We start from the raw sequence: 55,134 nt of genomic DNA, 5'->3' as shown, positions 1-55,134 counted from the left end.
TTTTCGTTGATGGCCCGTGCGGTCTCGGCGTCGCCCTTGAGCGCGGCCTCGCACAGGTCGGCCATTTCGCGCGGGGCGACGTTGGCGGTGACGGAGATGTTGCCCTTGCCGCCCAGCAGGATCAGCTCGACGGCGGTCGGATCATCGCCGGACAGCACGATGAAGTCCTTGCTCACGCCGTCGATGATCGCCTTGGCGCGTTTCAGGTCGCCGGTCGCTTCCTTGATGCCGATGATGTTCGGCACGGTGGACAGGCGGATCACGGTCTCGGCCTGCATGTCGCAGGAGGTGCGGCCAGGAACGTTGTAGAGAATCTGTGGGATGTCGACCGCTTCGGCGATGTGCTTGAAGTGCTGGTACAGGCCTTCCTGGGTCGGCTTGTTGTAGTACGGGACTACCAGCAGGCAGGCATCGGCGCCGGCTTCTTTGGCATTGCGGGTCAGCTCGACCGCTTCGCGGGTCGAGTTGGCGCCGGTACCGGCGATCACCGGAATGCGACCGGCAACCTGTTTGACCACGGCTTTGATGACGGCGATGTGTTCTTCAACATCAAGGGTTGCCGACTCGCCGGTGGTGCCGACCGCGACAATGGCATGGGTGCCGTTCTTGAGATGGAAGTCCACGAGTTTGCTGAGGCTGTCCCAGTCAAGACGCCCTTGTGCATCCATGGGTGTGACCAGTGCCACCATACTGCCCGCAATCATGAAACCGCTCCTGCCGGAAAAAGAGAGCGGTAATGGTACTGGCGCCAAGATGCTTGCACAAGCGAAGTACTGTGCCGCCATTCCCCTTGGCGCCGCTTTTCGCTACCCTTCAGACTTTGATCGGTACTGATCAGCTTGTACGCCGGGTTCCAGTCTCCCGTTTCGGCCTCCCGGGCCCCGTTCCAGTGTCGTTGCCGTACGCTTCCTTGTTGATGGAGCCGTAGCGCCACACGAATCGGGCCTTCCGGACAGTCATTGCCCCGGCAATCAACGCCCTCTCCCTACCGACCGCTCATCGCTTTAGGAATGCTGCATGTCCACCCCCACAGTTCGCGAACAATTCCTTGTCATCAGTGCCCTCGGCGCCAATCCCATGGAGCTGACCAACGTCCTGTGCCGCGCCAGCCATGAAAACCGCTGTGCGGTCGTCACCTCGCGCCTGACCCGCCACGGCGAGTGCAGCGCGCTGGTGCTCGAAGTCTCCGGCAGCTGGGACGCCCTGGCTCGCCTTGAAGGCAGCCTGCCGGTGCTGGCCAAGCGTCATGCGTTCACCGTCAACGTGGTGCGCAGCGCCGCCCTGGAAAACCGTCCGCAAGCCCTGCCGTACGTGGCTTACGTGTCTTCGGCGTACCGCCCGGACATCATCAACGAGCTATGCCAGTTCTTCATGGATCACAATGTCGAGCTGGAAAACCTGACGTGCGATACGTATCAGGCACCGCAGACCGGCGGCACCATGCTCAACGCCACGTTCACCGTGACCCTGCCCGCCGGCACCCAGATCAGCTGGCTGCGCGACCAGTTCCTGGATTTCGCCGACGCCATGAACCTGGATGCACTGATCGAACCCTGGCGCCCACAGAACCCAATGTAAGGAAGCTTTCATGGCCGTTGTCATCGACCAACCGGTTACGGATTTCGAAGCGCCTGCCACCAGCGGGCAGACTGTCAGCCTGTCGGCCCTCAAGGGCAAGCAAGTGGTGATCTACTTCTATCCGAAGGACAGCACCCCGGGCTGCACGACCGAAGGCCAGGGCTTTCGCGATCAATACGCGGCATTCAAGGCTGCCAACACGGAAATCTTCGGGATTTCCCGCGACAGCCTGAAGTCCCACGAGAACTTCAAGTGCAAGCAGGAGTTTCCGTTCGAGCTGATCAGCGACAAGGACGAAGCCGTCTGCCAGCTGTTCGACGTGATCAAGCTGAAAAAACTCTACGGCAAGGAATACCTGGGCGTTGATCGCAGCACCTTCCTGATCGACAAGAACGGTGTACTGCGTCAGGAATGGCGCGGCGTGAAGGTGCCAGGACATGTCGATGCAGTGCTGGCTGCTGCTCAGGCGCTGAACAAGGCCTGATGTTGTCGGCGCCCTTGCGGGCGCCGATTCATTCTCAAAGCAGTGGCGCCACCACCGGCTCCTTGCGTGGCCACGCATCGAGCACAGCCTTGAACAGTGTCGCCAGCGGAATCGCGAAGAACACTCCCCAGAACCCCCACAACCCGCCGAACAACAGCACCGCGCAGATGATTGCCACCGGGTGCAGATTGACCGCTTCGGAGAACAGCAACGGCACCAGCACGTTGCCGTCCAAAGTCTGAATGATTCCGTAGACCGCCATCAGATAGATGAACTGATCGCTCCAGCCCCACTGGAACAGCGCAATCAGCAGCACCGGCACGGTCACCACCACCGCCCCGACATACGGCACCACCACCGACACGCCGACCAACAGGGCCAGCAGCGCCGCGTAGTTCAGTCCCAGTGCGACAAATGCGATGTAAGTCACGCCACCACAAATCACGATCTCGATGACCTTGCCGCGAATGTAGTTGGCGATCTGCCGGTTCATTTCTTCGGCGACCCGGGTGATCAGCGCCCGCTCACGCGGCAAATAGCCGCGCACCCACTCGCCGATCATTGCCCGATCCTTGAGAAAGAAGAACACCAGGATCGGCACCAGCACCAGGTAGATCATGATGTTCACCAGCAGCGGCAGGCTCGACAACGAGAACGTCAGCGCCCACTGGCCGAACTTGCCGATCTCGCCTCGCGCTGCTTCGATCGCTTGCAGCACCTGCTCGTCGGAGACCAGATGCGGATAGCGCTCGGGCAGCAACAACAGCAGCGATTGCCACTTGGCGAGCATCCCCGGCAATTCGTTGAACAGGGTGATCAACTGATGCCAGAGCAACGGCAGCACCACGACGATGAACACCATCAGCACGCCCATGAACAGCGCAAACACCAGACCGACCGCCGCCCCACCAGGCACGCGCAAGCGTTCGAGCGTGACCACCAGCCCCTGCATCAGGTACGCCAGCACCATCCCGGCCAACACCGGCGCGAGCATTCCGCCAAGCGTCAGCACCGCGGTGAAGGCGAGAAACAGCAAAACCGCCAGCACCACCGCTTCCTCATCGGAGAAGTAGCGCTGAATCCAGTCGCGCAACACTTTGAACATCAATTTTCCTTAGGTCATTTACGCGGTCGGTTTCAGGCTTTTTTCAGCCAGTAACGGTAGACACCCGCCTCGTCTTCTTCACGCAGCAGCGTATGACCGGCCAATTTGGCAAAGGTGCGAAAGTCGCGTTGCGAGCCGGCATCCGTGGCAATCACCTTGAGTACCGCGCCACTGGGCAGCTTGTTCAGCTCCATTTTGGCCTTGAGCAACGGCAACGGACAATTCAGGCCACTGGCGTCCAGTTCACAGTCATGGGCTACAGCGTCGGTCATGCGTCACTCCGGATCAGATGGTCAGGCTGCCTAGAATATCTGGTCGCAGGCCCGGTGTCCGGCTACAGTAAGGTCTTTGTCGACTAAGGCTTTGTGCATGACATTTCTGCGCCCTACCCTGCTGACGCTCGCTTGCCTGCTCGCCTCACCGGGCTTCGCCGACGACCTGCCGTCACTCGGTGACGCCAGCTCTGCCATCGTCTCGCCACAACAGGAATATCAATTGGGTCGCGCCTGGCTGGCGTTGCTGCGCAGCCAGGTTTCGCAGCTCAACGATCCACAGCTCAAGGATTACGTCGAGTCCAGCGTCTACAAGCTGGTGGAAACCAGCCAGGTCAATGACCGACGTCTTGAATTCATCCTGATCAACAGCCCGCAGCTCAACGCCTTCGCGGCACCGGGCGGGATTGTCGGGGTCAACGGCGGCTTGTTCCTCAATGCGCAGACCGAAGGCGAATATGCCTCGGTACTGGCTCACGAACTGGCTCACTTGTCCCAACGCCACTTCGCCCGTGGCGTCGAGGCCTCGCAGCGGATGCAGGTGCCGATGATGGCGGCGCTGCTGGCCGGCATCGTGATCGCCGCTGCCGGCGCGGGCGACGCTGGCATCGCGGCGATTGCCGGCACCCAAGCGGCGGCCATCCAGGAGCAACGGCGCTTCTCGCGTCAGAACGAGCAGGAGGCCGATCGCATCGGCATCCTCAACCTGGAGAAGGCAGGCTACGATCCGCGCTCGATGCCGACCATGTTCGAGCGTTTGATGCGCCAGTATCGTTTCGACGCCAAGCCGCCGGAATTCCTGCTGACTCACCCGGTCACCGAATCGCGTATCGCCGACACCCGTAACCGCGCTGAACAGGCTAAACCCGGTGGCATTGAAGACAGCAAGCGCTATCAACTGATCCGCGCGCGGGTGCAGTTGACCTATGAAGAAACGCCGGGCCTTGGCGCCAAGCGTTTCCGCGCGCAACTGGATGAGAACCCGAAAAACGACGTGGCCCGTTACGGTCTGGCGATCGCTCAGATCAAGGGCGGTCAGTTGAATGAAGCACGGGAGAATCTCACGCAACTGCTGGCCAAATCGCCGAACGAGATCATTTACAACCTGGCGCAGGTCGATCTGGACATCACCAACAATAAGCTGGCTGATGCCCAGTCCCGGGTTGACCGGATGCTCGGTCAGTATCCTGGCAATTACCCGCTGAATCAGGTGCGCGTGGATCTGTTGCTGAAACAAAACCGCACCGCCGATGCAGAGAAGGCGCTGGAAGGCTTGTTGAAATCGCGTCCGGACGATCCGGATGTCTGGTATCAGGTCGCAGAAACTCGCGGACTGTCCGGCAACATCATCGGCCTGCATCAAGCCCGTGCCGAATATTTCGCGCTGGTCGGCGATTATCGCCAGGCGATCCAGCAACTGGACTTCGCCAAACGCAAGGCTGGCAGCAACTTCCCGTTATCCTCTCGTATCGACGCTCGCCAACGCGAGCTGATGGAGCAAGAGCGCATGGTCAAGGACATGATGGGTTAGCCCGCGCCGAGACAAATTCCGGACACAAAAAAACCGCCTCTTTCGAGGCGGTTTCTTTTTACTTCTTAGACAACTGGATCATTCAGCCAGTTTGAAGGTGATGAAGCTGGCACGGCCCTGACGCAGAACGCGCATCGACACCGAACGGTTCTTCGGCAGCGCCTTGGCGATCTCGGCAAACTCCTTCGAAGAACCAATGGCCTGATTGTTCAGGTGGGTGATGATGTCGCCCGGCTGCAGACCGATCAGGGCTGCAGGACCATCCTGCACTTCCTTGATCACCACACCGCCCTTCAGGTCGTAGGTTTTCTTCTGCTCGGCGCTCAGCTCGGCAACCGAAACACCCAGACGATTGCTGTTGGTCTCGGCACCGGATTTCGGCAGGGCATCCAGTTCCTTGTCTTCGTCCGGAATGGCGCCGACAGTCAGCTCGACATTCTTGCGCTTGCCGTCGCGAATCACTTCGAGATTGGCTTTGGCGCCAGCCTTCAAAGCACCCACCAGATGTGGCAGGTCAGCGGACATGACGATCGGTTGACCGTTCATGCTCAGGATCACGTCACCCACTTGCAGGCCGCCCTTGGCAGCCGGGCCGTCATCCTGAATCTGCGCAACCAGCGCACCGGCCGGTTTGTCCAGACCAAACGACTCGGCCAGATCCTTGTTCACTTCCTGGATGACGACGCCCAACCAGCCACGGCTGACTTTACCGCCGCTTTTCAGCTGGTTGGAAACGTCCATCGCCACGTCGATCGGAATGGCGAACGACACACCCATGAAGCCACCGGAACGGGTGTAGATCTGCGAGTTGATCCCGACCACTTCACCGTTCAGGTTGAACAGCGGGCCACCGGAGTTACCCGGATTGATCGGCACGTCAGTCTGGATGAATGGAACGTAGTTTTCGTTCGGCAGGCTGCGGCCGACGGCACTGACGATGCCTTGGGTCACGGTGTGGTCAAAGCCGAATGGCGAACCGATTGCCACGACCCACTGACCGGCTTTTAGGTCCTGGGATTTGCCGAGCTTGAGAACTGGCAGATCCTTGCCTTCGATTTTCAGCAGCGCCACGTCGGAGCGTGGGTCGGTGCCGATCAGCTTGGCCTTCATTTCACTGCGATCAGCCAGACGAACGAGAATTTCATCGGCATCGGCGATCACGTGGTTGTTGGTCAGGATGTAGCCATCTGGCGAAATGATGAAGCCCGAACCCAACGACTGCGCTTCACGCTGGCGATCACCACGCGGAGAACGCTGTTGCGGCGGCATGCCGCGTTCGAAGAACTCGCGCAACATCGGCGGCAAGCCTTCCAGGTCAGGCATCTGCTGGTTCACTTTGCGATCCGGCAGCTTTTGCGTGGTACTGATGTTCACCACCGCAGGCGAGGCCTGTTCGACCAACTGGGTGAAATCCGGCAAGTTGGCCGGACTGGCTGCATCAGCCGCCTGGACTGCAGGGACAGCCTGACCGAGCACCAGCACAGTGGCGAAAATGGAGAGATAAGACTTCAAGCTTGGTATCGACATACAGCTCCCGTTACGACGAGCAGGGTTAAGCGATATGGAGCAAGGAACACCGGAAACCACAGGCCGGCATTTTTGTTCCGGGAACAACAAACAAGGCCAGAGCCGAGAGGCTCTGACCTATAAAAAATTTTCGGGTGTTTTGCAAATGAAAATGCTCAGCAAACATTTCACGTCTCGACGACGAAGTGGAGATAGCTGGAATCAGCTCACTGCTTGCTGGTTGCAGCGCCATCATTGCGCATCGACAGGGCAATCCGTTCGGCGGTCCCGATTGGAATCTCGCCAACCACCGTCACCATCATTTCGCCTTGAGGCGTTGTCAGACGGCGGGATACGGCAACGGTCGGGCCCAGTTGAGTCCGGGTATCGGTGACGGTTGCGCCGTTCAGCGGTTCCAGGAAGACAGAGAAACGGGCAAGACCATCGTCATACATCAGGCTGTTGACCTGGGTCTTGGTTTCCGGATCCTTGTGCGAGGAGCTGCTGGTGAGCTCGAAGCCAGGAGGCAGCCAGTCGGAACGCCAGACCTGTGCGGTCTTGACCGCAGACGCCTTGTCGCTGTCGAGGGTGACTGTCTTGCAATCTGAGTTGGCTTGCAGGTCTTTATCGGATGGAACTTCAGAGGTATCCAGCCGCGTGAACTGGAATCTCTCAAGCAACTGCCCCTTGTCGTTCAGCAGCAGCGACTTGAGCGGCAGGCCCGTTTCCTTGTCCAGATGCAGTTCGAAACCGTAGCGGTGCTGATCCCGCGGCGTCAGCGATACGATCACCGCTTCACGCCCGGCCACGCGCGACTTGCCAATGACGGCAAGCTCATACCAGTTCTTCAGCTTTTGAGGATCGAGAGGGCGAGCGGCGGAATTGGGAGAGTCTCCCAGCCCCGCAATCAAGGTGCCGCTGACGCATTGAGTATGCCCATCAATGCGCACGACTTCCTGAGCCGAACCGTCGAGCTGAAGCAAACGCTCTCGGACCTGGCCATTCTGGACGCGATGCCAGATGTTGTGGGTAGAAAAGCTACCGTTACGCTCGTAAACGAATGTGCCGTGAAAGCTTTGCTGCTGCTCGGCCTGGCCCAGGCGGGTCAACCAGTCCTGAGCCTCGTCGGCGTGGGCTGGAACAATGAACCAGCCGCTGAGCAGAAGCGAAAGTAGAGGTATGGCGCGCATGATCCCCCTTAACGGTTTTCCAGGCTTGCTGCACGTGCATATGGCAGCGCACTCTCGGTGCCTTTCAAGGCAGCCTGTTGAGCGTGTTGACGCAGGTAACCTGGCAGACGCTGATCGTGCCAGCCTGGCTGACCTTGCAGTACGCCATTGGCCATTGGGCCAGTAGCTTCCGAACTCTCATTATAGCCTGCCAATACCGCCGGGCCTTTGACCTGAGGGGTGGCCAGCACTGGCTGGTTGGATTGCTGAGCGAGTTCGACGCCAGCGATTTCGTCCTGGTTGTACAGGCGAACACCCGCCAGTACGGCAACGGTCACCGAGGCAGCTACGGCCAGACGACCGAGACTGCGCCATGGGCCGCGGGACACTTTGGCAGGGGTCGCTTCGTCTTCCAGCGCAGCAGAAACGGCCGCAGCAAGATCCAGACGTGGAAGCAACAGATCCTTGTGCATGGCTGCCCGAGCGATCTGATAACGAGCCCAGGTTTCACGGGTTTCAACATCGTCCAGTGCGTTGAGCACTCGACGCAATTCCAGTTCGTCCGCTTCGTTATCCATCACTGCGGACAGCGATTCCTGCAGGGCTTCACGACTCATGGCGTTCCTCTCTTGGCTGTCGCCGCTGTCTTTAGTTTTCCTGCAACAACGGCTGCAGGGCTTTATCGATGGCCTCCCGGGCGCGGAAAATCCGGGAGCGCACGGTACCAACCGGACATTGCATGACGCTCGCGATGTCCTCGTAACTCAGACCATCGAATTCGCGCAAAGTTAACGCCGTGCGCAAATCCTCTGGCAGTTGCTGAATGGTTCGATGGACGGTGCCTTCGATCTCATCCCGCAGCAATGCACGTTCAGGTGACTCGAGATCTTTCAGGCCGTGATCGCCGTCATAGAACTCTGCATCCTCGGAACTTACATCGCTATCCGGCGGCCGACGGCCGCGTGAAACCAGATAGTTCTTCGCCGTGTTAATGGCGATGCGGTACAGCCACGTATAAAACGCACTGTCGCCGCGGAAATTTCCAAGCGCTCGATACGCCTTGATAAAGGCTTCTTGTGCGACGTCCTGGGCTTCATGGGTGTCGTGCACAAAACGCACGATCAACCCGAGAATTTTGTGCTGATACTTCAGCACCAGCAGATCGAAAGCTCGCTTGTCGCCACGCTGAACGCGTTCGACCAGCTGCTGATCCTCTTCCTGGGTTAGCATGAACACTCCTCGATAAACTCGGAGGAGGCTTGCATGACCAAACGACCGGACTTGCAAACATAGACTCGGGCTTTTCGCAAAAGTTCTCCCCCTCCAAGCAAGTTTCCTGCGGGCTCTGATTTGGCACGCACGAAAAACGCAGCGCGGGATGAACCGGCTGCGCGAATAATCTTGTCATCGGCTCGCCGGCAAGAACCCAACCGCAGGTTCCGCATTGAAGCCGACACTGTCCCTTGTTTCGGGCAACTGTCTATTGATCTTGGGCCTCTGGCAAAAGTTCCAAATATTTATAGACGTGCCGCGCCGACATTGTGCAACCGTGAGCGGAAAAAGCGTGTTTCATCTGCGATACAGTCGCTTTTTCCCAAAACCGCTGAAAAAAACATCCGACAAAGCGTCGGTATTTTTTCGTCACGGTAGTTTCACAATGCCATATCGGCCCGGCTATTGTGCCGCCCCACCCCTCTATATACTAGTGGGCTGTGTGGCTGTCTCGACTCGCCCATCCGCCTGTCCTGCGCCAACCCCGACCCGGGTCGCTTTGAGCGGAATCCTGAAATGAGCCAACAGTTTCAACACGATGTTCTGGTGATTGGCAGCGGCGCTGCCGGTTTGAGTCTCGCGCTGACCCTGCCCGGTCACTTGCGCATCGCCGTACTGAGCAAAGGCGACCTCGCCAACGGCTCGACCTATTGGGCACAAGGTGGCGTCGCGGCCGTGCTGGATGATACCGACACCGTCGAGTCCCATGTCGATGACACCCTCAATGCCGGCGGCGGCCTGTGCCATGAAGACGCCGTGCGTTTCACCGTCGAGCACAGCAAGGAAGCGATCCAGTGGCTGATCGACCAGGGCGTGCCGTTCACTCGTGACGAACAGTCCGGCACGGAAGACGGCGGTTTCGAATTCCACCTGACCCGCGAAGGCGGCCACAGCCATCGACGGATCATCCACGCAGCCGATGCCACTGGCGCTGCCATTTTCACCACCCTGCTGGCCCAGGCCAAAGAACGCCCGAACATCGAATTGCTCGAACAGCGGGTAGCGGTCGATCTGATCACCGAGCGCCGGCTGGGTCTGGAAGGCGAACGTTGCCTCGGCGCCTACGTGCTCAACCGCAAAACCGGGGAAGTCGATACCTTCGGCGCACGCTTCGTGATCCTGGCGTCCGGCGGCGCTGCCAAAGTCTATCTATATACAAGCAACCCTGACGGTGCCTGCGGTGATGGCATCGCCATGGCCTGGCGTTCGGGTTGCCGGGTGGCGAACCTGGAGTTCAACCAGTTCCACCCCACCTGCCTCTATCACCCGCAAGCCAAGAGCTTTCTGGTAACCGAAGCCCTGCGCGGCGAAGGCGCCCATTTGAAGCTGCCGAACGGCGAACGCTTCATGCAGCGCTTCGACTCACGTGCAGAACTGGCGCCACGGGACATCGTCGCCCGAGCCATCGACCACGAAATGAAGCGTCTGGGTGTCGACTGCGTTTACCTCGACATCAGCCACAAACCCGAAGCCTTCATCAAATCGCACTTCCCGACCGTCTACGAGCGCTGCCTCGGATTCGGCATCGACATCACCAAACAGCCAATCCCGGTCGTACCGGCCGCGCACTACACCTGCGGCGGCGTGATGGTCGATCAACAGGGCCGCACCGACGTGCCCGGCCTGTACGCCATTGGCGAAACCAGCTTCACCGGCCTGCACGGCGCCAACCGCATGGCAAGCAACTCGCTGCTCGAATGCTTCGTCTACGCCCGATCGGCAGCGGCGGACATTCTCGAGCAACTGCCCGACGTCGCGATCCCGCGCGCCCTGCCCGCCTGGGACGCCAGCCAGGTGACCGACTCCGATGAAGACGTGATCATCGCCCACAACTGGGACGAATTGCGGCGGTTCATGTGGGACTACGTGGGCATCGTGCGCACCAACAAGCGCCTGCAACGGGCACAGCATCGCGTGCGCCTGCTGCTGGACGAAATCGACGAGTTCTACAGCAACTATAAAGTCAGCCGTGATCTGATCGAGTTGCGCAACCTGGCGCAGGTAGCGGAACTGATGATCCGCTCGGCCATGGAGCGCAAGGAGAGCCGAGGCCTGCATTACACCCTCGACTACCCGGACCTGCTGCCCGAAGCGCTCGACACTATTCTGGTGCCGCCCACCTACGTCGGCTGAACTTGAGGCGTACCCGCAGGCGTCGGTGCAGATCCGCCGCCTGCGAGTCTCGGGGCATACAGAACGACCTGACCCGCCGTTCACCGCACAATCGAAAGCGCAGCACCACGATCAGTGGCAGCGCCAGGCTGTCCGGGCGCAATTGCACCGCTTGCCAGCCATCGGCCTTGTTCCACAGCTGCCAGCCATCGGCGTCCCGACGCAATCCGCAAAATGCCTCGGGATGACTCAGCAGGATCTGCCGCGGCAACACCCAGGCAGCATGGGCGAGACACGCGAATGCCCCGAGCAACCCGGCCCAGAATGGAATCGATAACAGAAACAAAGAACCCAGCGCGAATGCCTGGGCCAGAAGATACGCCGCCAGCAACTGCCGTGAGGCATGCCAGCGGCATTCGAACGTGTTACTTGGGCTGGACACGATCCAGAATCATGCGAACCATGCGTTGCAGCTCGGGATCTTCCGATTCGCTGCGCTCCATGAACCAGCCGAACATGTCCTGATCCTCGCACTCGAGCAGGCGGACATACAGCGCGCGATCCACCTCGTTCAGATTGGCGTAGACCTCTTTCACGAACGGCACCAGCAACACGTCGAGTTCCAGCATGCCGCGACGGCTGTGCCAAAAGAGGCGATTCAGTTCAACTTGTTCGACCATGGAGCCCTCCTCAAATAGGCCGCAAGTATACAGGCCCGAAGCGGGCCGAACAGTCGGCTTTGGTCGGGCACCACCGATCCTTTATCAACTACCCATTTCAACACCACCCCCTTATGATGTGCCCCAGTCTATTTACCCTGCGATGACCCATGGCCGATTCTGCTTTTTTCTGCACCCTCTCTCATGAAGGCGTTCTCGCGGTTCGCGGCGCGGATGCCGGCAAATTCCTGCAAGGCCAGCTGACCTGCAACATCAATTACCTGAGTGAAACCCAGGCCAGCCTTGGTGCCCGTTGCACGCAGAAAGGCCGGATGCAGTCGAGTTTCCGCATCGTGCTTGATGGCGACGGCGTGCTGCTGGCGATGGCCGGCGAGCTGCTGGAACCGCAACTGGCGGATCTGAAAAAGTACGCGGTGTTCTCCAAATCGAAACTGACCGACGAAAGCGCCTCCTGGGTGCGCTTCGGTCTGGATCATGGCGATGCTGCCCTGAGCAGCCTGGGTCTGGAACTGCCGGCAGACACCGACAGCGTGGCTCGCCACGAAGGGCTGATCGCGATTCGCGTCTCCCCTAACCGTGCCGAACTTTGGGTGCCCGCCGATCAGGCCGACACAGTCAAAGGCAAGCTGTCCGCGCAATTGACCGAAGGCGAACTCAATCAATGGCTGCTGGGACAGATCCGCGCCGGTATCGGCCAGGTCATGCCGAGCACCCGCGAGCTGTTCATCCCGCAGATGCTCAACCTGCAAGCTGTCGGCGGTGTGAGCTTCAAGAAAGGCTGCTACACCGGCCAGGAAATCGTCGCGCGCATGCAGTACCTGGGCAAACTCAAGCGTCGCCTGTACCGCGTGCAACTGGACGCCAGTGAATTGCCGGAGCCGGGAACCCCGCTGTTCGCCCCGAGCCACGGCAGCTCCATCGGCGAAGTGGTGCTGGCCGCCCGTACCGAAAAGAATATTGAACTGCTGGCGGTGTTGCAGGCCGAAGCTGCCGACGCAGGCGATTTGCATCTGGGCACGGCCGAAGGTCCGGCGCTGCACTTGCTCGACCTGCCTTACGAACTGGATCGCGACCGCGAAATCCAGCGTTGATCGCAGCATTTGTTGCAACACCCTAGAGAAACGACATGAGTGAGCTGGCGGATAAGGTCCAACAGGATTTGGTTGAGGCCATCGATAACGATGACCTGGTTCTGCCAACGTTACCGGAAGTGGCCCTGCAGATTCGCAAGGCCGCTGAAGACCCGGATATCAGCGTCAGCGACCTGAGCAAAGTGATCGGCCGCGACACGGCGCTGTCGGCGCGCCTGATCAAAGTGGTCAACAGCCCGCTGCTGCGCGCCACTCAGGAAGTCACCGACCTGCACACCGCCATCACCCGGCTCGGCGTCAATTACAGCAGCAACCTGGCGATCGGTCTGGTGATGGAGCAGATCTTCCACGCCCGCTCCGACGTGGTCGAACAGAAGATGCGCGAAGTCTGGCGCAAGAGCCTGGAGATCGCCGGCGTCAGCTACGCGCTGTGCCGCCGCTACACCCAGCTCAAACCCGATCAGGCTGCGCTCGGTGGGCTGGTTCATCAGATCGGCGTGCTGCCGATCCTGACCTACGCCGAAGACCACTACGAATTGCTGTCCGACCCGGTCAGCCTCAACCATGTGATCGACCACATTCACCCGCTGCTCGGCGACAAGCTGCTACGGGTCTGGGAGTTTCCGGAGCGATTGGTGGAGTTGCCGGGGCTGTATCAGGACCTCAAGCGCGAATCGCAGCAGATCGATTACGTCGACATCGTGCAAGTGGCCAGCCTGTATTGCCACAAGGACACCGATCACCCGATGGCCCGCATCGATCCGTTCAGCGTGCCGGCATTCCGCAAGCTCGGCATCGATCCGGAAAACAAGGCGCTGTGCGCCGATCTGGAAGAATCGCGGTCGATGTTCTACTGATCAACCGGCGACAAAACTCACCCGCACCTTCAAACCCGCCTGCTCGCCATCGTGCAGACTGATCTGCGCAAGATGCGCGCGGCAGATTTCCCCGACAATCGCCAACCCCAGCCCGGAACCGGCCACTTGCTGGTTGCGCCGGTAAAAACGTTCGAACACCCGATCCCGCTCTTCCAGCGGAATGCCCGGCCCATCGTCTTCAACCTCCAGCACCGCCGGCGCCGTGACCCGCAGAATCACGTTGCCGCCCGGCGGCGTGTGCGCCAGCGCGTTGTCCACCAGATTGCTCAGCAACTCGTTGAGCAACGTCGGCTCGCCGCGCAGCCACACCGGTTCGTCCGCTTCCAGCGCCAGCGCGACTCCACGCGCGTGGGCCAGCGGCGCCATGGCCATCCCCAGCTCCCGGGCCAACTGACTCAGATCGAGCAACTGCGCACCGCCCTCGGCGATCGCCCGGGCGCCGTTTTCCACCCGGGCAAGCGACAGCAACTGGTTGGCCAGATGGGTCAGGCGATCCGTGCTTTGCGCCGAGGATTCCAAGGTGTCGCGCCAGGTCTGCGGCTCGTTTGAGCGCAAGCCCAGTTCAAGTCGCGCCTTGAGCGCCGCCAGTGGCGTGCGCAGTTCATGGGCCGCATCGGCGATGAATTGCGCCTGCCGCTCGAACTGCCCGCGCAGGCGTTCGGTAAAGTGATTGAGCGCCCGCACCAGCGGCCACAATTCGTGTTGCACTTCCACCAGCGGCAACGGCCGCAGGTCATCGGGCTGACGCTCTTCCACTGCCGTGCGCAAACGCTCGATCGGCCGCAGCGCAGCACTCACCGCAAACCACACCAGCAACAACGCGCCAATCGCCAGCATGCCCAATCGCAGCAAAGTGTCGGCCGCCAGACTGCGGGCCATGCTGACGCGCGCCTCGTCGGTTTCGGCGACGCGGATTTCCGCCATGCCGTTCATGTTCGGCTCGCTGACCGCTTTTAGCAGACTCACCACACGCACGTTCTGCCCCTGATATTTCGCGTCGTAAAAGCGCGCGAGGGCGGGATAGCTGTCGGTTCTCGGGGTGCCCGGCGGCGGGCCGGGCAGGTTTTCGTAGCCGGAAATCAACTTCTGGTTGATGTCATTGACCTGGTAATAGATGCGCCCGGCGCTGTCGTAAGCGAAGGTGTCGAGCGCCACATAAGGCACGTCGGCACTGAGACTGCCATCGCGCTGCGACAGACCGGCGGCGATGGTCCGCGCCGAGGCCAGCAGCGTGCGGTCGTAGGCAGTGTCGGCAGCTTCGCGACCGTTCCAGTACGCGCTCAATCCGCTGGCGAGCATCAACACCACCAGCAGCAGCGCGAGGTTCCACAGCAACCGCCAGCGCAGGCTGCTGGGCTTATGCATCGCGGCTTTCCAGCAGATAGCCCAGGCCTCGGAAGGTCACGATGGCCACTGAGTGGCCGTCGAGTTTCTTGCGCAGGCGATGCACGTAGATTTCGATGGCGTCGGGGCTGGCCTCTTCGTCTAGGCCGAACACCTGCGCAGCCAGTTGCTCCTTGCTCATCACCCGACCCGGACGGGCAATCAGCGCTTCGAGCACTGCCTGTTCGCGAGAGGTCAGCGTCAGCAATTCATCGCCGAGTGTGAAGCGTCGGGTGTCGAGGTCATAGGCCAGCACACCGCAACGCTGCTGGCGTTCGCCGCCGAGCACGCTACGGCGCAACAGGGCTTTGACCCGCGCTTCGAGTTCGGTGAGTTCGAACGGTTTGGCCAGATAATCGTCGGCCCCAAGATTGAGCCCATGGACCCGATCCTTGACGTCGCTGCGAGCGGTCAGCATCAGCACCGGAAGGTTCTTGCCCCGGGCCCGCAGGCGCGCCAGCACTTCGAAACCGTCCATGCGCGGCAGGCCGACATCGAGGATCGCCACCGCGTATTCCTCGCTGCCCAGGGCCAGATCGGCAGCCACGCCATCGTGCAAGACGTCCACGGTCAGACCGGTGCTCTTGAGCGCCTGGGCGACGCTTTCGGCCAGCGGCAAATGGTCTTCGACGAGCAGGACACGCATGGATCTCTACCTCATTCAGGGATGGCCGACGCCATTCTTTGCGGCGGAGTTTACAGCCGCAACCGCCACTGTGAAGCCCGAAAACACGCGAAAGAATACTGAAAGGTTAGCGAAAGGTTGGGCCGTTAGAGTCGCTTCACCGAGGGTCCCGACTGCCGACCTTCGCCGTTTTGTCTGTCCTTACACCGTAGCTTCAAAACGTAGCTCTCGAAAAACGCCTCGATGCGTTTTCGCCAATAAGAACAATAACGAGGTACTGCACCATGCTGTCCACACAGCTTCAGGTTGACCCGTTTCATTCTTCCTCTCGAATTTCCCCGTTTTCGCTTGTCAGCGCGATCGTCGGCTGCACGGCGTTCAACCCGTCCGGGTCTGAGCCTGTTAGCCTGCGCGCGCGAAACTGCCGCACCTGAAACATCCCCAAAAACAACAACTCCCGTGGAGACACTCATGAACCGATCCCTGCGCCGTTTCGCCCTCGCCGCCGGTTGCGTGCTGTTCGCCGGCCAACTGATGGCCGAACCGAAACGTCCGGAATGCATCGCCCCCGCCTCCCCCGGCGGCGGTTTCGACCTGACCTGCAAACTGGCGCAAAGCGCGCTGGTCAACGAAAAACTGCTGACCAAACCGATGCGCGTGACCTATATGCCTGGCGGCGTCGGCGCGGTGGCGTACAACGCCGTTGTGGCGCAGCGTCCCGCCGATGCGGGCACTCTGGTGGCGTGGTCCAGCGGTTCGTTGCTGAACCTGGCCCAGGGCAAGTTCGGTCGGTTCGATGAAACCAACGTGCGCTGGCTGGCAGCGGTCGGCACCAGCTATGGCGCCATCGCCGTGAAAAGCGATTCGCCCTACAAAACGCTCGACGATCTCGTGCAGGCGCTGAAGAAAGATCCGAGCGCTGTGGTGATCGGTTCCGGCGGCACCGTCGGCAGCCAGGACTGGATGCAGACCGCACTGATCGCCAAAGCCGCCGGGATCAACCCGCGCGACCTGCGCTACGTCGCCCTCGAAGGTGGCGGCGAGATCGCCACCGCGCTGCTCGGCGGCCACATCCAGGTCGGCAGTACCGACATCTCCGACTCCATGCCGCACATTCTCAGCGGTGACATGCGCCTGCTGGCCGTGTTTGCCGAGAAACGCCTGGACGAGCCGGAAATGAAGGACATCCCGACAGCTCGCGAACAGGGCTACGACATCGTCTGGCCGGTGGTGCGCGGTTTCTACCTCGGGCCAAAAGTCAGCGACGAAGACTACGCCTGGTGGAAAGACTCCTTCGACAAACTGCTGGCCTCGGAAGACTTCGCCAAGCTGCGGGATCAGCGTGAACTCTTCCCGTTCGCCATGACCGGTCCCGAGCTGGACACCTACGTCAAGAAACAAGTGGCGGACTACAAGGTGCTGGCCAAAGAGTTCGGCCTGATTCAGTGATCGTCTCTGTCTAGTGCTCACGGCCCTGCCTCGCAGGGTCGTGGCCCAGGAGCTCCCCATGCTTATTCAACGCATTTTTGCCTCGGTGCTGTTGCTGGTCTGCGCCAGCCTGGCACTGATGGCCTGGCCGTATCAGGCGGCTTTTTCCTACGAACCGGTCGGCCCTCGGGCATTCCCCCTGCTGATGCTGGGCCTGATGGGCCTGGCGCTGCTGTACATGGTGTTTCGTCCGGCGCCCATCAAACACAGTGAGGACGAGCCGCCGCTGGATCGCGAAACCCTGACCAAGATCTCGATCTGCGTCGCCCTGCTGCTGGTGTTCGCCGGCTTGTTCGAACCGCTGGGCTTCATCCTCAGCAGCATTCTGATCGGCATCCCGATGGCGCGCCTGTATGGCGGGCGCTGGGTGCCCAGCGTCATTGTCACGACGCTGATGGCGATCGGTTTGTACGTGCTATTCGACCGCGTGATGGACGTACCGCTGCCCCTCGGCCTGCTCGACGTTCTGGAGAACTGATATGGATACTCTCGGTTATTTGGGTCAGGGCTTCGGCGTCGCGCTGAGTCCGTACAACCTGGTCACGGCCCTGACCGGCACGCTGATCGGCACCGTGGTCGGGTTGTTGCCGGGCTTGGGCCCGATCAATGGTGTGGCGTTGCTGATCCCGATTGCATTCGCCCTCGGACTGCCGCCGGAGTCGGCACTGATCCTGCTGGCGGCGGTTTATCTGGGCTGCGAATACGGCGGCCGGATCAGCTCGATCCTGCTGAACATTCCGGGCGAAGCCTCAACCGTGATGACCACCCTCGACGGTTACCCGATGGCCCGCAAAGGCCTGGCCGGTGTGGCGCTGTCGTTGTCGGCGTGGAGCTCGTTCATCGGCGCCTTCATCGCCACCTGCGGCATGGTGCTGTTCGCGCCGCTGCTGGCGAAATGGGCGATTGCCTTCGGGCCGGCGGAATACTTCGTATTGATGGTGTTCGCGATTGTCTGCCTGGGCGGCATGGCCGGTGACCGACCGTTGAAAACCTTCATCGCGGCGTTGATCGGCCTGTTCCTGTCCAGCGTCGGCATCGACGCCAACAGCGGGGTTTACCGCTTCACCGGCGACAACATTCACCTGACTGACGGCATTCAGTTCGTGGTGCTGGTGCTGGGCCTGTTCTCGATCAGCGAAATCCTTCTGCTGCTGGAGAAAACCCATCGCGGCCAGGAAGCGGTGAAAGCTACCGGGCGGATGATGTTCAACTTCAAGGAAGCGGCGTCGGTGTTCGTGGTGAACATCCGTTGCGGCCTGCTCGGTTTCATCATGGGCGTGTTGCCGGGTGCCGGTGCGACCCTCGCCAGTGCTGTGGCCTACATGACCGAGAAACGCATCGCCGGTGCCAGCGGCAAGTTTGGTCAGGGCGACGCCCGCGGCCTCGCTGCACCGGAAACCGCCATCGGTGCCTCCGCTTGCGGCGCGCTGGTGCCGATGCTGACCCTCGGCGTTCCGGGTTCGGGCACCACGGCGGTGATGATCGGCGCTCTGTCGCTGTACAACATCACTCCGGGCCCGCTGCTGTTCCAGCAACAGCCGGACATCGTCTGGGGCCTGATTGCCTCGCTGTTCATCGCCAACATCATGCTGGTGATCCTGAACATCCCGATGATCCGCATCTTCACCCGCATCCTCGCCGTGCCGAACTGGGCACTGGTGCCGGTGATCGCGATCATTACCGGGATCGGCGTCTACGCCGTGCACGCGACCACGTTCGACCTGTTCCTGATGGTCGGCATCGGCATCTTCGGCTACATCCTGCGCAAACTGGATTTCCCGCTGTCGCCAGTCCTGCTGGGCTTCATCCTCGGCGGCCTGATGGAGCAGAACCTGCGCCGGGCGCTGTCGATTTCCAACGGTGCGCTGGACATCCTCTGGTCGAGCCCGATCACCTTCGGTGTCTGGGTGTTGACCGCGCTGATGCTGGCGTTCCCGCTGCTGCGCATCTGGCGCCGTCGCTCCGCTGCCCGGAACGCGATTGCCGATGTTTGATCGCTCCTCGTTGAAACAGTGGTGGGGAACCCCGCTGGTCGGTCTGCTTGGCGGTTACATCGCCAGCCAGATCGGCTGGCCGCTGCCGTGGATGGTCGGCTCGTTGCTGGCGATCATCCTGGTGCGCTGCCTGACCCCATGGCAATTGGCTGAAATCCCTGGCGGCCGCAAGTGCGGCCAATGGATCGTCGGTATCGGCATCGGCCTGCACTTCACCCCACTGGTGATGGAGCAGGTGCTCAGCCACTTCGGCCTGATCTTCTTCGGCGCGCTGGTCACCAGCCTGTCGGCGGTGGTCGGCGTGTGGCTGATGCGCCGCACCGGCGAAGATCGCGCCACGGCGTTTTTCTCCAGCATGCCTGGCGGCTCCGGCGAGATGGTCAACCTCGGCGCCCGCAACGGCGCGATGCTCAGCCATGTCGCGGCCGGGCAGAGTCTGCGGGTGTTGGTGGTGGTGTTGTGTGTTCCGGCGGCGTTCAAATATCTGCTGGGTGACGGCACTCCGATTTCACACGCTGGCAGCGTCGACTGGCGCTGGCTGGCGATTCTTTTTCCGGCGGGTGGCCTGCTCGCCTGGCTCTGGCAACGTCTGCGTCAACCCAACCCTTGGCTGTTCGGCCCGCTGCTGGTCAGCGCGGCAGTGAGCATCGGCTGGGATCTGCACATCAGTTTGCCCAACGGTGGCAGTCAGATCGGCCAGTGGCTGATCGGCAGCGGGCTGGGTTGTCACTTCAACCGGCAGTTCTTCCGCCGCGCACCGTCGTTCATGGGCCGCACGCTGATCGGCACGGCGCTGACCATGTTGATCGCGACACTGGCGGCGTTGGGGCTGAGTGCACTGACCCACCTGGATCTGCGTTCGCTGACCTTGGGCATGATGCCCGGCGGGATCGCCGAGATGAGCCTGACCGCAGAAACCCTGCAACTGTCGGTGCCGCTGGTGACGGCGATGCAGGTGATGCGGCTGTTGTTCGTGCTGTTTCTGGCGGAACCGTTGTTCAAATACTGGAACCGTAATTCCGAAGCCTGATCCGGTTACTGATCGTTCCCACGCTCTGCGTGGGAATGCAGCCTGGGACGCTCCGCGTCCCAAAGCGGACGCAGAGCGTCCATTGAGGCGTTCCCACGCAAAGCATGGGAACGAGATTAGCTGCCAGCCCTGAGTTTCAGACCACCGACGGCAGGCGCCACTCGATCGGCGCTTCGCCGTTCTGCTCGAGGAATTTGTTGGTGCGACTGAAGTGCCCGCAACCGAGAAAGCCGCGATAGGCCGACAGCGGTGACGGATGCACCGACGTCAGCACCAGATGTTTGGTGGCGTCGATCAGCTTCTGCTTGCTCTGCGCATGAGCGCCCCAGAGCATGAACACCAGATGCGGTTGCTGCTGGCTGACCACTTCGATGATTCGATCCGTGAAGAACTGCCATCCCTTGTCCTTGTGTGCATTGGCGTTGGCGCGTTCGACGGTCATGGTGGTGTTGAGCATCAGCACGCCCTGATCCGCCCAGCTCTGCAGATAGCCGTGGTTGGGGATGTCGATGTTCAGGTCGCGCTTCAGCTCTTTATAGATGTTGACCAGCGACGGCGGCGCCGGCACGCCCGGTTGCACCGAGAAGCACAAGCCGTGGGCCTGGCCCGGGCCGTGGTACGGGTCCTGGCCGAGGATGACCACTTTCACCTTGTCCAGCGGCGTCGAATTCAACGCGTTGAAGATCATCGGGCCCGGCGGATAGATTTCCTTGCCGGCTGCCCGCTCCTGCTGCAGAAAAGTGCGCAACTCTGCCATGTAAGGCTGGTCGAATTCGGCACGCAGTGCCTCCTTCCAGCTCGGTTCGAGTTTGATACGGTCGTCAGCAGTCATGGTCATACCCGGCAAAAACAATGGGGCGAACCCTAGGAAAGCCGACCACGCTTGTCAATTGATCTGACGCAGATCCGGCACTTTCCCACACAGCGATCATACTGATCGTTCAAATTCCCGATCGAGGTCACGATGAATCTGCACTTCGAAGAACTCACCGGCACCGACGGCGCGCGCATCGGCGTGGCCACGCTGGATGCCGAAAAGTCGCTCAATGCGCTGTCCCTGCCGATGATCCACGCCCTGAGCGACAAACTGAACGCCTGGGCCAAGGATCCGCAAATCGTCTGCGTGCTGCTGCGCGGTAACGGCGCCAAGGCCTTCTGCGCTGGCGGCGAAGTGCGCAGCCTGGTGGAAGCCTGTCGCGCCCATCCCGGCGAAGTGCCGCCGCTGGCCGCACAGTTTTTCAACGCTGAATACCGTCTGGACTACAGCTTGCACACCTACCCGAAACCGTTGATCTGCTGGGGCCATGGCTATGTGCTCGGCGGCGGCATGGGCCTTCTGCAAGGCGCGAGCATCCGGATCGTCACGCCGAGCAGTCGACTGGCGATGCCGGAAATCAGCATCGGCCTGTACCCGGACGTCGGTGCCAGTTGGTTTCTGTCACGACTGCCGGGCAAGCTCGGTTTGTTCCTCGGCCTGACCGGCGCACACATGAACGGTCGCGATGCGATCGATCTGGACCTGGCCGACCGCTTCCTGCTCGACGAACAGCAGCAGGAACTGATCGACGGCTTGTTGCAGTTGAACTGGCAGGAACAGACCGCCATGCAGCTCAACAGCCTGCTCAAGGCGCTGCAGCAGGAAGCCGTGGCGCAAATGCCTGAGGCGCAATGGCTGCCGCGTCGGCAGCAAATCGACGAATGGCTGGATGTCAGCGACGTGACCTGCGCCTGGAAAGCCATCAGCCTGCATCGGGACAGCAGCGACCTGTTGATTGCCCGCGCGGCGAAAACCATGAGTGAAGGCTCGCCACTGACCGCGCATCTGGTCTGGGAACAGATCATTCGTGCCCGCCACTTGTCGCTGGCCGAAGTCTTTCAGATGGAATACACCCTGAGCCTCAATTGCTGCCGACATCCGGAGTTCAGCGAAGGGGTCCGGGCGCGACTGATCGACAAGGATCACAAACCGCACTGGCACTGGCCGGACATCGCCCGGGTGCCGGACGCGGTGGTCGAGGCGCACTTTCACAAGGTGTGGGAGGGGCGGCATCCGTTGGCGGATCTCTCCAGCTACTGAAATCCGGGCACAAAAAAAGCGGCGCTCATGCGCCGCTTTTTTGCGGGGGGTTACCAGCGGTTGCCGTGTCGGTTGTAGTCGCCGCGTCCACTGTGACGGTCGTAGTTGCCACGACCCCGGCGGTCATCCCAGCCACCGCGACGGTGGTCGTCCCAGCGTCCGCGATCATGACCGTGCCAGCGACGGTTCTCGTAGTAACGCGGGGCCGGTTGGTAGTAACGAGGCGCCGAGTAATAGCGTGGAGCCGGTTGGTAATAACGTGGCGCTGGCTGGTAGTAACGCGGCGCCGAATAATACGTGCTGCCGCCGCTGTAATAAGTGCCACCGCTGTTGTAGTACGAAGGTGCCTGCGATGTGTAGACCTCTGAGCTGTAGTAGCCATCTCCGTAGGAATAAGGGACGCATCCGCCAAGGGAAAAAAGCATCACGGTAAACAGAAGAATTCGGCGATACATGGCGGCCTCCTGGACCGCGGGTAGCCACACCAGCGACGCTGGCAGGCGTCAGTCTTTCATTCGGCGACTGACGAAATATCTGACAGCGATTTCGGCATCCGGTGCGTTTCTGCAACAACTTGAAACAAGTGATTCATGAAACCTTGTTCATGCAGAAATGCCGTCATTCAGCCGCTGATTAGTGGTGCCCACCGTGGTATCCGCCGCCGTGATAACCCCGTCCGTAGCCACCGCGATAGCCATAGCCGCCGTAGTAATAGCGGGCGCCGCCGTAGTAGCGCGGACCGTAATAGCCACCGTAGTAATAAGGCGAGTAGTAGCCGGGAGAGTAATAGGGCGTGGAGTAAACATCGTAGCCGCCGGCGTAGTAGTAACAACCGGACAGTCCCAGACCGAACACCGCAGCGAACAGTGCTCGACGCAGCATTTTCTTGAGAAGCATGGCGGCCTCCTGAAAGACCTGTGACAGCAGTCGGCACAGACCGGCTGACATCAGGTTTGACTGACGAACCGCTACCGAGTGCCCACGCCGAACGCGCATCGGATCAGCGGCCATCGCGCTGCATCACGGTGCAAGCGCGCACCAACACAAAGCGCTGAATGCACCTGACAACTGAGCCCCTCCTCCCACAAGCCACGTGGCAGGCGGCTCGCCGCGACTTGGCACGCCTCTCGCTTTAGCAAACACGTGCAGGAGTCATCACAGGTTCGCGGCACCACAATTTGCAATGGCTGACTAGGGTTCCGGCTCGCATCTGCGAGTGGCTGGTCCGAGAGTTGGCGACCTCCAGTTGAGGTTACACGGCGGGACAAAAGCCCGGGAGACAAGCCACCGTTCGCGGTGCCGCGTTGCCTTCCTGTCCGCCCACGATCAACTGGAGAATCCGCCATGTCACGACTACGTTTCCCCGCCCTGCTCGCCGCCGCCTTCGCCGCCCTCCTCAGCAGCCAGACCCAGGCTGCCCAGAAAGACCATTTCAGCGTGTGCTGGACGATCTACGCCGGCTGGATGCCATGGGAATACGCCGGCAGCCAGGGCATCGTCGATAAATGGGCGAAGAAATACGGGATCAAGATCGACGTGGTCCAGCTCAACGACTACGTCGAATCGATCAATCAATACACCGCCGGTCAGTTCGATGGCTGCACCATGACCAACATGGATGCGCTGACCATTCCGGCCGCCGGTGGCGTGGACAGCACCGCGCTGATCGTCAGCGATTTCTCCAACGGCAACGACGGCATCGTCCTCAAGGGTGACGGCAAGAAAGTCGCCGACCTGAAGGGCATGGACGTCAACCTGGTCGAACTGTCGGTCTCGCATTACCTGCTGGCCCGCGCGCTGGACTCGGTTGACCTGACCGAAAAAGACCTGAAAGTGGTCAACACCTCCGACGCCGACATTTCCGCCGCCTTCAACACCGAGCAGGTCAACGCCGTCACCACCTGGAACCCGATGCTCTCGGACATCAAGGCCAAACCCGGCGTGACCGAAGTCTTCAACTCCAGCCAGATCCCCGGCGAAATCATGGACATGATGGTGGTCAACAGCGCCACCCTCAAAGACAACCCGGCGCTGGGCAAGGCGCTGACCGGCGCGTGGTTCGAAGTGGTCGACTTGATGAACGCCAGAAACGCCGCCAGCAAAACCGCACTTGAGCACATGGCCAAAGCTTCGGGAACCGATCTGGCCGGATTCCAGGCGCAACTGGACACCACCAAACTGTTCGCCACGCCGAAAGAAGCCCTGGCGTTCGCCACCAGCAAGCAACTGCCGGAAACCATGCGCAAAGTTGCCGAGTTCTCGTTCCAGCACGGTTTGCTCGGCGAAGGCGCCAAGGACACCAGCGCCGTCGGCATGTCCTTCGCCAACGGCGTGACCAGCGGTGACATAGGCAATCTCAAGCTGCGTTTCGATCCGACTTACGTGCAGCTGGCCGCCGACGCCAAGCTGTAAGCCACGGAGGATTTGGCCATGCGCCTGATCAATCGTCACCCGGATCGACCGAGTCGCCTGTTGCTGGTGATCCTGCCCTTCGCCCTGGTTCTGTTCGCCTACTTCATGGGCTCGGCCGAGCGCCTGGCGGACAACCCCAACGACAAACTGCTGCCCAGTGCGGTGCAGATGAGCGATGCGGTCAAACGCCTGGCATTCAAAGCCGACAGTCGCACCGGCGAATACCTGCTCTGGCAGGACACCGCGTCGAGCCTCGGACGCCTGGCCATCGGCCTCGGCATCGCGGCGCTGGCCGGGTTGTGCCTGGGCATGGCGGCCGGCACCCTGCCGCTGTTCGGCGCACCGTTGTCGCCGATGCTGACGGTGTTATCGATGGTGCCGCCGCTGGCGATACTGCCGATCCTGTTCATCGTCTTCGGCCTCGGCGAGCTGTCGAAAGTGATGCTGATCGTGATCGGTATCACCCCGGCACTCGCCCGAGATCTGGAACAGCGCGCGCGGGACATTCCGGTCGAACTGCTGATCAAGGCGCAGACCCTCGGCGCTTCGACCTGGACCCTGATGCTGCGCGTGGTTCTGCCACAACTGTTGCCGCGCCTGCTGATTTCACTGCGGCTGATGCTCGGTTCGGCGTGGCTGTTCCTGATCGCCGCCGAAGCCATCGCCTCTACCGACGGTCTGGGCTACCGGATTTTCCTCGTGCGCCGTTACCTGGCGATGGATGTGATCCTGCCGTACGTGGTGTGGATCACCCTGCTTGCCTGGCTGATGGATTGGGGCCTCAAGCACCTCACCCGGCGCGCATTCCCCTGGTATGAGGGGGCGGCCAAATGAGCTTCATCACGGTGAAAAACGTCTGGCAGCAATACGCCGACCAAGTGGTGCTCGAAGGCTTGAACCTCAACGTCAACGAGGGCGAATTCTGCACGCTCGTCGGTGCTTCGGGTTGTGGCAAGTCGACCTTCCTGCGCCTGCTGCTCGGTCAGGAAACCGCCAGTCGCGGCGAGATTCTGCTCGATGGTCAGCCACTGGCGCGCGAGCCGGATGCGAGCCGTGGCGTGGTGTTCCAGCGCTACTCGGTGTTCCCGCACCTGTGCGTGCTGGACAACGTCGCCCTCGGCCTCGAACTGCCGCGTGCGCCACTGCTCGGGCGTCTGTTCGGCAGTGCCAAACAGGACGCCCGCGAGCAGGCCTCGGCGCTACTGCACAAAGTCGGCCTCGGCCATGCGCTGGACAAGTACCCGGCGCAACTGTCCGGCGGCATGCAACAGCGGCTGGCGATCGCCCAGGCGTTGATCATGAAACCGCGCGTGCTGCTGCTCGACGAACCGTTCGGTGCGCTCGATCCGGGCATTCGCAAGGACATGCACGCCCTGCTGCTGGAGCTGTGGCGCGAGACGCAACTGACGGTATTCATGGTCACCCACGACCTGTCCGAAGGTTTCAGCCTCGGCACCCGTCTGCTGGTGTTCGACAAGGTCCGCCTCGACCCGCACGCCCCCGGTGCCTATGGCGCACGCATCACCTACGACATCCCTTTGAACAGCGACCGCCGCGCCGAACGCGCCGCCGTCGACGCCCTGCCGGTGCAACTGGCGAGTGCCCTTCGAACCGCTTGAGAGGAATTTCCCATGACTGATTCAACCCGAATTTTTCCACCCTTTGCCGAAGAAACCCTGCCCGGCGGCGGCCACCGCTCCTTCGTCTTGAAGCGCGGGCAACTGCTGCGTCTGACCGACCTGCGCGGTGGGGCCAACGTCAGCCTGACCTTGCTCAACGCCAACGAAAAAACCGAGCGCCTGAACCTGCCCGACAGCCTCAAGTGCCAACACACCGCCAAGCTGACCGTCGGCCATTGCCTGTACTCGGACATGGGCCGCGTGCTGGCGGCAATCACGGCGGATACCTGCGGCTGGAGCGACAGCCTCGGCGGTGTGCTGTGCGCCGAGGAAGTCGCGGAAAAATACGGTCAGGGCCGCTATCAGGAACTGCGCAACGGCTTCTTTCGCAACGGCACCGACAACCTGCTGGTGGAGCTCGGCAAGTGGGGGCTGGGCCTGTCCGACCTGCTGATGACCCTCAACCTGTTCAGCCGGGTCAACGTCGACGACAGCGGGCGTTTGCACTTCGTCGAGGGACATTCGCAGGCCGGTGACTACATCGAACTGTATGCACCGATGGACACGCTGGTTGTGCTCACCGCTCTGCAACATCCGCTGGATCCGTCGCCGCAATACGCCCCCAAACCGCTGAAGCTGAGCTGGATGAACGCTGACCCGAGCGTCGCCGAGCACTGCCGCACCTCGCGCCCGGAGAACGAGCGCGGCTTTATCAACACCGACCGTTTGTTCGCCTGAGGATCGTCGCCATGTCAGTTGCTATCGCCACTTCGCAAAAACAACCCGACGCTGCGGTGTACCGCGCCACCATTCCCGCCGGCGAACCCTGGCTGATGGAGGTCAAGGCCGGCCAGACCCTGCGCATCCTCGATCTGGAAGGCAATCAGGCGGTCGACACCTTGTTCTACAGCGCCGCCAATCCCCGTGAGCGCTACGACGTACAGCGCACATTGCGTCGACAAAACAACGTCTACCTGAGCACCGGCAGCGTTTTGTATTCCAACCTCGGCAAGCCGATGCTGACCCTGATAGCCGACACCTGCGGCCGCCACGACACCCTTGGCGGTGCCTGCGCGCAAGAGAGCAACACCGTGCGCTACGCCCTGGAAAAACGCTACATGCACAGCTGCCGCGACAACTACCTGCGCGCCTGCGCCCACGACGGACGCCTGGGCAAAGGTGACATCGGGCCGAACATCAATTTCTTCATGAACGTGCCGGTGACTGCCGAGGGTGGCCTGACCTTCGAAGACGGGATTTCCGCCCCCGGCAAATACGTCGACCTGCGCGCGGAGATGGACGTGATCGTGCTGATTTCCAACTGCCCGCAACTGAACAACCCGTGCAACGCCTACAACCCGACACCTGCGGAGCTACTGGTATGGAACTGAAATTCGTCCGTCTGCGCCGCTGGTTGTTTGCCCTGTGCCAGGCGCGCTCAGGCCAGTGCCTGAAAAAGTGAAGTGATTTCGCCGTCGGGGACGACCCTGGCGCCTGAACAAAAACGGCGGGACGGCCCGCCTCCCAGTCGAGCCCGCACCCTGCGCGGGCTCCAGGGGTTTCTCCATGTTCGAAAAAGTCCTGATTGCCAACCGTGGCGCGATTGCCTGCCGCATTCTGCGCAGCTTGCGTGAACTGCACGTCGAAGGCGTCGCGGTGTACTCCGAAGCCGATGCCGCCAGCCTGCACATCCTGCAAGCCGAGCAAGCCCACAGCCTCGGCGAAGGCGCAGCGGCCGGCACCTATCTGGCGGTGGACAAGATTCTCGCCATCGCCAAAGCCACTGGCGCCACTGCGATCCACCCCGGCTACGGCTTCCTCTCGGAAAACGCCGCGTTCGCCGAAGCCTGCGCAAACCATGGTATTGCCTTCATCGGCCCGACACCGGAGCAACTGCGGGTGTTCGGCCTCAAGCACACCGCACGGGCTCTGGCCAAACAGCACGGCGTGCCGATGCTCGAAGGCACCGAACTGCTCGACAGCCTCGATGCTGCACTGATTGCCGGCGCACAGGTCGGTTATCCGGTGATGCTCAAAAGCACTGCCGGTGGCGGCGGCATCGGCATGCGTGTGTGCCGTAACGCCAGCGAATTGAGCGAGTCGTTCGAGGCAGTGAAGCGCCTAGGGCAGAACAACTTCAGCGACGCCGGGGTGTTCATCGAGAAGTACATCCAGCGTGCGCGGCATCTGGAAGTCCAGGTGTTCGGCGACGGCCAAGGCGCAGTGATCGCCCTTGGCGTGCGCGACTGCTCGGTGCAGCGGCGCAATCAGAAAGTCCTCGAGGAAACCCCGGCACCGAACCTGCCCGAAGGCATGGCGGATGAGCTGTGTGCGGCGGCGATCAAACTGGCCAAAGCGGTGAATTACCGCAGCGCCGGCACCGTCGAATTCGTTTTCGACAGCGATGCGCAGCGCTTCTATTTTCTGGAAGTGAACACCCGGTTGCAGGTCGAACACGGCGTTACCGAACAGGTGTGGGGCGTCGATCTGGTGCGCTGGATGGTCGAGTTGGCGGCCGGTGACTTGCCGCCGCTGGCCGAGTTGTTCGCAGGCCTGCAACCGCAGGGGCATGCGATTCAGGCGCGGCTGTATGCCGAGGATCCGGGCCGCGATTTCCAGCCCAGCCCCGGCTTGCTGACAGCGGTCGATTTCCCCGTCGCCGATGGTCGACACCTGCGCATCGACACCTGGGTCGAGGCCGGTTGCGAGATCCCGCCCTACTTCGATCCGATGATCGCCAAACTCATCAGTTGGGCGCCGACCCGCGAACAGGCGCGTGCCGATCTGCATCAGGCCCTCGGCGACAGCCTGCTGTACGGCGTGGAAACCAACCGCGACTACCTGCGGCAGATTCTGCTCGATACGCCGTTCGCCAGCGGTCAGCCCTGGACCCGTTGCCTGGAAGGCCTGGTGTACCGGGCCAACACGTTTGAAGTGCTGAGCGCCGGCACCCAGACCAGCGTCCAGGACTATCCCGGTCGCCTCGGCTACTGGGCGGTCGGCGTGCCACCCTCGGGGCCGATGGATAGCCGCGCGTTGCGTCTGGGCAATCGTTTACTGGGCAACGATGAAGGCCTGGCGGCGCTGGAAATCACCATGAGCGGGCCGTTGCTGCGCTTCAATTGCGATGCGGTGGTGGCCGTGACCGGCGCACCGATTGCCCTGACACTCGACGGCCAGCCGCAGGCGATGAACACCGCCCTGCTGATCCCGGCGGGCAGTCAATTGCACCTGGGCAATCTGCCGGGCGCCGGGGCCCGCAGCTACCTGTGCCTGCGTGGCGGCGTGCAAGTGCCGGATTATCTGGGCAGCAAAAGCACCTTCACGCTCGGTCAGTTCGGTGGTCATGGCGGGCGGGCCTTGCGCGCCGGTGACGTGCTGCATCTGGCTGCCCTGAATGAGCGCAGCGCCGGGCAGACATTAGCCGCCCATCACGTCAGCGAATTACCTGCCGTGCGCCGGATCCGCGTCATCTACGGCCCTCATGGCGCGCCTGAATATTTCACTGAAAACTACATCGGCACCTTTTTCGCCACGCAATGGGAAGTGCATTTCAACTCCAGCCGCACCGGGGTGCGCCTGATCGGGCCGAAACCAGAGTGGGTGCGCGCCGACGGCGGCGAGGCCGGGCTGCATCCGTCGAACATCCACGACAACCCCTACGCCATCGGTGCGGTGGACTTCACCGGCGACATGCCGGTGATCCTCGGCCCGGATGGCCCGAGTCTTGGCGGTTTCGTGTGCCCGGTGACGGTGATCGAAGCGGATCTCTGGCAGCTCGGGCAACTGAAGGCCGGGGACAAGGTGCAGTTTGAGCCGGTCGATCTCAAGACTGCCCGCGATCTTGCCCTGAAATGGGAGACCTGTGGGAGCTGGCCTGCCAGCGATGAAGTTGACGCGGTGTCTGCTCGGGCCTCATCGCTGGCAAGCCAGCTCCCACAGGGTCTGGTTTCGCCTGTGGTTCTGGAGTTGGGTCAAGACGACAAGCGGCTGGTCGGGCGTGTGTCCGGCGATACCCATCTGCTGCTGGAAATCGGCGCGCCGGAACTGGATCTGGTCCTGCGCTTTCGCGCCCATGCCCTGATGCAGGCGCTGGAAGGCAAAAACCTGCACGGCGTGATCGACCTGACACCGGGCATTCGTTCTTTGCAGATCCACTACCAGCCCGAACAATTGCCGCTGGCCGATCTGCTCGGCATCGTCGCCGGTGAATGGGATGCGGTGTGCGCCGCCCAGGACCTGCAAGTGCCGTCGCGAATCGTCCACTTGCCCCTGTCGTGGGACGATCCGGCCTGCCAGTTGGCGATCGAGAAATACATGACCACCGTGCGCAAGGACGCGCCGTGGTGCCCGAGCAATCTGGAGTTCATCCGCCGCATCAATGACCTGCCCAACCTCGACGAGGTGCAACGCACGGTGTTCGATGCGAGCTATCTGGTGATGGGCCTCGGTGACGTCTACCTCGGTGCGCCGGTCGCCACACCGCTCGACCCGCGCCATCGGCTGGTGACCACCAAGTACAACCCGGCGCGCACCTGGACCGCCGAGAACTCGGTGGGCATCGGCGGCGCCTACATGTGCGTCTACGGCATGGAAGGCCCGGGCGGTTATCAGTTCGTCGGACGTACCTTGCAGATGTGGAACCGCTATCGCGCAGTCGCCGCGTTCGAAGGCAAACCGTGGCTGCTGCGCTTCTTCGACCAGATCCGTTTCTACCCGGTGAGCGCCGACGAACTGCTGCGCATCCGTCGGGATTTTCCCCTCGGGCGTTTCGACCTGAACATCGAACAGAGCCAGCTCAACCTCGGCGACTATCAAGGGTTTCTCAACCGCGAAGCCGAGAGCATCCACGCCTTTCGCCTGCAACAACAAGCCGCGTTCAACGCCGAACGCGAACGCTGGATCGCCAGCGGCCAGGCGCACTTCGACAGCGAAGAGGCCGTGCCGCAAAGCCACGAAGAAACTCCGCTGGCCAGCGGTCAGCAGAGTGTCGACAGCCACATCGCCGGCAACCTGTGGCAGGTCCAGGTCGAGGTCGGGAGTCGCGTCGCGGCCGGTGATGCACTGGTGATTCTGGAGTCGATGAAGATGGAAATCCCCGTGCTCGCGCCGCTGCCTGGCGTGGTCCGGGAGATTCGCGTGCAACCCGGTTCGGCAGTACGCGCCGGTCAACGGGTCGTGGTGCTGGAACTCGACTGAACCCATTTTTGCAAAGGATGACCTCATGAACCTGCAACTCGATGCCCTGCGCCAGGCCTACCGCGACGGCCAGACCACACCGCGCAAATTGCTGTTGGCTTTGCGGGAAAAAGCCGCTGCGCTCAATCCCGACTATCACCTGTTTATTCATCTGCTCAGCGTCGAGGAGCTGGAGCCGTACCTCGCCAGCCTCGACGGCGGTGATCCAGAGAGTTTGCCGCTGTATGGCGTGCCGTTCGCGATCAAGGACAACATCGACCTCGCCGGTGTCCCGACCACGGCCGCGTGCCCCGCATTCGCCTACCTTCCCGAACGTTCGGCAACCATTGTCGAACAGTTGCTGGCGCTGGGCGCGATTCCGCTGGGCAAGACCAACCTCGACCAGTTCGCCACCGGCCTCAATGGCAGCCGCTCGCCGTATGGCGCCTGCCCGAACAGCGTGTTGCCGGAATATCCCTCCGGTGGTTCCAGCGCCGGCTCTTCGCTGGCAGTGGCGCTCGGCGTCGCCAGTTTTGCCCTGGGCACCGACACTGCTGGCTCGGGACGGGTGCCGGCAGCGCTGAACAATCTGCTGGGACTCAAAGCCACCAAAGGCCTGATCTCTACGGCGGGCGTGGTGCCGGCCTGCCGCACGCTGGACTGCGTCACGACCTTCACCGCGACCGCACGCGAGGCCAGCCAGTTGCTGGCACTGACCGCCCGCTTCGACCCTCGGGATGAATACAGCCGCAGCAATCCGGCGTGGAATGACGGCTCGGCATTCGGTGCTCCCAAACCCTTCCGGTTTGGCGTACCGCGGGCGCAGGATCTTGAGTTTTTCGGTTGCCCCGAAGGCCCGCTGCTGTTCGGCGACGCCATCGACCGTCTGAAGGCTCTGGGCGGCGAAGCGGTCGAACTGGATCTGTCACCGTTCCTCGAAGCTGCGCGGTTGTTGTACGAAGGGCCGTGGGTCGCCGAGCGTTACAGTATCGCCGGCGAACTGATGGAACAGCGTCCCGAAGCAGTGCTGCCGGTGATCCGCGCGGTGCTGGCCAAGGCCCCGGCGGTGACGGGCGTGCAAGCGTTCCGTGCGCAGTATCGACTGCAAGCGCTCAAAGCCGTTTGCGATCAGGCCCTCGACGGACTCGACTGTGTGCTCACGCCCACCATCGGCCGCCCGGTGACCCTGGCCGAACTGGACGCCGAGCCGGTGCTGCGCAACGCAGAACTGGGTTACTACACCAATTTCATGAACCTGCTGGATTATGCGGCCGTCGCCGTGCCCAGTGCGGTCATGGACAATGGTTTGCCGTGGGGCGTGACGCTGTTTGGCCGGGCGTTCACCGACCAGTATCTGCTGGGCCTGGCGGACGCCTTGCAGCGCCAGCATAATTTGGTGCTGCCGACACCGGCGAGTCCGGCGCGCAATGACCGGGCGCGGCTGGTGGTCTGCGGCGCGCACCTTGATGGACTGGCCCTGAACTGGCAGTTGCAGCAACGCGGCGCCCGCCTGATCGAAGCCACCCACAGCTCTAAGGACTACAAACTCTACGCGCTGGCCGGCGGCCCACCACTGCGTCCGGGCATGCTGCGCGTGGCGGAAGGCGGCGTGGCAATCGAGGTGGAGGTCTGGGAGTTGCCAAGCCGCGAGCTCGGTTCATTCCTGACCGGCATCCCGGCCCCCCTCGGGCTGGGCAAGGTACAACTGGCGGACGGCCGCTGGGAGAGCGGTTTCATCTGCGAACCCTACGGGCTGGCCGGAGCGCTCGACATCAGCCATCTGGGTGGTTGGCGCGCCTACCTCGCCAGCCGCGACTGACCCGAAAACCTGGCAAATCGCCGACCTTCTCTGCTGGAGAGGGTCGGTGAGAGAGAGCGGCGTCTGATTACCCGTCATTTCAGGCACAAATCCCGCAGTTTTTTCCCGGCCATCTCACTAGAATGCTGCCATCGGGCCACCGTCGACGGAACTGCCAATGCCGCTCAGATCTGCGTTTTACTCCCAACGTTCGCTGGTATTGACTCTGGTCGCCCTCCTCGGCGCAGGTTTTCTCGCCACCTCGCTGCTCAGCTACTACGCCTCGCGGGCGTCGATCCGCGACAACATCGTCAACACCGAACTGCCGCTGACTTCCGACACGGTGTACTCGGAAATCCAGAAAGACCTCGTCAGACCGATCCTGATTTCATCGATGATGTCCCGCGACACCTTCATGCGCGACTGGGTGGTGAACGGCGAGAAAGACAGCGACCAGATGACCCGCTACCTCGACGAGGTCATGACCCACTACGGCGCCTACACCGCGTTCTTCATTTCCAACAGCACCCACACCTACTACCACGCCAAGGGCGTGCTCAAGCAGGTGAAAATCGACGAGCCACGCGACGCGTGGTACTTCCGCGTGCGCGACATGAAGGATCCGTACGAGATCAACGTCGACCCGGATCTGGCCAACAAAGACAACATGACCTTCTTCATCAACTACAAGGTCTACGACTACAACGATCGCTTCATCGGCGCCGCCGGCGTAGGGCTGACGGTGGACGCGGTAATCAAGCTGATCGACAAGTACCAGCAGCGCTATCAACGTAGCGTTTACTTCGTCGACACCTTCGGCCGACTGGTCTTGACGGGCGCCGAGGGTGGGCCGGAGGGGGCGCCAGTCGGGAAAAGCCTGAACGACCTCGAGAGCATGAAAAGCCTGGTCAGCCAGTTGCCCAAACCCCACAGCGGCAGCTACGAATATTCCGCCCACGGTCAGGGACATTTCCTCAACGTGCGGTTTATTCCGGAGTTGAACTGGTACCTGTTCGTCGACAAACGTGAAGACGGCGCACTCAGCGAAATCCGCCAGTCGCTGTACCTCAATCTGATGATCTGCCTGCTGGTAACGCTGATCGTGCTGGCGCTGGTCAACCGCTTGATCCGCCGCTATCAGGAAAAAATCCACGCCCAGGCCACCCTCGACAGCCTCACCGAACTGCCCAACCGCCGCGGCTTCGACCTGCTCGCCGTGCAAGCGCTGCACGAAGCCCATCGCGAGCCGAAACCGCTGACCGCGCTGCTGCTGGATCTGGATCACTTCAAGGTGTTGAACGACACCTACGGACACATGGCCGGCGATCAGGTGCTGATCGGGTTCGCCCGGGACCTGCAAAGTTGCCTGCGGCATTCCGACATCGTCTGCCGTTGGGGCGGTGAGGAATTTATCGTGCTGCTGAAGGACACCGACGGCGAGACCGGTCAGAAGATTGCCGAGAAGATCCGCCAGCACGTCGAACAGCATGAATATGCCTACAACGGTCATACCCTGAATCTGACGGTCAGCATCGGCGCCACCACCCTGCAACGGGATGACACCTTGCACAGCCTGCTGTCCCGGGCCGATCATGCGATGTACCGGGCCAAACAGACCGGCCGTAACCGCACCTGCGTGGAAATGCCTCACTCGACCTATGCCTGACACTCATGAACAAACCTGACCTCTGCCCGGCCTGCGGCGCCCGCAACGACTGCACCCTGGCCGACCCGCGCACCGCCAACCGTGCCTGCTGGTGCTACGGCGTATCCATCGATCCGGTAGTGCTCGAAGCTCTGCCGGCGGAACTGCGCGACAAGTCCTGCCTGTGCCCGCGTTGCGCCCAGGTCGAGGCGCAACTGCAAGCGGCCAAGCCGTCGATCCCGTAAGATGCGCGCCCCGCTACCTGCCGATTCCTGATCATGCGTGTCGACCGTTTCCTCAGTAACCTGCCCCGCTACAACCGCAAGCAGGTTCGCCTGCTGCTGGTGGAAAAGCGCGTGCGCATTGACGGAAAAGTCGTCAGCGACCCTCACAGCGAAGTCCTGGAATTCAGCCGCGTCGAAGTCGACGACGAAGTGCTGCAAAGCGGCAAACCGGCGCGCTACTTCATGCTGCACAAACCGCAGGGCTGCGTCAGCGCCACCCGCGATCCCGAGCATCCGACCGTGCTCGACCTGATCCACGAGCCAAACAAGGACGACCTGCACATTGCCGGGCGTCTGGATTTCAACACCACCGGGCTGATGCTGATCACCAACGATGGCATCTGGTCGCGGCGCCTGACCCAGCCGCAAACCAAACTGCCGAAGGTCTATTACGTCGAGACCGAACAGGAAATCGGCCCGGAATATGCGATCAAGTTCGCCGAGGGGATCTACTTCGCCTTCGAAGACCTGACCACCCAACCGGCGCAGCTGGAAGTGCTCGGCCCACGAACGGCGCGGCTGAGCATCGTCGAGGGTCGCTACCATCAGGTGAAGCGCATGTTCGGCCACTTCAACAACAAAGTGCTGCGCCTGCACCGCGAATCAATGGGCCCGCTGCCGCTGGATCACGCGCTAAAACCGGGCGAGTACCGCGCTTTGCGCACCGAAGAGATTCATTTGTTCTAAGCAGCCGACCGCTCAGCAGAAGTTGTCCAACAATTTACCAACGGCACTTGCGCGATCCGGATCCCCCTGCTTGAATCAGGACGTCGGCCAAATTGTGACCGACGAGTCACACATAACTTCTAAGAAACTTTTTGTCGGTAGAGAGCCTCAAGGGCTCCGCCTCAGCCGGCAGATTGCCCGCCAATAACAATACCCGTCGACCTGCCGTAACGGATCGACATGGGCTCCAAAATTCCAGGCGTATGCCTACCTGTCACAAAGCTCGTGCAATCTCTATTTGCGCGCATACCCGCTTGCTTGCCAGGAGTCTTATGACATGAGGCCAGAAATCGCTGTGCTGGATATACAGGGTCAGTATCGGGTTTACACGGAGTTCTATCGCGCAGACGCCGCAGAAAAGACCATCATCCTGGTCAACGGCTCGATGGCCACGACTGCGTCGTTTGCACAAACCGTGAAAAATCTGCACCCGCAATTCAACGTGGTCTGCTACGACCAGCCTTACGCGGGCAAGTCGAAAGTCCACAACCGCCACGAGAAACATCTGACGAAGGAAGTCGAAGGTCTGATCCTGCTGGAACTGATCGATCACTTCGCGGCCGAACACGTGCTGTCGTTCTCCTGGGGTGGCGCCGCGACCATGGTCGCCCTCGCCCATCAGCCTCGGCGCATCGAAAAAGCCGTGATCAGCTCGTTCTCCCCGGTGATCAACGCGCACATGCTCGATTACCTCGAACGCGGCGTCGAATGCCTCGGCCAACGTGACGGCGACCGGGTCGGCCACCTCGTCAACAACACCATCGGCAAACACCTGCCGTCGCTGTTCAAGCGCTTCAACTACCGCCACGTCAGCAGCCTGGCCGAGCACGAATACGGGCAGATGCATTTCCACATCAGCGACGTGCTGCACAGCGACCGTCAGTGCTATCTGAATGCGGCAAAGAAAATCAACGTACCGGTGCTGTTCATGAACGGCGAATGGGACGAATACACCGCCGCCGAAGATGCGCGCCTGTTCGGCAACCATGTCGCGCAGAGCACCTTCACCACCCTGCAGGCCACCGGGCACTTCCTCGACATGGAACACAAGTCGGCCTGCCGGGACAGCCAGAACGCCCTGCTCGGTTTCCTGAAACCGGCGCAACAGGCCAGCCGAACGCGTTACCAGCTCGTCCAGGATCACCATGCATTGGCCATTTGAAACAGTGTCGTCGCGAGCAAGCCTGCGCGGCTGAGAATCAGCCGTCCTCCAGCCGGCAGTGCTTGCCCGCGATTGACCGATCTGGCTCTGATTCAGGCTTTTCCACTCGCCACACGCAAAGAAAACTTCAAATCCGTGGCCGAGTCTGGTACAAAGTCAGCCGCTCTGAGCGGGTGTCGTATAATGGCATTACTCCAGCTTCCCAAGCTGATAACGAGGGTTCGATTCCCTTCACCCGCTCCAATCGAATTTATGTCCTGCGTCGTGGTTTGACGGGGGATACGCAAACAGAAAAACCGGCCTTGAGGGCCGGTTTTTTTATGCCTGCGTTTTGAGGTCAACTGCTTGTTCGGCAAAGAACAATTCAGAAACACACCGTTGATTGCAGATACGGTATCCCTCTCTACTCTTCATTCTCTCCAACCACAAGAAACACAGTTTGCTCAAAGGAATGATCCATGAGTACGGTTTCCCATCAAGATTCTGACCGATTGGAAACCACTACACTGCGGTAAATACAGAGCGCAAACCGTAAATGGCCTTTTAATCGAAGAGGGTTCACATCCAGTGCAGGAAGACAAAAGGCTTGAAATGACGGATGAAGAACAGGCCATCTGGGACGATGCGATCAGGTTCGCACGATCAAACAAGAAGGTTATTGGCAAGCGACTCACGGATCAGACCCGGTATCCGCCCGAAAAAGAGCCTGTTTCAGTTTTCATGGCTGGATCGCCGGGCGCTGGCAAGACAGAGGCATCATTAGCCCTGCTGAACCTTTTCTCTGATACGCCGATCCTGCGAATCGATCCAGACGACCTCAGAAACGAATTTGAAGCCTATCAAGGTGGCAATGCCTGGCTTTTCCAAGGCGCCGTTTCAATTCTGGTAGGAAAGCTGATTGATCTTGCCCTGGATCGAAAACAATCTTTCCTGCTCGACGGGACGCTTTCGAATATAGAGATCGCAAGGAAAAATGTCCGGCGCTGCCTGGACAAGGGGAGATTCGTACAAATTCTCTATGTCTATCAAGACCCCAGGCTTGCCTGGTCCTTTGTCAGGGCTCGTGAGGAAGCCGAAGGACGTAGGATTCGACCGGAGCATTTCGTCGACCAATATTTTGCAGCACGTGACGTGGTAAACACGCTTAAGCTAGAGTTTGGCAAGGATCTTCATGTCGATCTGCTTGTGAAGCACATTGATAATTCTGGCCGCCTCTACAAGGCAGGCGTTGACAAGATCGACTACCATATCCCAGAGAAGCATACGAGACACGACCTGATGGCCATGCTTGGGATAAATGACGGAGCAACCCCATGTTTTCCATGAAACTCGGATCCCCAAAGGAGTCCACGAGTCCATTCGCAGACTTCATTCGTAATGCGAAATCGGAAGAAAAAAAGCGCGTTTACAGTGAAGTGCTAACCGAAGCCACCAAAAAACAGAATGAAGTGATGCTGGCTGCACGTGAAAAGCAAGCCTGATTACGTTAGTGGATTCCAAAATTGCCCGGCCAAGTGCCGGGCTTTTTCATTCTGCCGTTGACGTGTTTTACGTGCTCTGGTGTACATCTGACACTGTTCCAACCGGCCTTCGAGCGATTACGCCTCATGTCAAAGGTGGTGCCAAAGGCAACCTTGCAGTAATGCCTAAGCGCCATTATTGTGATTTCCACATGACCTCGACAGAGGCTTGCCTTCGGCACTCAGCGCGCAGGCATTAGCCGCATGCAGAGGTTGTTGCCACGTCGGAGCCAAAGGTTTCGTACCTAATTTACCTGAGGTAAATCCAGCTGTGCGTGGCTGGAATTTCCCTTTTAAGAGACAGACATTTGACGTCCTCGAACGGTAGAGATGAGTTCAAGCGTGAGGTGATTCGCACCCTCCAAGAACGAGTCGGAAACAGATGCTCTGCGCCTGACTGCAGAAAGTTAACAACTGGCCCCAATTTCAATCCTGAAAAGGCAACTCGGATCGGCGTCGGCGCTCACATTACAGCCGCTGCTTATGGCGGCCCCCGGTTTGATGAGTCAATGACACCGGACGAGCGAAGCTCAATAAGAAATGGTATTTGGCTGTGTCAAAATTGTGCCCGGATGATTGATGTAGACCCCAAGCGGTATTCAGTACATCGGTTGCTCAGCTGGAAGCATGACGCAGAGCAGGAGGCCAACGATGAAGTTGAAGGCCGACCAAAGCAATTGCCAGCCGAGGATGACGAGCAGGAGGATGGTTGGATCTGCCCATTTTGTAAGTCATTCGTCGGACTGGAAAACCATGTCTGTCTTGGCTGCAGGGCGGAAGTAATTCGCGGCTCTACTGCGAAAGAGAGAGATAACGCCATGAAGGTGGGCTTGTTAGTCGGTGCGTTGATAGCCTTTGGAGTTTTTGGGCTGATGCCTCAATGGTTGAATTCAACATTTGGATGGCACGTGCCTGCGACCTTCGGTCTGGGGCTGGTTGCATTGGGTATAGGCGGAGGTCTCGCATTACTCAGCGGCTTGGGATGTATTCTCTTCGATGAGCGGCTGCACCGACGCCGTCCGCCACGCTTCTTCCGTCCGACGCTCACCTAATAGATGTGCGTAGTTGTGCTTTTTCCGCTCAGCCTCGGGTTGTGAGGCTTTGTGGTTCAGCACGAACCATGGGGCTGCTGCCCTTACTGCTCCATTGTGATCAGCTTATCGCTGTAAATTCCGCATACGTATGATCCTTCTCCGACGGCGAAGTCAGGTTTAAACCCTCATAAGCAACGCTCCGTATTCAGGCCAAAGAACCTGGTAACCAACCGGCACAGGGATCGACCATGAACGACACAGCTATTCCCGAGGGCTTCACTCCGCTGACCCGCAGCAGTCCGCTGCTCGACTTGCTTGGCCCGATCTATACCAGAGGCAGTGGCTTGCAACTTGAAATCGGTCTGCGGACAGACTCACGACATGCCAATGGACGGGGCACGTTGCATGGCGGTGTATTGGCGACATTAGCGGACGTCGGCATGGGTTACGCCATGGCATTCTCTAGCGACCCTCCCCTGCCATTGATCACGGCGAGTATGACCCTGGACTATCTCAGCGCGGTGCAGATCAATGAGTGGCTCGAGGTACGCGTTGAGCACTCCAAAAAAGGACGGCAGCTGGCGTTTGCCACTGTCGGGTTGCATGTCGGTGATCGAATGGTTGCCCGTGCCAGCGCAGTGTTCGCTGTGCCGCAGTAGTATCCCCCTGCATCCAACCGGTCTTGATGACCGGTTTTTTGTGTCTGGGATCTGGAGCAAGCCGAATGAATCAGAACACACTCAACAATGGTGCACGCGTAACCTCAACTACAGCTAACTCCATTTAATTGTGAGTTATCCCGACTAAACCGAGATAAGCCCCAAACTGTTGGAGTTAGAAGCAGCCAGCGGTTTCCACTTTCACGCGGGATCAGTCGCGCATTCTGGTCTCAGTCTCGCGTCTGAGACCGGTTCATCCTTGTCGACGCATATATTCCGCAAAAAGTGGGACGGTGAAATTCAAGTAGCCGTGATCTGTGCTGTAGATCATTCCTTTAGAGATTATGTTGGCACGAGTCGGACCAAGCGATGACTGTGTACGCCCCATCGCTTTCGCAATATCGGCCATTGCATAGGGGCCATCCCCGAGCTCTGACATCGTCTTCACGAACTGCACTTCCGACTTTGTCAGTCGATCAATACGCACCCTGAAAAAGCCCGCATCAAGAGAAGCCAGCGTCTCCGCGTATGAATGGTCCACATCTTCGACTGTGATTTCAGGCCCTTCAGCGTTGTTCCAAGCAGTGGATGCCCACTCCTGAAGGAAGAAAGGATACCCTCTCGTCCGATCAACAATATTGCCAAGTGCTGCGAGTTCGATCGAAGCCTCCTCATCCGCGATTGGCTTCTGAACTGCTTGAATTGCAGATACTTGGTCAAGCGCATCAACCGCAGGGTATAGAAAAAGCCGCTCTGCATAGGATTTTGCTTCGCCTGCCAAACGAGCAACCTGGGGAAGACCAGCACCGACAAGAAGTACCGGCAGCCCTTCTTGAGACATGTGATGGATCGACACAATAAGCGCAGATAAATCTGCTTCGGAAAAATACTGAACTTCATCAATCAGAAGAATCCAGCCTTTGCCTGCTGCTTGCGCAGCTTGACCTATCACGGCAAAAAGGTCTGGAAGATCGTATTGAAGATCCCCGCTGTCAGCGAATCCTGGCTCCGGTTCGACACCAATCTCCACGCCTGCGATGTCGATCTTGAAAATAGAGGCGAAACCGCGCAAACCATTCAGTCCACGGGTCGCAATTTGCTTGGCAGCTTCTACAGCAGAAAGTGAGCGCATGACTTTCCGCATTTCAGGAAAGAGAAGGCGTGCAAGACTTTCACGCTCCGGAGCCTATACCTTTGAAACGAGGAGCCCCTCTTCCCTCGCAATTTTTCCAATCTCGTTCAGCAGTACCGTTTTACCTGTACCTCTCAATCCAAGAAGCATGATGGATCGGGTGCTTCGTCCGTTGATGGCTCGCCCACATGAAATCCTGGCTGCCTCAAGGATTGCGTCGCGTCCTGCCAACTCAGGCGGTCTGCTAGCGAATGGATTACGGTATGGATCCATGAAAGCCTCACAAATGCTTATCTCTACACGAATATATCGATGTATAGCAGATATCCCTATACACCCTTATATTTCACTATATTTTGCTATTTATTGGGCTGAACTCTGTCACCCACACGAAAATTGCGTCTGAAATACTGACTCGAATACTCGCCCGATACGGACTTCGACAACACTCGACGCTTTGCAGCCAGGTTGAAATGAAACTAAAAACCGGTCGCGTGACCGGTTTTTTATGCCTGCCAGAACAGCTGCAATTCAGTCCTTCACCTCAACATGATCCAGCGCCTGATTCACCGCCAACTCCCCCAGCATCACCAACTGCGCAATGCCTATCGCGGTTCTGCGGTGGGTGGGGTCGAGGTTGGCGGCGAAGTTGTTGAGCATCTCGGATGCCGAGCCCGGTGACTCGCTGGCGTTGGCCAACAGGGATTCGGTGTCGTAGGCCGGGTTGGCGAAGTACATCGGGTCGGGCTGGTTGTTCGTGCCCATGACATGGACGCCGGGGCAGAGGTAGTGATCGAGGGCGCGGTTGGCAGCGTCGTTGAGTTTTCTGGAGTCGATTGAGCTGTAGGGGGACGTTGGGTCGGTTTCGACTTCGGGGGGATTCGGGGTTGGCTTCTTCATAATGGCTTCTTTCTGGTCGATAGGTGGAGCTGACCTACTCGGTTCCAATCGAAGAGGTGGCAGCTGTACGCAGGTTGGAACCCGGGCGAACCCACCAAAAACCCGACAGACTCGAAGTCTCCCGCGCACAGCCGCCATAACAAGAGTGCACACCATGAAGGCGGGCAAGCATACGTCATGAAAGGTGCTTTTGCTTTTTTGATGAGCTGCGGGATTCCAATCCCGATCGCCGATTCATCAGCGACCCACACAGGCTAGAGCCCGCACTTCCGACGGACAACCTGAAAACCTTGTGGGAAGGTTCAGTAAACAGGGCCAACTTTTTAAACATCCCGAATCGAAAAACCGCGTTTACAGATCCCCAACACTCGCCCGGTTCTCACACTCGCCACTACCCGCTAGCATTTCCCCATCGCCCACTACCCTCCCCCTGCGCGGCCATCGACGAATACGCGCCATCATCTTTCGAGGGATTCAAAACCGTGGCCTCCGAGCCACCTAAATCAAATTCAAAAGAGCAGCAAACCCATGACCCAGAACATCTACGACGATCCCGAGTTTTTCCAGGGCTACAGCCAGATGAACCGCTCCATCGGCGGCCTCGATGCCGCGCCGGAATGGCCGGCGCTGAAAGCCTTGTTGCCCTCCCTGCACGGTTTGCAGGTAGTGGATCTGGGCTGCGGCTACGGCTGGTTCTGCCGCTGGGCCAGCGAACAGGGCGCTGCCGAAGTGCTGGGGCTGGATGTCTCGGAGAAAATGCTCGAACGGGCGAAGGAAACCACCTCGGCCGCGAACATCCGCTACGAACGTGCCGACCTGGAACACCTCGACTTGCCTGCGTGCACTTACGATCTGGCCTACAGCTCACTGTCCCTGCACTACATCAAGGATCTCTCGGGGCTGTTTAACAAACTGCACGCGGCGCTTAAACCCGGTGCGCATTTTGTGTTTTCCATCGAGCACCCGATCTTTATGGCGCCGCGCAATCCGGGCTGGCTGGTCGACAGCGAAGGCAACAAGCGCTGGCCGCTGGACAGTTATCAGATGGAAGGCGAGCGGGTGACCAACTGGCTGGCCGACGGTGTGATCAAGCAGCATCGTACGGTCGGCACGCTGCTCAACGCGTTGATCGGCGCCGGATTCACGATTCAACACGTCAATGAATGGGGCCCGAGCGATGCCGAAGTGGCCGCGCAACCGGCCCTCGCCGAAGAGCGCGAGCGACCGATGATGATGCTGGTCGCGGTACAACGCTGACTCAAAAAGAAAGGGCCGATCAAATCGGCCCTTTTTCATTTCAACGTGTGGCGACAATGAACAGCCGTGGAAACGGCAACAGCACCGAACCATCCGCCAGCGCCGGATACGCCTTCGCGACCTCCGCCAGATAGTGCGCCAGATACTCAGCCCGCTCGGCCTCAGTCAGCGGACTGAGGAACGGAATAAGACCACTACCCTTGAACCACTCGACAACGCCTGAAGCCCCGCCCGCCAACTGATGGTGATAGGTCGTGCGCCAAACATCGACCCGCGCGCAATGCGGCCGCAGCATCGAAAAATAGGCACTGGCATCCGCCATCTCGGTCCGCTGCCCCGCCGCGCCCGCCAGTTTGCTGGCCCAAGGCCCGTTGGCCGCGACTTCGCGCATCAACCGATGGGACGGCTCGTTGAGGTTGTCCGGCATCTGAATCGCCAGGCTACCGCCCTGCGCCAACTTGCCTGCCAGCGCCGGCAGCAACGTCGCGTGATCCGGCACCCACTGCAAAACGGCGTTGGCAAAAATCACATCGAACGGCCCTTCATCGGCCCATTTATCGATGTCCGCCACCTCGAACTGCAACTGCGGCAGACGCTTGCGCGCGGCATCGATCATGTCCGGCGAACTGTCGAGCCCCTGCACTTTCGCCCCGGGAAAACGCTCCACCAACAACTCGGTCGAGTTGCCGGGGCCACATCCGATATCGACCACAGAACGCGCCTCCGGCGTGGGAATCGCCGCCAGCAGGTCGCGGGCCGGGCGGGTGCGTTCATCTTCGAAAGTGACGTATTGCTTGGCGGACCAGGTCATTGCGTTCTCCTGTCAGGACTTTTGCAGTGGTTCGCTACGATACATCGACTCCCTGCGCATTCCCTATCCGACTTAAGACGTGACGGCGGCAAGCACCTTTTTCGCGGACTTCGCTTGCATAAAAAAAACCGGCCGATGGCCGGTTTTTTGGAGAGTCCCACACTAGTCGTAATAGCCCACGGTCTTTTTCAACTGATCTGAATACTCGTAGATATCATCCACGGAATTAATGGGATGGCGGGTTTCGTTTTTCTCCTCGTCGAAAATGCCGATGTACTTCTGCGAACGGTTGAAATGCAGGCGGCAAATCGGTTTCCGGTTGTTGTCATCGAGCAGGATCCCAAAGTAGCTCTGGGTGTCACGCTGAACGATTCGTTTGGCATCGACAATCGATCGAACGACCGCCCGAACAATGTGATACCCCTCTAGTTCCTCCAGAGTTGTCAAAACCTTATCGTCTGACTCGTCACGGGGATCTACCGGATCCGTTCCGCCAGACGCAGCCGGAATAGATGTCAGCGTCGGCTGGATCGTTCCGCTCATGGCCGACTTGAGGCGGTCATTGATCTGGTCATTGAGAAATTGAACGACCGCTTTTCTCGTCAGTTCGTGAAACTGATCCCGCACCTTCTGCGTAATGACCCCGTCGTAGACTCTCGAAGCAAACACTTTGACGAAATCGTCATCCGGCTTGCTGACCTGCGAGGCGATAACTTTCTTGATCTGGCTGACGTACTTCAACTCACCCGCCGCGTTGATGATCGAATCAACGTCGAACGCAGACTTGGTGAGTTTGATGAGTTCTGGCACCGAATACTCATCAATATCCAGAAGGTCCAGTTCAAGGAAGGGCTTCTCATCCATCTTGTTCGGCGCATCCAGGTCAGTGAAGAACTTGTAGACCTGGCCGTTGGTGAGTATGGAAATTCGGGCACTGGTAACGTGGAAATAACGAAACAGCTGCGAGGCATGATTGATGTGCAGTGGCTCACCGATTTTCTTGCACTCGATGAGGATCTGCACTTCGCCCTCTTTCATGATGGCGTAATCGATTTTTTCGCCCTTCTTCGTGCCGATATCGCAAACGAACTCCGGCGTCACCTCTGTCGGGTCGAATACGTCGTAACCCAGAACAGTACTGATGAAGGGCATGACAAACGCATTTTTTGTCGCTTCTTCTGTCTGGATTGCAGCGCTCTGCAACCGGACTTTGGCGGCAAGACTGGCTAACTTTTCGAAGAATTCCATGAGCGGCCTCTGACTGGGTTTCTATCCGTGCACTCGCATGCTGGCAAATTGACTGCCATTTGATCCTAGACGCAAACCCACACAAAGAAAGTTCCCACTTCCAAAAGCGTTCAAAACCGTGACCTGGAACAATCAAGTTTCAAAGACAGCAAGTCTCTGTCAGTAGAATTTTCCGCATCCCTGCGATGTCTGAATTTCAAGCTCCCCCCAACAAGGAACACGGCCATGAAATTCGCAAAGATCTCGCAGAAACTGGCGCTCTGGGCCGGCAGCCCCAAGACGTTCATGGGGGCTTTGATTCTGATCGGGCTCTGGGGGTTGAGCGGGCCGATTTTCGATTACAACGACACCTGGCAACTGATCATCAACACCTCGACCACGATCATCACGTTCCTGATGGTGTTCCTGATCCAGAACACCCAGAACCGCGACACTGACATCCTGCATTTGAAACTCGATGAGTTGCTGCGGGTGAACAAGGAGGCGCAGAACGCGATGCTCGGGCTGGAGTCGCTGGATCTCAAGCAGTTGGAGGCGCTGCGTAGGCATTACCGGGCGATGGGTGAGAATGAGGTGTTTGACCTGGAAGGTCTGGGGGACAAGAGCAAGCCGAAACAGGATCTGAACGACTGTTGAAGAACGCAAAAACGGCGCCATGAGCGCCGTTTTTTTTCCCTCGGATTTAGCGGCTGGCCTGAAGTGCCCGAGCCATTTCCAGATGACTCTGCAGTTTCGGCAGGGTCTCGTCGGCAAACGCCTTGATCTCCGGCACGTCGGTGGTCTGGGCTTCCTGCTGGATCTGCTCGATGGCTTCTTCGGTGGCTTTGACCTGGCTGGCGGCGTAGGCCTGATCGAAGCTCGCGCCTTCTTTGAGTTCCGGCATCAACGCCTTGGCCTTGTCGGCGACTTCTTCGCGGGGTGCCACCGGGAGGTCCAGTTTCTTGGCGATTTTCGCCAGGTGCTGGTTGGCGGTGGTGCGGTCGTTGATGACGACGATGGTGTAATCCTTGACCTCTTTGGACTCGGCCTTGCTGTGCGCCAGACGACTGGCCTCGATGTCGGCCATGCCTTTGGCCGAGGCTTCGTTTATGAAGTCGGCGGGCGACTGGGCAAACGCGCTGCTGGCGAACAACCCCAGCAGGCTGACAAAACTGATGTGGCGTACTCGGGTGGCCATCCGGCTCATGGTCGCGCCCTCCTTCTCTCGAAATTCAAGCGGGAGCTTGCGCCCCCGCCTCTCAATCAAAACAACCTTCGCCGACTACTTCGATTTCTGAGCAGGCTTGCGGCCCATGTCGGTTTTTGGCTCTTTGTCGACAGTCGTGGTGGTGGTTTTCCCACCTTTGCGACCGGCTTCAGACGCCTTCGTTCGATCGTTGGCGAAGTTTCCCGAGTTCGAGTTTCTTGAGTTAGGCATGATTCTCTACCTCTTGGCATTGATCGTAAGCGAGCAGGTGCCCGCCTAGATTGAGAATTTCCTGACCGCCAAAGGTTTAGAAAAGTTGCCGTCGTCGCGACGAACGGTGACCCGCCAATCAGCTGTCCAGCCGCCGATGATTCAAGCGTTTGGCGGCGTACATGGCCTGGTCGGCATGACGGAACAGTTGCTGTTCCTCATCGCCATGCTCGGGATAACGGGCCACACCGATGCTCGGTTCGATGTGCAGGTTGTGCCCGTCCAGGCGCATGGGTTGCACCAGTACCTGTCGGATTTTTTCCGCCACGCTGTCGGCATCGTCGGCGGCGTGGACGCTGTGCAGCAGCACCACGAATTCGTCGCCACCGATCCGCGCCACGGTGTCAGTCTCGCGCACACAGCCCTTGAGGCGGTTGGCCACGGTTTGTAGCAGCATGTCGCCGACCCCATGGCCAAAGGTGTCGTTGACCTGTTTGAAGCGATCCAGATCGACGTACAGCAGCGCCATGTGCCCGGACTGATCACGCGCATGGCTCAGCGCGGCCTTGAGCCGGTCGCGCAGCAGTTCGCGGTTGGGCAACTGGGTCAGTTGGTCGTATTGCGCCATGCGTCGCAGGCGGGCGTGCAGTTGCTGGCGTTCGATGGCGGTGGCGACCTGGGCGCAGACGTATTGCAGCAGTTCCTTGTCGCGCTCGGTGTAGCGCTCGCCGCCGGGCAGGCTTTTGACGATCAGCGCGCCGATGGTGCAGTCTTTCGAGCTCAGCGGCACGCCGAGCCAGCACGGCGATTGCTGGCCGACCACCAGCGCGGCGAACTCCGGCGGCGCGTGGGGACAATCCGGGGTCAGGAGGATTGGCTGACCGCTGCGGATCACCTCGGCGCACAGGCGTCCGGTGACGGTGCCGGGTTGTTCCGGTTGCAACTCATCATCGTCGACGTGATAGGGAAAATTCAGCTGCGCGCAGTGTTCGTCGTACAGCGCCACCGAGAAATTCAGCGCCGGCAGCCACTCACCGATGATCAGGTGGATGCGCTTGAACAGCGCCAGCAGATCCTCCGCCGCATGGGCCGCTTCGGAGATCGCGTACAGCGCCGCCTGCCGGGATTCGGCGAGTTTGCGTTCGGTGATGTCACGGGCCACGGCGATGCGCAGTTGATCGACCTCCGACCAGCGCGCCGACCACAGGATGTGCACGACGCTGCCGTCCTTGCGCACGTAGCGGTTTTCGAAGTTGTGCTTTGGCTCGCCGCCCATGATGTCGCTGGCAGCAGCCAGGGTGCGCTCACGATCCGACGGGTAGACGTAGTCGATCATCGACTGGCCGATCAGTTCGTCAGGCGTGTAGCCGAGAATCCGCTCGCAGGCCGCGCTGACAAAAACGAAACGACCTTGCTTGTCGACCGCGCAAACGGCGTCCAGCAACAGATCGATGTAACTCGCCAGCGGCGCGGAATTTCGGCTTTCCATGGTTCAGCGTAGGTGTCCGGGCAATGCAGCACTGTTCAACCATCCGTGACCTCGACCTCGCATCCCAGCGACTGTTTTCAAGCCTTGTTCGGCATCAACCCCGGCAGCGCATGCACCAGCGCGTTGATGGCAAAACCGATGAACATGATCCCGCACAACCGGGTGATCGCCAGTTCATGGCGCTGGTACAGGGTACGCACCTGCCGCGCTCCGACGATGCCAATGAGGATAGCGTAGGCGAGTAATCCGCCGAGGAAACTCAAGGCGATCAGCATCGGCAGCATCGACCAGTTGAGCAGTTCGGCGCGGCTCGACAGCAACGCGGTGAAGGTCGCCACCGCCACCGGATAGGCCTTGGGGTTGGTCAGGCCGAACAGGATGCCGTGCCAGAACGGCTGACGGGCCGCGCCGTGCGGCTGATCGCCATTGCTGCGTTTGGCCCGCACCGCGCGCCAGCCGAGCCAGAACAGGTACAGGCCGCTGAGCACACCGAGCACATCGAACGCGGTGCTGCCGATTTCCCGGGCGCCGACAATCGCGATCAGCGCGGTGCTGCACCAGATCACATCGCCCAGCAGATGCCCGCACAGAAACCCTGCCCCGGCCCGCCGCCCACGTGCGGCGCCGATGCCGAACACCGCCAGCACACCCGGCCCCGGCGTGATGCCGTAGATGAAACCCGAGGCCAGCACGGCCGTTAGCAACGATGGAGTCATGGAAAACCTGCAAGTCCCGGAAAACGTGGCCGCCAGTCTATCCCAGCGGTTTGTGAATATTCACGACTCGTTGAAAAAACGCATCCCCGCATAGGGCTTTTGCCGACACGCGGCCAGTCGCGAGGCCAGATCGCCGACGTGGGCTTCGAGTTTGTGCCCGTCCGGGTCGAGGAAGTAGAACGACGCGCCTTCGCTGCGGTTGTCGCGCCATTCCTGCACGTTGGCGGCGCGAAGCTGTTGCACGAACAGCGGGAAATCCGCCGCGCCAATGCTGAAGGCGTAGTGGGTGTAGTCGGCGGCGGGTTCGGGATGGCGCTTCGGGTCGAGGGACAGACACAACCACAGGCCCGGGAGCGACAGATAGGCACCGGCGTCCCAGGTGGCCTCGACTCGCAGCTTCAGCACGTCGCGGTAGAACGCGAGGCTGCGGTCAAGATCGGTGACGGCGAGGGTCAGGTGGTTGAGGCCGGTGAGCATCGGGTCAATAACCTCTGAGGTCTTCGGGGAGGGTGTATTGCTTGCCGTCGTAGGTCAGGGTGATTTGGGTTTTCTTCAGCGGGGAATCCTGGGAAACGCACTCCTTGCCGGCCTTGACGGTTTTCATCGCCGTGCCGCTTGAGGTGACGATCAGGTCGGAATAGCCGTTGTGGCTGGCCGGGCCTATTTCTACGGTTCGGCGGATTTGCTGACCTTCACCCACACAGTTTTCCAGCCACTCACCGTTATTCTTGTAGACCACCAGGCCATCAAGTACCGGGCGCAGTTTATTACCCTCACGCACGTAGAGTGTCAGGTCGGTTTTTTCGTAGGGAATGGCACTTGAATTGTGCGAGAACTTTGACCGCAGCCCGAACGCACGAACATCCGAGGCCAGCCGATAGCGAGCGGTATCGACCAGCAGATCAGTGAAACGAATGGCATCGGAGTTGTAGGCACCGGGTTTCGCATACGTCGCCAGCGTCTTCCAGTTGCTGGTATCGATGATCGCCAGATCCAGATCAAACACACCGGCATCGTCACTACCAGCATCCGGCACGTAGGTGGATTTGAGGGCAATCGCCTGATCCTTGAACGCCGGCCATGCCTTGCAGCGTGCCATTGACTGGTCGTTGTAATCCTTGGTGACGCAGGAAACCTGGGCTTGGGCTGGAGCGGTGATGGCGAGAAAGCCGAGGGCGATGAAAAGTCGGGTTGGTGTAAACATTGTTCTTCCTTGAAATAAGTCGTGTTGGCTCTGTATCACTCGATGGCTTTGAAACCTTTAGGCAAGACGTAGGATTTTCCATCGTAGTGAAGGGTTGTCAGTTCAGGACTGCTGACACTGATTTTGTCTTCACAAGTATTGCCTTCGACGACATTGGTTGTCCCCGTCGTCTTGGTTTTGATGATCAGATCGGCATAACCATGGGAGCTGGTCTTGGCGATTTCTACCGTTCTGGTCGTCTCATATCGCTCGCCGGCGCAATCACCGTCCCATTCACCGCCGTACTCATAAACCACTAATTGACTGAGTACAGGACGTAACTTATCGCCTTGCCTTACATAAAGAGAGAGGTGCGTTTCTTCAAGCGGGTTGAGGCGAGAGGCATTGGTGAATTGCACGCGAACGCCAAACGCCCGTACCTCAGGGGTGAGCTTGTAACGCGCGGTATCGAGTGAGAGCTCTCGCAATGCCACCCCACCCGAGAAGAAAGCGGAGGCTTGGTGATAAGTGGCAACTGGTTTCGTTTGGTCGCTTTTCAAGACGGATAAATTGAAATCATAGGTGCCGCTCGTGTCGGCGCCTCCCGGCACGGAGCTGCGCTCAAATTTCGCATTCGCGCTGATGTTCAACCCCGGATAAGCGGGCCACTCCTTGCACACGGAGAAATCCAGATCACCGGTCACCGGCGCAGGCACACAATCAGCCAGCACCTGCCCCGCCATCAACGCCCCACACAGCGCCACCCAACCAACGACCCCAGACTTCACTGTCACGCCCCGCCCCCTTGATGTTTTTCAGCCGCGCACTATCCCCTGCTCAATCCGCCGATTCAACCAGTTCAACGCCTGATCCCCACCCCGCCGTTTGTGCCACGCCGACACAAATGTGAACGGCGCAATTTCAAACGGTGGCGGCACAACGATCAGCGATTCGTCATCCACCTCATTCAACGCCCGCGAGGCCACGGTCAGGATCAAGTCCGTGCCGCTGATGAACCGTGGCGCAACGCTCCAGTGCGGCAGGCTGATGGCGACGCGGCGGCGTTCGCGCAGGGCGGTCAGGGTGCGTTCGATTTCCGGAGTGCCGCTGCCGCGCATTTCCAACAAGACATGGGGACGGGAGAGATAGGTTGGCAGGTCGAGAACACCTCCGGCGGGAAGGCTCTGGCGATCCAGGAGGCAGACGTAGCGCTCCTCGAACAGCGGCGTGCTGCGCAGTTCGCCGGGCAATTCGGGGAGTACCCCGGCGGCGAGGTCAATGTCGCCGTTGAGCAGGCCTTCGACCATGCCTTCGCGGCTGGCGTGGCTGATTTGCAGGTCGATGCCCGGTGCTTCCGCGCGCAACGTGCGAATCAGCCCGGGCAGGATGATCGCCGCGCCGTAGTCCGACATCGCGAGGCGAAAGGTCCGACGGGCGCTGGCAGGATCAAAGGTGTTGGGCGCCAGCAGCGATTGCACCTGAGCCAAGGTTTCCGCCAGCGGCGCCGCCAATTCCAGCGCCCGCGCGGTGGGCACCAGCCCCGAACCTGCACGCACCAGCAACGGATCACCGAGCAAGTCGCGCAGACGCGCCAACGCATGGCTGACTGCCGGTTGGCTCAGGTGCAGGCGCTCGGCGGCGCGGGTCACGTGTTGCTCGCCGAGCAAGGCGTCGAGGATCACCAGCAGGTTGAGGTCGATGCGGCGCAGATCATTCATTCGATGCATGTTCCGGATACCAAAACAGAATTTAAATCTGCGCGACGAATACCCTAGAGTCCAGCAAAACCTTTGCCGGAGAACGATCATGGGAACGATGCAGTGGGTCGGATTGCTGCTGTTGGCGGTATTCGCCGGGGCGGTGGTGCCGTTTCAGAGTGCGATCAACATCAATCTGGCCCGGGGGTTGGGGCATCCGCTGTGGGCGACGCTGACTTCGCTGGTGGTGAGTGTGCTGGTGTTGTTGCCGGTGATTGTCGCCCTGCGCCTGCCATTGCCGTCGCTGGCCCTCGCCAGCAAGCTGCCGTTGTGGATGTGGACCGGCGGCGCGTTCGGGGTCTGCTTCGTCGCATTGGCGGTGGTATTGCTGCCGAAGCTGGGGGCTTCGGGATTTCTGGCGCTGGCCCTGGCCGGGCAAATGCTCACGTCAATCGTGCTGGATCATTTCGGCCTGTTCGGGCTGGTAGAGAGGCATCTGACATTGCCGCGCCTGTTCGGCGCGGTGTTGTTGATGGCGGGGGTGGTGCTGATTCAGTTTGGTGATACCGCCGCCAAGTCCCTGGCACCGGCGGGATGAAGCGATCACTCGTAAATCGTCAGTGACTGTAGTTCCGTCATCGCGAGCAGGCTCGCTCCCACAGGAAATCGCATTCCAATGTGGGAGCGAGCCTGCTCGCGATGAGGGCAGATCAGGCAATGCCGTTGTGCGATCCGGACTCAAAAGGCGCTGCGGAAAATCTCCTCGATCTGCCGCTGATCCGCCGCCCGCGGATTGGTGAAGCCGCAGGCGTCTTTCAGGGCGTTGGCGGCGAGTACCGGGATGTCGGTGCACTTGGCGCCCAGATCACGCAGGCCGCCGGGAATCTCGACGTCCCTGGCCAAACAACGGATCGCATCAATCGCGGCTTTTGCGCCCTCCTCCGGACTGAAGCCACGAATGTCGGCGCCCATGGCGTGGGCCACATCAGTGAGGCGGTCGGCGCAGACCAGCGCGTTGAACGTCTGCACATGCGGCAACAACACCGCATTGCACACGCCGTGAGGCAGATCGTAGAAACCGCCCAACTGGTGCGCCATCGCGTGCACATAACCGAGGGACGCATTGTTGAACGCCATGCCCGCGAGGAACTGCGCGTACGCCATGTTTTCCCGCGCGGCCAGGTCGCTGCCGTCGCGAACGGCCAGGCGCAGGTTGTTGCTGATCAGGGTCATGGCCTTCAGCGCGCAGGCGTCGGTAATCTGGTTGGCGGCGGTGGAAACGTAGGCTTCGATCGCGTGGGTCAGTGCGTCCATGCCGGTGGCGGCAGTCAGGCCTTTCGGCATGGCGACCATCAGCGCCGGGTCGTTGACTGACAGCAGCGGCGTGACGTTGCGGTCGACGATGGCCATTTTCACGTGGCGGGTTTCGTCGGTAATGATGCAGAACCGGGTCATCTCGCTGGCCGTGCCGGCGGTGGTGTTGATGGCGATCAGCGGCAGTTGTGGCTTGGCCGATTGATCGACGCCTTCGTAGTCGCGGATCTGCCCGCCGTTGGTGGCGCACAACGCGATGCCCTTGGCGCAGTCGTGGGGCGAGCCGCCGCCAAGGGACACCACAAAATCGCAGCGACTGTCCTTGAGCAGCGCCAGCCCTGCCTCGACGTTGGCGATGCTCGGGTTGGGTTTGGCGCCGTCGTAAATCACTGAATCGATGTCCTGCATCGCCAGTTTCTCGGCAATCATCGTCGCCACGCCGGCCTTGGCCAGACCGGTGTCGGTGACGATCAGCGCCTTGCGAAAACCGTAGTTGCGGATCGCGTTCATGGCGTCGTCGAGGCAGCCGCTGCCCATGATGTTTACGGCGGGAATGAAAAAGGTGCTGCTCATGGCGCGTCTCCTGACTGGGGCCGAATCGACTCGTGCGATCCGGCGGATACACACAGGATCGACCGATCGGTCACGGCGGATGTTGATCTGGCTCAATGCCCGCTCGTGATAAAGTCGCCGCCCATCTGCCCTTTGTTTTGAGACGTGCCCTGCAATGACCGATTTTCTGGATGTCGACGCCACACTCGAAGACTGGAACGCATTGCGCGCCGCCACCGACTTCAGCGGTCTGCTGCTGGGCAACGGCGCCAGTCGCGCGGTGTGGGACGATTTCGGCTACGACTCGCTGTTCGAAAACGCCCGCACGGTGGAAGAAAAACCGTTGAGCCCGTCGGAACTGAGCGTGTTCGACGCCATGCAGACGCGCAGCTTCGAGCAGGTGCTCGGCGCGCTGAAAACCACCAGCCGGGTCAACAAGGCGCTGGCCGTCAGCTCGGCCGCGCCGCGCAATCGCTACTACGCGATCAAGGAAGCGCTGATCAACACCGTCCACGCAGTTCACATCCCGTGGCGGCTGATCAAAGCCTCGACTTTGGCGACCCTGAACAGTGAACTGGCGCGTTATCGCACGGTGTTCACCACCAATTACGACCTGCTCAATTACTGGGCGCTGCAACATCAGGGCGAGGCAATCGACGACCTGTTCAATGGCCCCGACGCCAGTTTCGATCTGTGCGAAAGCAGCACTGAAAAACCGCGTCTGCTGTACCTGCACGGCGGCCTGCACCTGGTGCGCAATCAGGACGGCACCGCCCGCAAGCTGACCGCCACCGAGGGCACGCTGCTCGGCAGTTTCGCGATCAACAACACGATCAAGACACTCGACGACGTTCCGCTGTTCGTCAACGAAGGGCCGAGCGCCGACAAGCTCAAGACCATCCGCAGCTCCGATTACCTGTCGTTCTGCTACGACCAGTTACTCGGTCACGGCGACAACCTGTGCATCTTCGGCCACGCCCTCGGCGAACAGGACAGCCACCTCGTGCGCGCCCTGCGTCTGGCGAAACCGAAGACCGTGGCGATCTCGATCTACCCGCGCAGCGCGGCGTTCATCCAGCATCAGAAGCGCCATTACGCGAAGGTGTTCGAAGGCACGGGTGTCGAGT

At 60.2% G+C, this 55,134-nt stretch carries 57 protein-coding genes, 1 tRNA gene and 1 riboswitch (2 of these 59 only partly in view); of the genes, 31 read left to right on the top strand and 27 right to left on the bottom strand.

Features of this window, described 5'->3' with window-relative positions:
- Positions 1-704, bottom strand: the 5' portion of a protein-coding gene (gene dapA, locus ABTV87_RS06995) for a 4-hydroxy-tetrahydrodipicolinate synthase (RefSeq protein WP_007958015.1). The gene continues 175 nt to the left of window position 1, outside the view; only the first 704 of its 879 coding nucleotides appear in the window; its start codon is at positions 702-704; its stop codon lies off the left edge, out of view.
- Between the two features lie 313 nt (positions 705-1,017).
- Here dapA and ABTV87_RS06990 point away from each other — a divergent pair, with 313 nt between their 5' ends.
- Together ABTV87_RS06990 and ABTV87_RS06985 are read left to right on the top strand one after the other, a co-directional pair.
- Positions 1,018-1,578, top strand: coding sequence for a glycine cleavage system protein R (locus ABTV87_RS06990; protein ID WP_007958014.1), 561 nt, complete (start codon positions 1,018-1,020; stop codon positions 1,576-1,578).
- A gap of 10 nt (positions 1,579-1,588) precedes the next feature.
- Positions 1,589-2,062: a peroxiredoxin gene (locus ABTV87_RS06985; protein ID WP_064594118.1), complete on the top strand. Its 474-nt coding sequence runs from the start codon at positions 1,589-1,591 to the stop codon at positions 2,060-2,062.
- Positions 2,063-2,096: 34 nt separating this feature from the next.
- On the opposite strand, the gene ABTV87_RS06980 is transcribed toward ABTV87_RS06985, so the two are convergent.
- Both ABTV87_RS06980 and ABTV87_RS06975 read right to left on the bottom strand, forming a co-directional pair.
- The gene (locus ABTV87_RS06980; RefSeq protein ID WP_007958012.1) at positions 2,097-3,167 is read right to left on the bottom strand and encodes an AI-2E family transporter; all 1,071 of its coding nucleotides are present in this window, start codon (positions 3,165-3,167) and stop codon (positions 2,097-2,099) included.
- A gap of 32 nt (positions 3,168-3,199) precedes the next feature.
- On the bottom strand, positions 3,200-3,439 hold the full coding sequence (locus tag ABTV87_RS06975) for a sulfurtransferase TusA family protein (protein WP_007958011.1): 240 nt from the start codon (positions 3,437-3,439) through the stop codon (positions 3,200-3,202).
- A gap of 97 nt (positions 3,440-3,536) precedes the next feature.
- On the opposite strand from ABTV87_RS06975, the gene ABTV87_RS06970 reads away from it, so the two are divergent.
- Positions 3,537-4,970: a M48 family metalloprotease gene (locus ABTV87_RS06970; RefSeq protein ID WP_433899170.1), complete on the top strand. Its 1,434-nt coding sequence runs from the start codon at positions 3,537-3,539 to the stop codon at positions 4,968-4,970.
- Positions 4,971-5,048: 78 nt separating this feature from the next.
- Here ABTV87_RS06970 and ABTV87_RS06965 read toward each other — a convergent pair whose 3' ends face one another.
- The 4 genes from ABTV87_RS06965 to rpoE form a co-directional block, all read right to left on the bottom strand.
- Positions 5,049-6,497 (bottom strand): DegQ family serine endoprotease, encoded by a 1,449-nt coding sequence (locus tag ABTV87_RS06965; RefSeq protein WP_007958003.1) that lies wholly within the window; start codon positions 6,495-6,497, stop codon positions 5,049-5,051.
- 206 nt (positions 6,498-6,703) lie between these two features.
- Positions 6,704-7,666: a MucB/RseB C-terminal domain-containing protein gene (locus ABTV87_RS06960; protein ID WP_007958001.1), complete on the bottom strand. Its 963-nt coding sequence runs from the start codon at positions 7,664-7,666 to the stop codon at positions 6,704-6,706.
- 8 nt (positions 7,667-7,674) lie between these two features.
- Positions 7,675-8,262: a sigma-E factor negative regulatory protein gene (locus ABTV87_RS06955; RefSeq protein WP_011332903.1), complete on the bottom strand. Its 588-nt coding sequence runs from the start codon at positions 8,260-8,262 to the stop codon at positions 7,675-7,677.
- A gap of 31 nt (positions 8,263-8,293) precedes the next feature.
- Positions 8,294-8,875, bottom strand: a complete 582-nt coding sequence (rpoE, locus tag ABTV87_RS06950; RefSeq protein ID WP_003172477.1) for an RNA polymerase sigma factor RpoE — start codon at positions 8,873-8,875, stop codon at positions 8,294-8,296.
- Positions 8,876-9,433: 558 nt separating this feature from the next.
- Here rpoE and nadB point away from each other — a divergent pair.
- Entirely contained in the window at positions 9,434-11,050 is a 1,617-nt protein-coding gene (gene nadB, locus ABTV87_RS06945; protein WP_007957994.1) for an L-aspartate oxidase, read from the top strand.
- Here the strand turns inward: nadB and ABTV87_RS06940 are convergent.
- Positions 11,019-11,471 carry a protein YgfX gene (locus ABTV87_RS06940; protein ID WP_085605537.1) on the bottom strand — a complete coding sequence of 151 codons (453 nt, stop codon included), beginning with the start codon at positions 11,469-11,471 and terminating at the stop codon, positions 11,019-11,021. The genes nadB and ABTV87_RS06940 overlap by 32 nt on opposite strands.
- On the bottom strand, positions 11,455-11,709 hold the full coding sequence (locus tag ABTV87_RS06935; RefSeq protein ID WP_007957989.1) for a succinate dehydrogenase assembly factor 2: 255 nt from the start codon (positions 11,707-11,709) through the stop codon (positions 11,455-11,457). The genes ABTV87_RS06940 and ABTV87_RS06935 overlap by 17 nt, the downstream gene beginning before the upstream one ends.
- Before the next feature lie 149 nt (positions 11,710-11,858).
- Between ABTV87_RS06935 and ABTV87_RS06930 the strand changes: the two genes are divergently transcribed.
- Positions 11,859-12,800, top strand: a complete 942-nt coding sequence (locus ABTV87_RS06930; protein WP_433899169.1) for a YgfZ/GcvT domain-containing protein — start codon at positions 11,859-11,861, stop codon at positions 12,798-12,800.
- 35 nt (positions 12,801-12,835) lie between these two features.
- Complete coding sequence (locus ABTV87_RS06925; RefSeq protein WP_085605533.1) at positions 12,836-13,657, top strand: HDOD domain-containing protein; 822 nt, start codon at positions 12,836-12,838, stop codon at positions 13,655-13,657.
- Here the strand turns inward: ABTV87_RS06925 and ABTV87_RS06920 are convergent, their stop codons facing one another.
- Both ABTV87_RS06920 and ABTV87_RS06915 read right to left on the bottom strand, forming a co-directional pair.
- The gene (locus tag ABTV87_RS06920) at positions 13,658-15,043 is read right to left on the bottom strand and encodes a sensor histidine kinase (RefSeq protein WP_011332897.1); all 1,386 of its coding nucleotides are present in this window, start codon (positions 15,041-15,043) and stop codon (positions 13,658-13,660) included.
- Positions 15,036-15,707: a response regulator gene (locus ABTV87_RS06915; RefSeq protein ID WP_007957980.1), complete on the bottom strand. Its 672-nt coding sequence runs from the start codon at positions 15,705-15,707 to the stop codon at positions 15,036-15,038. The genes ABTV87_RS06920 and ABTV87_RS06915 overlap by 8 nt, the downstream gene beginning before the upstream one ends.
- Positions 15,708-16,157: 450 nt before the next feature.
- Here ABTV87_RS06915 and ABTV87_RS06910 point away from each other — a divergent pair, with 450 nt between their 5' ends.
- Genes ABTV87_RS06910 through ABTV87_RS06895 form a run of 4 tightly spaced genes read left to right on the top strand, consistent with a single transcriptional unit; the run spans position 16,158 to position 20,198 of the window.
- A complete protein-coding gene (locus ABTV87_RS06910) occupies positions 16,158-17,135 on the top strand; it encodes a Bug family tripartite tricarboxylate transporter substrate binding protein (protein WP_085605528.1) in 978 nt (325 codons plus the stop codon).
- Between the two features lie 58 nt (positions 17,136-17,193).
- On the top strand, positions 17,194-17,652 hold the full coding sequence (locus ABTV87_RS06905; RefSeq protein ID WP_007957976.1) for a tripartite tricarboxylate transporter TctB family protein: 459 nt from the start codon (positions 17,194-17,196) through the stop codon (positions 17,650-17,652).
- Between the two features lies 1 nt (position 17,653).
- Entirely contained in the window at positions 17,654-19,168 is a 1,515-nt protein-coding gene (locus ABTV87_RS06900) for a tripartite tricarboxylate transporter permease (RefSeq protein ID WP_007957974.1), read from the top strand.
- The gene (locus tag ABTV87_RS06895; protein ID WP_085605526.1) at positions 19,161-20,198 is read left to right on the top strand and encodes an AbrB family transcriptional regulator; all 1,038 of its coding nucleotides are present in this window, start codon (positions 19,161-19,163) and stop codon (positions 20,196-20,198) included. The genes ABTV87_RS06900 and ABTV87_RS06895 overlap by 8 nt, the downstream gene beginning before the upstream one ends.
- A gap of 136 nt (positions 20,199-20,334) precedes the next feature.
- Here the strand turns inward: ABTV87_RS06895 and ung are convergent, their stop codons facing one another.
- Positions 20,335-21,030, bottom strand: a complete 696-nt coding sequence (gene ung / locus ABTV87_RS06890) for a uracil-DNA glycosylase (RefSeq protein WP_085605867.1) — start codon at positions 21,028-21,030, stop codon at positions 20,335-20,337.
- Positions 21,031-21,162: 132 nt separating this feature from the next.
- On the opposite strand from ung, the gene ABTV87_RS06885 reads away from it, so the two are divergent.
- The gene (locus ABTV87_RS06885; protein WP_129972865.1) at positions 21,163-22,275 is read left to right on the top strand and encodes an enoyl-CoA hydratase/isomerase family protein; all 1,113 of its coding nucleotides are present in this window, start codon (positions 21,163-21,165) and stop codon (positions 22,273-22,275) included.
- Between the two features lie 50 nt (positions 22,276-22,325).
- Here the strand turns inward: ABTV87_RS06885 and ABTV87_RS06880 are convergent, their stop codons facing one another.
- Positions 22,326-22,730, bottom strand: a complete 405-nt coding sequence (locus ABTV87_RS06880; protein WP_007957969.1) for a hypothetical protein — start codon at positions 22,728-22,730, stop codon at positions 22,326-22,328.
- 178 nt (positions 22,731-22,908) lie between these two features.
- On the bottom strand, positions 22,909-23,172 hold the full coding sequence (locus tag ABTV87_RS06875) for a hypothetical protein (protein ID WP_007957968.1): 264 nt from the start codon (positions 23,170-23,172) through the stop codon (positions 22,909-22,911).
- A gap of 283 nt (positions 23,173-23,455) precedes the next feature.
- Positions 23,456-23,556: riboswitch (guanidine-I (ykkC/yxkD leader) on the top strand.
- 63 nt (positions 23,557-23,619) lie between these two features.
- On the opposite strand from ABTV87_RS06875, the gene ABTV87_RS06870 reads away from it, so the two are divergent.
- The 16 genes from ABTV87_RS06870 (at position 23,620) to ABTV87_RS06795 (ending at position 40,312) form a co-directional block, all read left to right on the top strand.
- Positions 23,620-24,687, top strand: coding sequence for a putative urea ABC transporter substrate-binding protein (locus ABTV87_RS06870; RefSeq protein ID WP_433899168.1), 1,068 nt, complete (start codon positions 23,620-23,622; stop codon positions 24,685-24,687).
- An 18-nt stretch (positions 24,688-24,705) separates the two neighbouring features.
- Positions 24,706-25,521, top strand: a complete 816-nt coding sequence (locus tag ABTV87_RS06865; protein WP_433899167.1) for an ABC transporter permease — start codon at positions 24,706-24,708, stop codon at positions 25,519-25,521.
- Positions 25,518-26,306: an ABC transporter ATP-binding protein gene (locus ABTV87_RS06860; RefSeq protein WP_258713024.1), complete on the top strand. Its 789-nt coding sequence runs from the start codon at positions 25,518-25,520 to the stop codon at positions 26,304-26,306. The genes ABTV87_RS06865 and ABTV87_RS06860 overlap by 4 nt, the downstream gene beginning before the upstream one ends.
- A gap of 12 nt (positions 26,307-26,318) precedes the next feature.
- Positions 26,319-27,044, top strand: a complete 726-nt coding sequence (locus ABTV87_RS06855) for an urea amidolyase associated protein UAAP1 (protein ID WP_433899166.1) — start codon at positions 26,319-26,321, stop codon at positions 27,042-27,044.
- Positions 27,045-27,055: 11 nt separating this feature from the next.
- On the top strand, positions 27,056-27,697 hold the full coding sequence (locus tag ABTV87_RS06850) for an urea amidolyase associated protein UAAP2 (RefSeq protein WP_007957962.1): 642 nt from the start codon (positions 27,056-27,058) through the stop codon (positions 27,695-27,697).
- A 175-nt stretch (positions 27,698-27,872) separates the two neighbouring features.
- Positions 27,873-31,505 (top strand): urea carboxylase, encoded by a 3,633-nt coding sequence (gene uca / locus ABTV87_RS06845; protein ID WP_433899165.1) that lies wholly within the window; start codon positions 27,873-27,875, stop codon positions 31,503-31,505.
- 25 nt (positions 31,506-31,530) lie between these two features.
- Positions 31,531-33,303, top strand: a complete 1,773-nt coding sequence (gene atzF, locus ABTV87_RS06840) for an allophanate hydrolase (protein WP_221535261.1) — start codon at positions 31,531-31,533, stop codon at positions 33,301-33,303.
- A gap of 157 nt (positions 33,304-33,460) precedes the next feature.
- Positions 33,461-34,948 (top strand): sensor domain-containing diguanylate cyclase, encoded by a 1,488-nt coding sequence (locus ABTV87_RS06835; RefSeq protein ID WP_085605500.1) that lies wholly within the window; start codon positions 33,461-33,463, stop codon positions 34,946-34,948.
- A gap of 5 nt (positions 34,949-34,953) precedes the next feature.
- Positions 34,954-35,172 (top strand): cysteine-rich CWC family protein, encoded by a 219-nt coding sequence (locus ABTV87_RS06830; protein ID WP_085605498.1) that lies wholly within the window; start codon positions 34,954-34,956, stop codon positions 35,170-35,172.
- Between the two features lie 33 nt (positions 35,173-35,205).
- Entirely contained in the window at positions 35,206-35,898 is a 693-nt protein-coding gene (locus ABTV87_RS06825; protein ID WP_433899164.1) for a pseudouridine synthase, read from the top strand.
- Between the two features lie 316 nt (positions 35,899-36,214).
- Complete coding sequence (locus ABTV87_RS06820) at positions 36,215-37,099, top strand: alpha/beta fold hydrolase (RefSeq protein ID WP_221535265.1); 885 nt, start codon at positions 36,215-36,217, stop codon at positions 37,097-37,099.
- Between the two features lie 169 nt (positions 37,100-37,268).
- Positions 37,269-37,342: transfer RNA gene (locus tag ABTV87_RS06815), tRNA-Gly, on the top strand.
- Positions 37,343-37,690: 348 nt separating this feature from the next.
- A complete protein-coding gene (locus tag ABTV87_RS06810) occupies positions 37,691-38,425 on the top strand; it encodes a zeta toxin family protein (protein WP_085605492.1) in 735 nt (244 codons plus the stop codon).
- The gene (locus tag ABTV87_RS06805; RefSeq protein ID WP_167443763.1) at positions 38,413-38,580 is read left to right on the top strand and encodes a hypothetical protein; all 168 of its coding nucleotides are present in this window, start codon (positions 38,413-38,415) and stop codon (positions 38,578-38,580) included. Before ABTV87_RS06810 ends, ABTV87_RS06805 begins: the two co-directional genes overlap by 13 nt.
- A 611-nt stretch (positions 38,581-39,191) precedes the next feature.
- Positions 39,192-39,671 carry a hypothetical protein gene (locus ABTV87_RS06800; RefSeq protein ID WP_433899163.1) on the top strand — a complete coding sequence of 160 codons (480 nt, stop codon included), beginning with the start codon at positions 39,192-39,194 and terminating at the stop codon, positions 39,669-39,671.
- A gap of 230 nt (positions 39,672-39,901) precedes the next feature.
- Complete coding sequence (locus ABTV87_RS06795; RefSeq protein ID WP_039772722.1) at positions 39,902-40,312, top strand: PaaI family thioesterase; 411 nt, start codon at positions 39,902-39,904, stop codon at positions 40,310-40,312.
- 253 nt (positions 40,313-40,565) lie between these two features.
- On the opposite strand, the gene ABTV87_RS06790 is transcribed toward ABTV87_RS06795, so the two are convergent.
- Positions 40,566-41,444 carry an ATP-binding protein gene (locus ABTV87_RS06790; protein WP_433899162.1) on the bottom strand — a complete coding sequence of 293 codons (879 nt, stop codon included), beginning with the start codon at positions 41,442-41,444 and terminating at the stop codon, positions 40,566-40,568.
- Between the two features lie 531 nt (positions 41,445-41,975).
- A complete protein-coding gene (locus ABTV87_RS06785) occupies positions 41,976-42,344 on the bottom strand; it encodes a DUF6124 family protein (RefSeq protein WP_433899161.1) in 369 nt (122 codons plus the stop codon).
- Positions 42,345-42,872: 528 nt separating this feature from the next.
- Here ABTV87_RS06785 and ABTV87_RS06780 point away from each other — a divergent pair.
- On the top strand, positions 42,873-43,601 hold the full coding sequence (locus tag ABTV87_RS06780) for a class I SAM-dependent methyltransferase (RefSeq protein ID WP_433899160.1): 729 nt from the start codon (positions 42,873-42,875) through the stop codon (positions 43,599-43,601).
- A gap of 40 nt (positions 43,602-43,641) precedes the next feature.
- On the opposite strand, the gene tam is transcribed toward ABTV87_RS06780, so the two are convergent.
- Both tam and ABTV87_RS06770 read right to left on the bottom strand, forming a co-directional pair.
- A complete protein-coding gene (gene tam / locus ABTV87_RS06775) occupies positions 43,642-44,412 on the bottom strand; it encodes a trans-aconitate 2-methyltransferase (protein ID WP_221535276.1) in 771 nt (256 codons plus the stop codon).
- Positions 44,413-44,574: 162 nt separating this feature from the next.
- A complete protein-coding gene (locus ABTV87_RS06770; protein WP_375745848.1) occupies positions 44,575-45,660 on the bottom strand; it encodes a type I restriction endonuclease in 1,086 nt (361 codons plus the stop codon).
- Between the two features lie 225 nt (positions 45,661-45,885).
- Here ABTV87_RS06770 and ABTV87_RS06765 point away from each other — a divergent pair, with 225 nt between their 5' ends.
- Positions 45,886-46,296, top strand: coding sequence for a low affinity iron permease family protein (locus tag ABTV87_RS06765; protein ID WP_433899159.1), 411 nt, complete (start codon positions 45,886-45,888; stop codon positions 46,294-46,296).
- Positions 46,297-46,342: 46 nt separating this feature from the next.
- Here ABTV87_RS06765 and ABTV87_RS06760 read toward each other — a convergent pair whose 3' ends face one another.
- The 8 genes from ABTV87_RS06760 to ABTV87_RS06725 all read right to left on the bottom strand — a co-directional run bounded on the left by ABTV87_RS06760 (position 46,343) and on the right by ABTV87_RS06725 (position 52,171).
- Positions 46,343-46,846 (bottom strand): DUF4142 domain-containing protein, encoded by a 504-nt coding sequence (locus ABTV87_RS06760; protein WP_433899158.1) that lies wholly within the window; start codon positions 46,844-46,846, stop codon positions 46,343-46,345.
- 75 nt (positions 46,847-46,921) lie between these two features.
- The gene (locus ABTV87_RS06755) at positions 46,922-47,077 is read right to left on the bottom strand and encodes a KGG domain-containing protein (protein WP_077045875.1); all 156 of its coding nucleotides are present in this window, start codon (positions 47,075-47,077) and stop codon (positions 46,922-46,924) included.
- 118 nt (positions 47,078-47,195) lie between these two features.
- Entirely contained in the window at positions 47,196-48,545 is a 1,350-nt protein-coding gene (locus ABTV87_RS06750; protein ID WP_433899157.1) for a diguanylate cyclase domain-containing protein, read from the bottom strand.
- A 77-nt stretch (positions 48,546-48,622) separates the two neighbouring features.
- Positions 48,623-49,261 carry a LysE family translocator gene (locus ABTV87_RS06745; protein WP_433899156.1) on the bottom strand — a complete coding sequence of 213 codons (639 nt, stop codon included), beginning with the start codon at positions 49,259-49,261 and terminating at the stop codon, positions 48,623-48,625.
- A gap of 60 nt (positions 49,262-49,321) precedes the next feature.
- Positions 49,322-49,738: a fosfomycin resistance glutathione transferase gene (gene fos / locus ABTV87_RS06740; protein WP_433899155.1), complete on the bottom strand. Its 417-nt coding sequence runs from the start codon at positions 49,736-49,738 to the stop codon at positions 49,322-49,324.
- A gap of 4 nt (positions 49,739-49,742) precedes the next feature.
- Entirely contained in the window at positions 49,743-50,465 is a 723-nt protein-coding gene (locus ABTV87_RS06735; protein ID WP_433899154.1) for a hypothetical protein, read from the bottom strand.
- 35 nt (positions 50,466-50,500) lie between these two features.
- A complete protein-coding gene (locus ABTV87_RS06730) occupies positions 50,501-51,238 on the bottom strand; it encodes a hypothetical protein (RefSeq protein WP_085605469.1) in 738 nt (245 codons plus the stop codon).
- Between the two features lie 21 nt (positions 51,239-51,259).
- The gene (locus tag ABTV87_RS06725) at positions 51,260-52,171 is read right to left on the bottom strand and encodes a LysR family transcriptional regulator (RefSeq protein WP_433899153.1); all 912 of its coding nucleotides are present in this window, start codon (positions 52,169-52,171) and stop codon (positions 51,260-51,262) included.
- Between the two features lie 79 nt (positions 52,172-52,250).
- Here ABTV87_RS06725 and ABTV87_RS06720 point away from each other — a divergent pair, with 79 nt between their 5' ends.
- Positions 52,251-52,739 (top strand): DMT family transporter, encoded by a 489-nt coding sequence (locus tag ABTV87_RS06720; RefSeq protein ID WP_258713007.1) that lies wholly within the window; start codon positions 52,251-52,253, stop codon positions 52,737-52,739.
- A gap of 140 nt (positions 52,740-52,879) precedes the next feature.
- Here ABTV87_RS06720 and yiaY read toward each other — a convergent pair whose 3' ends face one another.
- Positions 52,880-54,028 (bottom strand): L-threonine dehydrogenase, encoded by a 1,149-nt coding sequence (gene yiaY / locus ABTV87_RS06715; RefSeq protein WP_258713006.1) that lies wholly within the window; start codon positions 54,026-54,028, stop codon positions 52,880-52,882.
- 154 nt (positions 54,029-54,182) lie between these two features.
- Between yiaY and ABTV87_RS06710 the strand changes: the two genes are divergently transcribed.
- On the top strand, positions 54,183-55,134 hold the 5' portion of the coding sequence (locus ABTV87_RS06710) for a DUF4917 family protein (RefSeq protein ID WP_258713005.1). It continues 68 nt past the right edge of the window; 952 of the gene's 1,020 nt are visible here — the first part of the coding sequence; the start codon lies at positions 54,183-54,185; the stop codon falls past the right edge of the window.

This window comes from Pseudomonas sp. PSE1(2024) (assembly GCF_050990555.1).
In the GTDB taxonomy this organism is placed as follows: domain Bacteria; phylum Pseudomonadota; class Gammaproteobacteria; order Pseudomonadales; family Pseudomonadaceae; genus Aquipseudomonas; species Aquipseudomonas aphyarum.
The sequence above is the reverse complement of the archived record's forward strand: the minus strand, read 5'-3'. Positions and strand labels throughout refer to the sequence as shown.

What these genes read in the sequence shown, in the direction of transcription:
- ABTV87_RS06810 (WP_085605492.1), top strand. Translation starts at nt 37,691, where the DNA reads ATGACGGATGAAGAACAGGCCATCTGGGACGATGCGATCAGGTTCGCA.
- ABTV87_RS06770 (WP_375745848.1), bottom strand. Translation starts at nt 45,660, where the DNA reads ATGGAATTCTTCGAAAAGTTAGCCAGTCTTGCCGCCAAAGTCCGGTTG.
- ABTV87_RS06835 (WP_085605500.1), top strand. Translation starts at nt 33,461, where the DNA reads ATGCCGCTCAGATCTGCGTTTTACTCCCAACGTTCGCTGGTATTGACT.
- ABTV87_RS06900 (WP_007957974.1), top strand. Translation starts at nt 17,654, where the DNA reads ATGGATACTCTCGGTTATTTGGGTCAGGGCTTCGGCGTCGCGCTGAGT.
- ABTV87_RS06805 (WP_167443763.1), top strand. Translation starts at nt 38,413, where the DNA reads ATGTTTTCCATGAAACTCGGATCCCCAAAGGAGTCCACGAGTCCATTC.
- ABTV87_RS06960 (WP_007958001.1), bottom strand. Translation starts at nt 7,666, where the DNA reads ATGCGCGCCATACCTCTACTTTCGCTTCTGCTCAGCGGCTGGTTCATT.
- ABTV87_RS06850 (WP_007957962.1), top strand. Translation starts at nt 27,056, where the DNA reads ATGTCAGTTGCTATCGCCACTTCGCAAAAACAACCCGACGCTGCGGTG.
- ABTV87_RS06870 (WP_433899168.1), top strand. Translation starts at nt 23,620, where the DNA reads ATGTCACGACTACGTTTCCCCGCCCTGCTCGCCGCCGCCTTCGCCGCC.
- ABTV87_RS06930 (WP_433899169.1), top strand. Translation starts at nt 11,859, where the DNA reads ATGGCCGATTCTGCTTTTTTCTGCACCCTCTCTCATGAAGGCGTTCTC.
- ABTV87_RS06725 (WP_433899153.1), bottom strand. Translation starts at nt 52,171, where the DNA reads ATGCATCGAATGAATGATCTGCGCCGCATCGACCTCAACCTGCTGGTG.
- ABTV87_RS06785 (WP_433899161.1), bottom strand. Translation starts at nt 42,344, where the DNA reads ATGAAGAAGCCAACCCCGAATCCCCCCGAAGTCGAAACCGACCCAACG.
- ABTV87_RS06750 (WP_433899157.1), bottom strand. Translation starts at nt 48,545, where the DNA reads ATGGAAAGCCGAAATTCCGCGCCGCTGGCGAGTTACATCGATCTGTTG.
- ABTV87_RS06865 (WP_433899167.1), top strand. Translation starts at nt 24,706, where the DNA reads ATGCGCCTGATCAATCGTCACCCGGATCGACCGAGTCGCCTGTTGCTG.
- ABTV87_RS06735 (WP_433899154.1), bottom strand. Translation starts at nt 50,465, where the DNA reads ATGTTTACACCAACCCGACTTTTCATCGCCCTCGGCTTTCTCGCCATC.
- ABTV87_RS06880 (WP_007957969.1), bottom strand. Translation starts at nt 22,730, where the DNA reads ATGTATCGCCGAATTCTTCTGTTTACCGTGATGCTTTTTTCCCTTGGC.
- ABTV87_RS06985 (WP_064594118.1), top strand. Translation starts at nt 1,589, where the DNA reads ATGGCCGTTGTCATCGACCAACCGGTTACGGATTTCGAAGCGCCTGCC.
- ABTV87_RS06820 (WP_221535265.1), top strand. Translation starts at nt 36,215, where the DNA reads ATGAGGCCAGAAATCGCTGTGCTGGATATACAGGGTCAGTATCGGGTT.
- ABTV87_RS06800 (WP_433899163.1), top strand. Translation starts at nt 39,192, where the DNA reads ATGATTGATGTAGACCCCAAGCGGTATTCAGTACATCGGTTGCTCAGC.
- tam (WP_221535276.1), bottom strand. Translation starts at nt 44,412, where the DNA reads ATGACCTGGTCCGCCAAGCAATACGTCACTTTCGAAGATGAACGCACC.
- ABTV87_RS06755 (WP_077045875.1), bottom strand. Translation starts at nt 47,077, where the DNA reads ATGCCTAACTCAAGAAACTCGAACTCGGGAAACTTCGCCAACGATCGA.
- ABTV87_RS06915 (WP_007957980.1), bottom strand. Translation starts at nt 15,707, where the DNA reads ATGCGTGTCCTGCTCGTCGAAGACCATTTGCCGCTGGCCGAAAGCGTC.
- ABTV87_RS06965 (WP_007958003.1), bottom strand. Translation starts at nt 6,497, where the DNA reads ATGTCGATACCAAGCTTGAAGTCTTATCTCTCCATTTTCGCCACTGTG.
- ABTV87_RS06925 (WP_085605533.1), top strand. Translation starts at nt 12,836, where the DNA reads ATGAGTGAGCTGGCGGATAAGGTCCAACAGGATTTGGTTGAGGCCATC.
- ABTV87_RS06920 (WP_011332897.1), bottom strand. Translation starts at nt 15,043, where the DNA reads ATGCATAAGCCCAGCAGCCTGCGCTGGCGGTTGCTGTGGAACCTCGCG.
- ABTV87_RS06855 (WP_433899166.1), top strand. Translation starts at nt 26,319, where the DNA reads ATGACTGATTCAACCCGAATTTTTCCACCCTTTGCCGAAGAAACCCTG.
- rpoE (WP_003172477.1), bottom strand. Translation starts at nt 8,875, where the DNA reads ATGCTAACCCAGGAAGAGGATCAGCAGCTGGTCGAACGCGTTCAGCGT.
- ABTV87_RS06745 (WP_433899156.1), bottom strand. Translation starts at nt 49,261, where the DNA reads ATGACTCCATCGTTGCTAACGGCCGTGCTGGCCTCGGGTTTCATCTAC.
- ABTV87_RS06825 (WP_433899164.1), top strand. Translation starts at nt 35,206, where the DNA reads ATGCGTGTCGACCGTTTCCTCAGTAACCTGCCCCGCTACAACCGCAAG.
- ABTV87_RS06910 (WP_085605528.1), top strand. Translation starts at nt 16,158, where the DNA reads ATGAACCGATCCCTGCGCCGTTTCGCCCTCGCCGCCGGTTGCGTGCTG.
- ABTV87_RS06765 (WP_433899159.1), top strand. Translation starts at nt 45,886, where the DNA reads ATGAAATTCGCAAAGATCTCGCAGAAACTGGCGCTCTGGGCCGGCAGC.
- ABTV87_RS06970 (WP_433899170.1), top strand. Translation starts at nt 3,537, where the DNA reads ATGACATTTCTGCGCCCTACCCTGCTGACGCTCGCTTGCCTGCTCGCC.
- ABTV87_RS06955 (WP_011332903.1), bottom strand. Translation starts at nt 8,262, where the DNA reads ATGAGTCGTGAAGCCCTGCAGGAATCGCTGTCCGCAGTGATGGATAAC.
- ABTV87_RS06795 (WP_039772722.1), top strand. Translation starts at nt 39,902, where the DNA reads ATGAACGACACAGCTATTCCCGAGGGCTTCACTCCGCTGACCCGCAGC.
- ABTV87_RS06875 (WP_007957968.1), bottom strand. Translation starts at nt 23,172, where the DNA reads ATGCTTCTCAAGAAAATGCTGCGTCGAGCACTGTTCGCTGCGGTGTTC.
- uca (WP_433899165.1), top strand. Translation starts at nt 27,873, where the DNA reads ATGTTCGAAAAAGTCCTGATTGCCAACCGTGGCGCGATTGCCTGCCGC.
- ABTV87_RS06935 (WP_007957989.1), bottom strand. Translation starts at nt 11,709, where the DNA reads ATGGTCGAACAAGTTGAACTGAATCGCCTCTTTTGGCACAGCCGTCGC.
- ABTV87_RS06990 (WP_007958014.1), top strand. Translation starts at nt 1,018, where the DNA reads ATGTCCACCCCCACAGTTCGCGAACAATTCCTTGTCATCAGTGCCCTC.
- ABTV87_RS06720 (WP_258713007.1), top strand. Translation starts at nt 52,251, where the DNA reads ATGGGAACGATGCAGTGGGTCGGATTGCTGCTGTTGGCGGTATTCGCC.
- ABTV87_RS06980 (WP_007958012.1), bottom strand. Translation starts at nt 3,167, where the DNA reads ATGTTCAAAGTGTTGCGCGACTGGATTCAGCGCTACTTCTCCGATGAG.
- atzF (WP_221535261.1), top strand. Translation starts at nt 31,531, where the DNA reads ATGAACCTGCAACTCGATGCCCTGCGCCAGGCCTACCGCGACGGCCAG.
- fos (WP_433899155.1), bottom strand. Translation starts at nt 49,738, where the DNA reads ATGCTCACCGGCCTCAACCACCTGACCCTCGCCGTCACCGATCTTGAC.
- ABTV87_RS06905 (WP_007957976.1), top strand. Translation starts at nt 17,194, where the DNA reads ATGCTTATTCAACGCATTTTTGCCTCGGTGCTGTTGCTGGTCTGCGCC.
- ABTV87_RS06830 (WP_085605498.1), top strand. Translation starts at nt 34,954, where the DNA reads ATGAACAAACCTGACCTCTGCCCGGCCTGCGGCGCCCGCAACGACTGC.
- yiaY (WP_258713006.1), bottom strand. Translation starts at nt 54,028, where the DNA reads ATGAGCAGCACCTTTTTCATTCCCGCCGTAAACATCATGGGCAGCGGC.
- ABTV87_RS06860 (WP_258713024.1), top strand. Translation starts at nt 25,518, where the DNA reads ATGAGCTTCATCACGGTGAAAAACGTCTGGCAGCAATACGCCGACCAA.
- ABTV87_RS06885 (WP_129972865.1), top strand. Translation starts at nt 21,163, where the DNA reads ATGAATCTGCACTTCGAAGAACTCACCGGCACCGACGGCGCGCGCATC.
- ung (WP_085605867.1), bottom strand. Translation starts at nt 21,030, where the DNA reads ATGACTGCTGACGACCGTATCAAACTCGAACCGAGCTGGAAGGAGGCA.
- nadB (WP_007957994.1), top strand. Translation starts at nt 9,434, where the DNA reads ATGAGCCAACAGTTTCAACACGATGTTCTGGTGATTGGCAGCGGCGCT.
- ABTV87_RS06975 (WP_007958011.1), bottom strand. Translation starts at nt 3,439, where the DNA reads ATGACCGACGCTGTAGCCCATGACTGTGAACTGGACGCCAGTGGCCTG.
- ABTV87_RS06895 (WP_085605526.1), top strand. Translation starts at nt 19,161, where the DNA reads ATGTTTGATCGCTCCTCGTTGAAACAGTGGTGGGGAACCCCGCTGGTC.
- ABTV87_RS06760 (WP_433899158.1), bottom strand. Translation starts at nt 46,846, where the DNA reads ATGAGCCGGATGGCCACCCGAGTACGCCACATCAGTTTTGTCAGCCTG.
- ABTV87_RS06790 (WP_433899162.1), bottom strand. Translation starts at nt 41,444, where the DNA reads ATGCGCTCACTTTCTGCTGTAGAAGCTGCCAAGCAAATTGCGACCCGT.
- ABTV87_RS06780 (WP_433899160.1), top strand. Translation starts at nt 42,873, where the DNA reads ATGACCCAGAACATCTACGACGATCCCGAGTTTTTCCAGGGCTACAGC.